This window comes from Providencia sp. PROV269 (assembly GCF_028477785.1).
Lineage (GTDB): Bacteria > Pseudomonadota > Gammaproteobacteria > Enterobacterales > Enterobacteriaceae > Providencia > Providencia rettgeri.
Genome location: NZ_JAMPLV010000005.1, coordinates 403,701 through 461,371, shown reverse-complemented (window position 1 = coordinate 461,371; position 57,671 = coordinate 403,701). Strand labels below are relative to the sequence as shown.

Genomic DNA, 57,671 nt, shown 5'->3' with positions numbered 1-57,671 from the left:
CAGCAAGCCTACCTTGTTGTTATACCAAAATGAAGAAGTTCGCGAGCGTTGGCAGCAAAAAATTCGTTACTTGCTGGTGGACGAGTACCAAGATACCAATACGAGTCAATATCAGTTGGTTAAATTGCTTGTGGGGCAGCGAGCAAGGTTTACGGTTGTGGGCGATGACGATCAGTCAATCTATTCATGGCGTGGAGCAAGGCCACAAAACTTGGTTTTATTGAATCAAGATTTCCCTAAATTAAATGTCATTAAGCTTGAGCAGAATTACCGCTCATCAGAACGAATTTTAAAAGCGGCGAATATTTTAATTGCCAATAATCCTCATGTATTTGAAAAAAAATTATTTTCTGAATTAGGGTATGGAGCGCCACTTAAAGTCCTGACCGCGAATAATGAAGATCATGAAGCTGAAAGAGTGATTGGGGAGCTTATCGCACATCACTTTATTAATAAGACGGAATATAAAGATTACGCCATTTTGTATCGTGGCAACCATCAATCACGTATTTTTGAAAAAATGTTGATGCAAAACCGTATTCCGTATCGGATTTCAGGGGGGACTTCATTTTTCTCTCGCCCTGAAATCAAAGACTTGTTAGCTTATTTGCGAGTGCTTACTAACCCCGAAGATGATAGTGCATTCTTGCGTATTGTTAATACTCCGCGTCGAGAAATTGGCCCTAAAACTATCCAAAAACTTGGGGAGTGGGCAAACCAGCGGGGTAAAAGTTTATATCAAGCCAGCTTTGATTTAGGGCTTGAACAAATCTTAAAAGGCAAAGGATTAGAAGCATTACAGCGTTTCACTCATTGGATGGACAGTATTGTACGAACGTCGGAGCGTGAGCCTTTAATTGCGGTGCGTGACTTACTGCGTGAAATGGATTATGAAAGCTGGCTATATGAAACGTCGACCAGTACTAAAGCTGCCGAAATGCGAATGAAAAACGTCAACCAACTATTCACATGGATGAGTGAAATGGTTGAAGGCGATGAGCTCAATGACCCAATGACATTGAGCCAAGTGGTTACACGTTTTACGCTGCGCGATATGATGGAGCGTGGTGAGGATGATGAAGAATCAGACCAAGTTCAGCTCATGACGTTACATGCCTCTAAAGGCCTTGAGTTTCCTTATGTTTTTTTGGTTGGCATGGAGGAAGGGCTGCTACCACATCAAAGTAGTATTGATGAAAACAATATTGATGAAGAACGCCGTTTAGCTTATGTAGGAATTACGCGGGCGCAAAGAGAGCTATTCTTTTCTCATTGTCGTGAGCGTCGCCAATATGGTGAATTGATCCGTCCTGAATTAAGCCGTTTTCTCCTTGAATTGCCTCAAGATGATTTACAATGGGAGCAGCAGCGTAAAGTGGTTAGTGCGCAGGAACGTATGCAGAAGGGGCAATCAGCTTTAGCCGATATTAAAGCGCGTTTAGGGTTAAATAAAAAAAGTGAGTAACCGCAACTAATTGAATTTCCACACTAGAGTAGGTCTAGTGTGGAAAATATTATCAATTTGAACTATTACGTTCTTCCAACTCTAAAGCCCAATTTACATAGCCCTGCCATTGAACTTCTTGCTGTAAATTTTCCGCTCGTAGAGGGTGATCGGATAACCAACGATAAGGCAGCGTGATGGTTAACCTTTGTGCATTCACATTAAGCCTTAGTGCTGGCAAGGTGTCATCACGTCTACGGCTCGCAAAAATAATGGCAAGGCGAAGTAAACGACATAAATTATATGCATGCTGCATAGGGAGCGCATTTTGTTGGCTTAATGGCGTTAAATCAACAGGGCCTTGCTGGTTTATCAATAATGCAGCAAGTAACCGCTTTTGAGCTGGGGTAAAACCAGGTAAATCAAGGTGTGTTATGAGGTAGCTAGCGTGCTCGGGGCCTTTACGGAAATCAACACTCAAGCCAATTTCATGTAACGCGCATGCACTGGATAGTAAATCACGACAACGTGTATCTAAGCCCCAATCTTTCGCGACTTGTAAATAAAAATATTCTGCAAGTTGACGAACTCGGCTTGCTTGTTCGATATCGACTTGGAAGCGCCGCTGAATATTGCGAACGGTACGAGCGCGAATATCCTGCTCAATAGGAAGCTGTAGCATGCCATAGACAAGCCCTTCACGAAGTGCTCCGCCAGCGAGTGTCATGTTATCAATTTCTAATGCTTCAAAGATAGCGATCAAAATAGATAATCCGCTTGGAAAAACAAGAGCACGTTCGAAGGTTAGGCCATCAATTTCAAGCTCTTCAAGTTTTTGGCATTGAATGGCTTTACGCTTAAGCTGTTGTAATTTAGAAAGTGTGATCAGTTCATCCATGCCTTGGGCAATCATGATTTCCTGAATCGCTTGTACGGTGCCGGATGCACCAACACAAATCTTCCACCCATGTGTCTTAAGTGCATCTGCAATAGGGGCGATGACATTATGGGCAGCGGCTTGAGCTGCTGAGAAGTTTTCTTCTGTTAAACTTCTATCGCCAAAGTAGCGCTCAAGCCAAGTTACACAACCCATTTCAAGACTATAGAGTTGCTCCGCTTTTGCGCCTGTACCTGTAACGAGCTCAGTACTTCCTCCGCCAATATCAACTACTAAGCGTTGGTCTGGCCCGCCAGTTGTATGTGCAACACCTTGATAAATTAAGCGAGCTTCTTCTTCTCCTTGAATAACTTTTACAGGGTTTCCTAAAATTTGGCTGGCTTTTTCGATGAAAATATCGGCATTTTTAGCTAAACGCAAAGTCGCAGTTGCGACAACACGAATTTGTGTATTCGGAATATCTTGTAAGTGTTCCGAAAACAGGCGTAAACATTGCCAGCCTCGCTCCATTGCTTGCTCAGAAAGCAGGTTGTTGTTGTCTAAACCTGCGGCAAGACGAACTTTGCGCTTAACCCTAGAGATTACCTGAATGCTACCAGCAGTTTCACGTACGACTAGCATATGAAAACTGTTTGAGCCTAAATCGATGGCGGCATAAAGAGAAGAAGATTTCAGCATATCGTTTTTACTCAGCCTGGACGTTTATGGTTGTTACGTGGGCCATTGTGGCGACGCTGCGAATTCGAATTACGACGTGGGCCTCCAGGGCGTGGGCGATGGCGGCGTTTTGGCGCAGGTAAATCACTCAATAATGCATCACTGTTATATTTACTAACAGGGATTGAGTGTTGGATATACTCTTCAATAGCAGGCAGGTTAAGTGAATATTCTTCACACGCTAAGCTAATTGAGTTTCCACTTTCACCCGCACGACCCGTACGGCCAATACGGTGTACGTAATCTTCGCAGTCATCAGGTAAGTCGTAGTTAAATACATGAGTTACTGATGGAATATGTAAACCACGAGCTGCAACATCAGTTGCCACTAAAATATCTAAATGGCCTTGTGTGAATTGCTCTAATATACGCAGTCGTTTTTTCTGTGCGACATCGCCAGTTAATAAACCTACACGATGGCCATCGGCAGCTAAATGCGCCCAAATATCATCACAACGGTGTTTTGTATTGGCGAAAATAATACAACGCTCTGGCCACTCTTCTTCAAGGAGCGTTTGGAGCAGGCGCATTTTTTCTTCATTAGAAGGGTAAAATAGCTCTTCTTTGATACGGTGACCTGTTTTTTGCAAAGGTTCGACCTCAACATATTCAGGGTTGTTCATTTGTTCGAAGGCTAATTCTCTGACTCGGTAAGATAAAGTTGCAGAAAACAGCAAATTAAGCCTTTCTGCGGCACCTGGCATACGACGGAAAATCCAGCGGATATCTTTAATAAATCCAAGGTCATACATGCGGTCGGCTTCATCAAGTACCACAACCTGAATCGCACTTAGGTCGACATGGCCTTGTTTTGCGTAGTCGATTAAACGGCCAGTTGTACCAATGAGGATATCAACACCGTTTTGTAAAACCTTAAGTTGCTCATCATAGCCGTCACCACCGTATGCTAGCCCCATTTTCAGGCCAGTGTACTCAGCTAGCTCTTTAGCATCCGAATAAATTTGTACTGCGAGTTCGCGTGTCGGCGCCATGATTAGTGCACGAGGCTGGTTCGCTTTTTTACCCTCAATAGCTGGGTGAGTTAATAAATAATGAAATGTAGACGTTAAAAAAGCTAACGTTTTACCTGTACCTGTTTGCGCTTGACCCGCCACGTCTTTGCCTTCGACAGTAAAAGGCAAGGTGGACGCCTGTATAGGCGTGCAAAAATTGAAGCCTTTTTTATTCAGAGCTTCAATGACTTTAGGGTGCAATGCGAAGTCGGAAAACTTCTTTTCTGTCAAGTGTGCTTTACTCATAGTATGTTAGAATATCAGTTAACGGTTGGTTTACGAAAGTGTATCTTTTGAAATAAAGCATACTGCTGCCAATAATGTTACACTAAGTCTGCAAAAGATGATCCTTTGGAGTACAACATGAGCGATAAAATTATACATATAACTGATGCAAGTTTTGCAACTGAAGTTCTGAACGCAAGTTCACCTGTTCTCGTCGATTTTTGGGCAGCATGGTGTGGTCCTTGTAAAATGATCGCGCCTATTCTTGATGAAGTTGCTGAAGAATATACAGGCAAACTGACTATCGCAAAACTGAATATTGATGAAAACCCAGGTACCGCTCCAAAATATGGAATTCGTGGTATCCCGACCTTGCTTTTATTCAAAAATGGTGAAGTCGCAGCAACGAAAGTCGGTGCATTATCAAAAACGCAACTGAAAGAATTTTTAGACGAAAATCTGTAAGTTATCGTTATATGTAAGCTAAAACGTTTAGCGGTATATCTATTTTATCTAGAGAGCCGCTAGACGTCTTCACTTAAGCATGATAAGTTATCCTCATTCCTCGTATAGCACCCATATGAATTACCTTGTATTCCATTGCTCTTATCTTACATATATAGCTTGTTAGTTTAGTATTGTGATGATTGTTTCGTAATGATTGTTATTGATCAAAAACTGATGGCGTAATGATTTTAAATATGAAAATTGAAAGTTTAGACATTGAGTTATAGTCGTATTCAATATCTTTGATTTCAATGTATCTCTCATATGAATTAAAGATAGTGCGTAAACGAACATAATGAAATTCAATATTTTTATATCATAGGGATGTAAAAATGAAGTGGGAGAAGGTTGGCACTTAGCAGTTATGTGTTTTTTAATGCTAATCTGCCATTAAATTTGCGATATTGGGATGGATGTTGTCCTAAATGTACAAAAAACTATTGCTAATATTGCGTGTGTTTCTAATAATATGTCACACATCATCAAGATGAGATGCAGTCAGATGTTAGAGCAATCTTAGTAATGGCTAGCACAAGATTTTTTTGCATTGTTGTTTGCTTTTGGTAAAAATTAGTGAGCAACAGGGCAGTATAAAGTTAAACTGGCACTTAATAATAAGCTGCCGTCAATTTACGTTCATAGTTCGAGAATTACCCCGAGTTAAAGAACCCACCATTATGAATCTTACCGAATTAAAAAATACGCCAGTATCAGAATTGATTACGTTAGGCGAAAACATGGGGCTAGAGAACTTAGCCCGTATGAGAAAGCAGGATATTATTTTCTCTATCTTGAAGCAGCATGCGAAAAGTGGCGAAGATATTTTCGGCGATGGCGTACTGGAAATATTGCAGGATGGATTTGGTTTCCTCCGTTCAGCAGACAGTTCTTACCTCGCAGGTCCTGATGATATCTACGTTTCTCCTAGCCAAATCCGCCGTTTTAACCTACGCACAGGTGACACAATTTCAGGGAAAATTCGTCCACCTAAAGAAGGTGAACGTTACTTTGCTCTCCTGAAAGTCAATGAAGTTAACTACGACAAACCTGAAAATGCCCGCAGTAAAATTCTATTCGAAAACCTAACCCCATTACATGCAAACCGTCGTCTGCGTATGGAACGTGGTAATGGTTCAACTGAGGATTTAACTGCACGTGTATTGGACCTTGCGGCTCCAATCGGTCGTGGTCAACGTGGTTTGATTGTTGCTCCACCGAAAGCGGGTAAAACAATGTTACTGCAAAATATTGCAGCAAATATTGCACACAATTACCCTGATTGCGTTCTGATGGTTCTGCTAATTGATGAGCGCCCAGAGGAAGTGACAGAAATGCAACGTTTGGTCAAAGGTGAAGTTATTGCTTCAACATTTGATGAGCCTGCTGCACGTCACGTTCAAGTTGCTGAAATGGTAATTGAAAAAGCAAAACGTCTAGTTGAACATAAAAAAGACGTTATCATTTTACTCGACTCTATTACGCGTCTAGCCCGTGCATATAACACCGTAGTACCTTCGTCTGGTAAAGTATTAACCGGTGGTGTGGATGCGAATGCATTACACCGTCCAAAACGTTTCTTCGGTGCTGCTCGTAATGTTGAAGAAGGTGGAAGCCTGACAATCATTGCAACGGCACTGGTTGATACCGGTTCGAAAATGGATGAAGTTATTTACGAGGAATTTAAAGGTACAGGTAACATGGAACTGCACCTTTCTCGTAAAATTGCAGAAAAACGTGTGTTCCCTGCAATAGACTACAATCGTTCAGGTACGCGTAAAGAAGAGTTACTTACATCGCAAGATGAATTACAAAAAATGTGGATCTTACGTAAGATTATTCATCCAATGGGCGAAATCGATGCGATGGAGTTCCTCATTAGTAAGTTAGCGATGACGAAAACCAACGAAGAGTTCTTTGACTTTATGAAAAGAGCCTAGCCGTTAAGGTTCGCTGTGTTTTATAAATAGGTGCCAGTTATGGCACCTATTTTTTTGTTTTTATACACCGCGTTAGTTCATAAAAATTAAAACATATCATATTAAATCAGGCCTAATATTTTGCCGATTTAGTTTCAATAGATTAAGATGATGTTTTATTACTTTGTTTATAAATAACGTTAAATAAATAGGCGAAGTTTTTATTAAAAATTAATAATGCACTATAAAAATATCAGTAATATGATGTTAACATTATGAATCAAAAGAAAAATGTTATGTTTATATTTGTTTTGTGACTAGTGTTAAATTTATTTTCATCACTTTATTATTTAATCATCGAGTGCTTATTTAAGCACCAGTCGATTAACTCGATTCTAGAGTGTTGTTTTTATGGCATGCATATTGCAGCTATTCAGTATAAAATTACGGGATGTTTCGTTATTAAATCAAACACCCTAATAAAGTGTAAGAACTAATAATGTTGCAGGAATTTCTTTATGAATAAAGATTCGTCTTATAGCAGATTTCAGTACCAAGATGATAATGCATTGGCTCCTGCTTGTTTATCGGCATTTGCCAAAAAAAATTTAGTTTTGAAAGTTAAATATAAAGATTAAGAGAGTCGAACAGTGGACACCATACACTTTGTAACCAATCTCTTCTACGTTTTCTTGTTTTCATTAGTTTTTATTTTTCTGGCTCGAGTTGTTGCAATAAAAATCGGGTTGGTTGATAAGCCTAATTTCAGAAAGAAACATGTAGGATTAGTTCCCCTTGTTGGGGGAATTTCCGTTTTCTTTGGGATCTGTTTTGCATTTTATATTACAGGTGAATACATTCCTCATAAGTGGCTATATATCGCTTGTGCGGGGTTATTGGTCTTTATTGGCGCATTAGATGATAGGTTTGATATCAGTGTGAAATTAAGGGCTGGTATTCAAGCAGTCGTTGCCGTTGTTATGATGACAGCGGCAGGATTGAAACTTGAGTCACTCGGTCATGCCTTTGGACCATGGGAACTCGTACTTGGCCCATTCGGTTATATCGTTACCTTATTTGCAGTATGGGCAGCAATCAATGCTTTTAACATGGTTGATGGTATTGACGGGTTACTCGGTGGTTTATCTTCTGTTTCTTTTGGTGCTCTCGGCTTTTTGCTATATCAAAACGGTAACTATGCGTTAGCATTTTGGTGTTTTGCCTTTATTGCAGCTATTCTTCCTTATATTCTTTTAAATTTAGGCGTGTTAGGTCGCCGTTTTAAAGTCTTCATGGGGGATGCGGGAAGTACACTGATTGGGTTCACGATTATTTGGATCCTTGTGGCTTCGACGCAAGAGGAAGTCCATCCGATTAACCCAGTTACGGCTTTATGGATTATTGCGATCCCTCTAATGGACATGGTTGCCATTATGTATCGCCGTATTCGTAAAGGTATGAGCCCATTTTCACCTGATCGCCAGCACATTCATCATTTAATTATGCGTTCTGGTTTTACACCAAAAGGGGCATTTGTGCTGATTACATTATCAGCGGCTGCTTTAGCGTGTGTTGGTATTATTGGTGAGCACTTAACATTTGTACCTGAATGGGTAATGTTGGCATTATTTTTGCTTGTATTTATGATGTATGGTTACTGCATCAAACGAGCTTGGAAAGTCGCCCGTTTTATTAAGCGAGTGAGACGTAGAGCACGTAGAGGAGCAGTACGGTAACGACAAAACGAAAATAGAGGTTCTGTGCAGTGAATAACTCAGAAACACAACCGAGTCAGCATCAATCGCCAATAGAGCCGGAATTGGATATCCGTGGTTTATGTCGCTCATTGTGGCAAGGTAAAATTTGGATCGTTGCATTTGCCGTTATTTTTGCTGCAATTGCCTTGGGAGCGTCCTATTTTATGCAGCCTAAGTGGAGTGCGACAGCAATTACGGATTTACCAACCGTCAATAATCTGGGAAGTTATTATTCTCAGCAGCAGTTTCTGCGCAACCTCGATTCCCGTATTAATAATACGGGACAAGAAGGGCAATTACCGACAATTGCAAAAGAAGCTTATCAAGAATTCACAAAGCAGCTCGGCTCTTATGATACACGTCGTCAGTTTTGGCTAACTACGGATTACTATAAGCAGCGCTTAGAGAATGACCCTAAAGCAGATGCCGCATTATTGGATGAGCTCATTAACGATATTGAGTTTACGCCAGCAGATGAAGTCAAAAATTTAACCGATAGCATTAAATTAGTGGCGGAAACATCCGCAGATGCGAACCAGCTATTACGTCAATACACTCAGTTTGCTAACCAACGTGCCACAACTAATCTTAACGATGAAATTAAAGGTACTTGGGCAACGAAGATGCAATCCATGAAAGCATTGGTTAAACGCGAAGATATGGTGGCAAAGGCCGCTTACGAACGACGTTTAAACGCGCTGGAGCAAGCACTAAAAGTTGCTGAAAAACAAGGTATTGTACGTAATCAAAGCGCAACACCTGTGGATGAAATTCCAGATTCTAAAATGTTTATGTTAGGTGCCCCTTTATTACAAGCACAGATTGAAACATTGAAAGCAACCGGGCCCGATCACGACAGTGATTACGACCAAAATATTGCCATGTTATCAACATTGAGCGTAGGGCCCACCCTCCAAGATAATTTTCAAGCATATCGCTATTTACGAACTCCAGAAGAGCCTGTTAAACGCGATAGTCCTCGTCGAGCCTTTATGATGGTTCTGTGGGGAGCCATAGGGATGTTAGTAGGTGCCGGAGTGGTACTTGCTCGCCGCCGCCCATCTTGATTTTGGGATAAGCCACTGGTGAATTCATCAGTGGCATATAAAGTTATTAAGATTACAAAAGCAGCTCACTGCGAAAGATAAATATAAGAGAGTCACTGTGAAAGTATTGACTGTATTCGGCACACGACCTGAAGCCATTAAAATGGCACCACTGGTTCATGCATTGGCTGGGGATGCAGACTTTGAAGCCAAAGTCTGTGTTACAGCGCAGCATCGTGAAATGCTAGATCAAGTACTGAAACTGTTTGAGATCACGCCAGATTACGATCTCAATATTATGAAACCAGGGCAAGATTTAACGGATATCACTTGTCGTATTCTAGAAGGGTTGAAAAGCGTTTTTGCTGATTTTCAACCGGATGTTGTTCTCGTTCATGGCGATACAGCGACAACGATGGCAACTAGCCTTGCGGCATTTTACCATCGTATACCCGTTGGGCACGTTGAAGCTGGGTTACGTACCGGAGACCTGTATTCTCCATGGCCTGAGGAAGCAAATCGTAAAATTGCAGGGCATTTAGCGATGTACCACTTTGCCCCAACCGAAAATTCACGCCAAAATTTGTTAAAAGAATCAATCCCTGACAGCCATATTTTTGTCACCGGTAATAGTGTGATTGATGCGTTATTGTGGGTACGTGATAAAGTCATGAGCGACCAGTATATGATGGAAAAACTGGCCGCAAATTATCCGTTTATCGACTCAAATAAAAAAATGATTTTAGTCACAGGCCACCGTCGTGAAAGTTTCGGTGGTGGCTTTGAACGTATTTGTCATGCTTTGGCAGAAATTGCACAAGCGCATCCAGACGTGCAAGTTGTCTACCCTGTTCACTTAAATCCAAATGTGAGTGAACCTGTTAAGCGTATATTGCATGATATTGATAATATTATTTTAATTAGCCCTCAAGACTACCTACCGTTTGTTTATTTGATGAACCATGCTTATTTGATTCTAACAGACTCAGGTGGTATTCAAGAGGAAGCGCCTTCTCTCGGTAAACCTGTTTTGGTGATGAGGGATACCACAGAACGACCTGAAGCTGTTGATGCAGGTACTGTTCGTCTTGTGGGAACAGATACACAAAAAATTGTGAAAGAAGTTAATCGGTTACTGACAGATGACGCGGAATATCACGAAATGAGCCGCGCACATAACCCATATGGGGATGGTCATGCTTGTCAGCGTATTCTTGCAGCATTGAAAAGTAATCAGGTGAAATTATGAGTTTTGAAACTATTTCTGTTATTGGCCTTGGTTATATCGGTTTACCAACAGCAGCCGCCTTTGCATCACGTAAAAAACAAGTGGTTGGTGTCGATGTGAACCAACATGCCGTTGATACTATTAATCAGGGAAAAATCCACATTGTGGAGCCAGAACTGGATATCGTGGTCAAAAAAGCGGTTGAAGAAGGCCACCTGAAAGCCTTTACTAAGCCACAACCTGCGGATGCTTATCTGATTGCTGTGCCTACCCCATTTAAAGGCGAGCACGAACCTGATCTCGCCTATGTGCGTGCAGCCGCAGAATCCGTTGCTCCCGCGCTGAAGAAAGGCGATTTAGTCATTCTTGAGTCGACATCGCCAGTAGGTACAACAGAGCAAATGGCCGAATGGATGGCCGCAGCTCGTCCTGATTTAACTTTCCCTCATCAAGCTGGCGAAGATGCAGATATCGATGTGGCATACTGCCCTGAGCGTGTGTTACCGGGCCAAGTGATGGTCGAATTAATTAAAAATGACCGTGTTGTTGGTGGTATGACGCCAAAATCCTCTTTGCGCGCAAGTGAGCTATACAATATTTTCCTTGAAGGTGAGTGTGTAATTACTAACTCAAGAACCGCGGAAATGTGTAAGTTAACGGAAAATAGCTTCCGTGATGTGAATATTGCTTTTGCGAATGAATTATCATTAATTTGTGCTGAGCAAGACATCAATGTGTGGGAATTAATCAGCCTCGCGAACCGCCATCCACGTGTTAACATTTTGCAGCCAGGTCCGGGTGTTGGCGGGCACTGCATCGCGGTTGACCCATGGTTTATCGTCGCACAAAATCCAAAACAATCACGCCTTATTCATACCGCTCGTTTAGTCAATGATGGCAAACCAATTTGGGTTGTTGATCAAGTAAAAGCGGCTGTAGCCGATTGCTTAGTGGAAACGGGTAAAAAAGCCAGTGAAGTGACAATCGCCTGTTTTGGCCTGTCATTTAAACCCAATATTGATGATTTACGTGAAAGCCCAGCGATGCACATCACCAAAATGGTGGCGAACTGGAACCCAGGTAAAACGTATGCAGTTGAGCCACACATTCACGAATTACCAACCTCTTTAAAAGGTATTTCTGAGCTAGTTTCGATTGAAAAAGCCGTTAATGAAGCGGATGTGATCTTAATGTTAGTTGACCACAATATGTTCAAAGGCATCCAAGGTTCTGCAATCCCACAAAAATGGGTTGTGGATACAAAAGGAGTATGGCGTTGAAACGCATTTTAATCACTGGAGGCGCCGGGTTTATCGGCTCTGCTGTTGTTCGTCATATTATTGAAAATACTGACGACAGCGCAGTGGTTCTGGATTGTTTAACCTATGCAGGTAACTTAGAGTCCCTCGCAACGGTTGCGAGCAACCCGCGCTATGCTTTTGAGCAGGTGAATATTTGTGATAGAGCTGCATTAGATGCCGTTTTTGAAAAATATCAACCCGATGCAGTGATGCATTTAGCGGCAGAAAGCCATGTTGACCGCTCTATCGATGGTCCAGCGGCATTTATCGAAACGAACATTGTGGGCACTTACACACTGTTAGAGGCGGCACGCTATTACTGGTCCGCATTGAATGATGAGAAAAAAGCAGCTTTCCGTTTTCATCATATCTCAACAGATGAAGTATATGGTGACTTAGAAGGACCTGATGGTTTCTTTACAGAAACAACGCCTTATGCACCAAGTAGCCCATATTCAGCATCGAAAGCATCGAGTGATCATTTAGTTCGTGCTTGGCAAAGAACTTATGGCCTGCCAACGATGATCACTAATTGTTCAAATAACTACGGGCCGTATCATTTTCCAGAGAAATTGATCCCATTAATTATTTTGAACGCCTTAGCGGGTAAGCCTCTGCCTGTTTATGGTAAAGGTGAGCAAATTCGTGACTGGTTGTTTGTTGAAGACCATGCACGAGCACTACATTTAGTTGCTACAACCGCGCAACCTGGCACCACCTATAATATCGGTGGCCATAATGAGCGCCGTAATATTGACGTTGTAGAAACGATTTGTGAACTGCTTGAAGAGCTACGTCCGCAAAAGCCTGAAGGTGTGGCGCACTACCGTGACTTAATCACGTATGTGAAAGACCGGCCGGGCCACGATATGCGTTATGCGATTGATGCTGCGAAAATTGAGCGCGAATTGGGGTGGACGCCACAAGAAACCTTCGAATCAGGTATTCGCAAAACGGTGCAGTGGTATTTGAACAATGAAACGTGGTGGCGTCGCGTACAAGACGGTTCCTATGCGGGCGAACGTTTAGGTCTAGGAAATTAGGTGACAGTATGAAAGGTATTATATTAGCTGGAGGGTCGGGAACGCGTTTGCATCCTATTACTCGCGGTATTTCTAAACAGTTATTGCCTATCTACGATAAGCCGATGATTTACTACCCGCTTTCAGTTTTGATGTTAGCGGGAGTTCGTGAGATTTTAATTATCTCTACCCCTGACGACTTGCCGATGTTTAAACGTTTATTAGGGGATGGCCATGAGTTTGGGATTGAGCTGAGCTATGCGGAACAGCCATCACCAGACGGCCTTGCGCAAGCGTTTATCATTGGTGAAGAGTTCATTAATGGTGATTCATGCTGTTTAGTATTGGGCGACAATATCTTTTTCGGCCATTCATTTAGCCCAAAATTGAAATCTGTCGCTGAGCGCACAAAAGGCGCAACCGTTTTTGGTTACCAAGTGATGGACCCTGAGCGCTTTGGTGTTGTGGAATTTGACGATAATTTTAAAGTACTGTCTATTGAAGAAAAACCGCTTAAACCTAAATCCAATTGGGCGGTGACAGGGTTGTATTTCTATGATTCACAAGTGGTTGAATTTGCAAAACAAGTTAAACCTTCTGAACGCGGTGAATTAGAAATTACGTCAATTAACCAAATGTATTTAGAACGTGGTGAATTAAACGTTGAATTGCTCGGTCGTGGCTTTGCTTGGTTGGATACAGGCACTCACGATAGCCTCATTGAGGCGGGTACTTTTGTACAAACCGTTGAAAAACGCCAAGGCTTCAAAGTGGCTTGTTTAGAAGAAATAGCATGGCGTAATGGCTGGTTGACAGACGAACAAGTCGCTTTTTCAGCGCAACAGCTGAAAAAAACAGGTTATGGGCAATATTTAGAGGATTTATTACGTGTCCGTCCACGCCAGTATTGAGAGCTTGCCATGGGAGAGCGAATTTTTTCATCGCTCAACAGCAAAGTTGAATTTTACAGGGGATAATCTCGAAACTCTCCTTGCTTATCAAATGGATGAATACGATATCGTGCAAGCAAAAGTCGCAGCGTCTGAAACGCAGCTGATTGATGATTTAGCTGGTATGGGGTTTTCATTTGTTGAAGGTGAAATCGATTTCGCTCTTACTATTGGCACAGAAAATGCTTATTTAAAGGCTGGTTTAACAGCGGAAGACCACGTTATTGTTGCACAAGTGGATGATATCCCTACGTTGCGGCAAGCCGCTGAGTCTGTCTTTAGCAAAAGCCGCTTTAGAGCACCTTGGTACCGTGATGGTGATAGCGGGCAGTTTTATGCGTTGTGGATAGAAAAATCAGTTCTGGGTACGTTTGACCACACTTGTTTACTGGTTAAAGATGCGTCTGGTGCGGTATTGGGCTTCGTGAGTTTGCGGCACCTTGATGCAGAAACGGCACGGGTTGGCCTACTAGCGAAAATGCCAGAAGCGAAAGGGCAAGGTGTGGGGCGTAAGTTGATGTCAGCAGCATTTAATTGGTGTGTGGAACACCAAAAAAGACAGTTAAATGTGGCCACGCAAATCAGTAATGTTGCTGCATTAAATCTTTATTCACGTAGCGGTGCAGCAATTGCCAGTACCGCCTATTGGTTATACAGGGGACAACATGATTCCATTTAATAAACCACCCGTTGTAGGTACTGAATTAGAGTATATGAGACAAGCCATGGAAAGTGGCAAACTGTGTGGTGACGGTGGCTTCACGAAACGTTGTGAAGAATGGATGGAAAAACGATTTAATTGCCCAAAAGTGCAGTTAACGCCATCTTGTACGGCCTCATTAGAAATGGCAGCGATCCTGATTGATGCTAAGCCAGGTGATGAAATTATCATGCCAAGCTTTACTTTTGTATCGACCTCTAACGCATTCGTATTACGTGGCGCTAAAATCGTGTTTGTTGATATCCGTCCGGATACCATGAATATCGATGAAACTAAAATTGAAGCTGCAATCACTGAGCGTACACGTGCCATCGTTCCTGTCCACTATGCAGGTGTTGCTTGCGAAATGGACACCATCATGGCTATCGCAAAAAAACACAATTTATTCGTGATTGAAGATGCGGCGCAAGGTGTGATGTCGACGTATAAAGGCAAAGCACTGGGGACTATCGGCCACATTGGCTGCTATAGCTTCCATGAAACTAAAAACTACTCTTCAGGCGGTGAAGGTGGAGCTACGCTTATCAATGATAAAGACCTGATTAGCCGTGCCGAAGTGATCCGTGAAAAAGGGACAAATCGTAGCCAATTTTTCCGTGGTCAAGTCGATAAATACACGTGGCGTGATATCGGCTCAAGCTACTTGTTGTCTGATTTGCAAGCGGCTTACTTATGGGCGCAGTTAGAAGAAGCAGACAAAATTAATGACCGCCGTTTACTACTATGGAAACGTTATGATGAAGCGTTGCAGCCACTGGTTGATGCAGGGCGTTTAGTCCTAGCAACTGTGCCGGAAGGCTTAAAACATAATGCTCATATGTTCTATATCAAACTCAAAGATATCGAAGAGCGTACTGAATTCAACGATTACATGAAATCTCATGGTATTTTGACGGTATTCCACTACGTTGCATTGCACACGAGCCCTGCAGGTATTGAGTTTGGCCGTTTCCATGGTGAAGATAAATACACGACATCAGAAAGTGACCGCTTAGTGCGTTTACCGATGTTCTACAACATGACTGATGACGAGCAGCAGACAGTCATTGAGCGAATCAAAGCGTTCTTTGCCTAATGTCTCTCGCTAAAGCATCGGTTTGGACTGCTGGGTCTACCCTGATTAAAATCGGGGTGGGCCTGTTAATTGTTAAATTATTTGCAGTCTCATTTGGCCCCAGCGGTGTGGGGCTGGCGGGTAACTTCCGCCAATTGATTACTGTACTAGGGGTATTATCAGGTGCAGGAATTTTCAATGGCGTCACAAAATATGTAGCAGAGCACCACCAAGACTCACAAAAATTACGTGCAGTACTGGGAACTTCATCGACGATTATTCTTGGGTTTTCAGCGCTACTTGCGCTTATCTTTTTGCTTTGCAGTGCGCCAATCAGCATGGCGTTATTTGATAGCGAAAAATACAGTTCGGTTATTCAAATTGTTGCCTTAATTCAAATGGGTATCGCGTATGCGAACTATTTTTTGGCTATTTTGAAGGGTTACCGAGACGCATCAGCAAACGCATTAGCCATTATTTTTGGTAGTGTAATTGGTGTAATTGCTTATTATTTATGCTATCTAGTTGGCGGGTATGAAGGTGCATTAGCAGGGTTAGCATTAGTCCCTGCGCTAGTGGTACTGCCTGCGGCTGGGATGATAATTAAACGCAAGCAATTTGCGTTATCGTCATTGAAGCCAGCATGGGACAAAGCGATTGCGACTAATTTAGGCAAATTTACGGTCATGGCGATGCTAACCGCAGTCACACTGCCAGTCGCTTATATCATGATGCGAAATCTGCTCGCCCAAACCTATAGTTGGGATGAAGTGGGGTTATGGACCGGTGTGACCACCATTTCAGATGCCTATTTGCAGTTTATTACCGCGACATTTTCAGTGTATTTATTGCCGACGCTATCGCGTTTGCAGCATAAAAATGAAATTTCCGCAGAGATTGTTAAGGCATTGAAATTTGTTTTACCTGCCGTTGCCGTTGTGAGTTTTACGGTTTGGTTACTACGTGATTTTGCGATTTGGTTGCTGTTCTCAAAAGAATTTACCGGAATGAGAGACCTGTTTGCATGGCAGCTAGTCGGTGATGTATTGAAAGTGGGGGCGTACGTATTTGGCTATTTGGTCATTGCCAAAGCCGCATTGCGTTTTTATGTCCTCACTGAAGTTAGTCAGTTTATATTATTAACGGGCTTTGCGCATTGGCTTATCCCTGAACATGGTGCAGTAGGCGCAACTCAGGCTTATATGGCCACTTATATTGTCTATTTTACTTTATGTTGTTGCGTATTTTTGATTTACCGTAGGCGAGCATGACAACCTTAATACATGTACTGGGATCGAATCTCCCACACCACAACCAGACGGTACTGACGTTTTTTAATGACGTCATTTGCCAAGAAATGGCTCCGTCATCAAAGCCGCATTTTATGGTGGTAAGCGATGATGCGCAGCTTGCTGACGCTTATCCTCAGCTAAAAATAGATGTTTTTGCGAATAAACAGGCCATTGCTAATAGTGTTATACAGCGTGCCAAGGCAGACCGCCGTACTCGCTTTTTCTTTCATGGGCAATTTAACGCCCCTATTTGGCTAGCACTATTATTTGGGCAAATTAAATCCCACCAGTTTTGGTGGCATATATGGGGAGCTGACCTCTATGAAGAGTCTAGCGCTCTAAAATTTAAGTTATTCTATATTTTGCGTCGTTTAGCGCAGAAAAAAGTAGGGCATGTGTGTGCAACACGTGGGGATTTGTGCTATTTCCACCAGTCGAACCCTAAAGTGCCTGCGTCAGTGTTGTATTTCCCAACACGAATGGACCCTGCATTGACAATAAGCGAGCCTAAGGTACGTGAAGGCTCTCAATTGACTATTTTACTGGGTAACTCAGGTGACCGTTCTAATCGCCATGTAGAGGCTCTGAGTGCGATTAAACAGCAATTTGGTGATGAGGTTAAGGTTATTGTCCCTATGGGCTATCCTGCCAATAACCAAAGTTATATCCAACAAGTTGAACAGGCTGCGAGTAGTGAGTTTACCTCAGGACAAGTGGAAATCCTGAAAGAGCGCATGGAATTTAGCGAGTACCTTAATTTGCTCAAAACCTGTGACCTTGGCTATTTTATTTTTAATCGCCAGCAAGGTGTTGGCACCGTTTGTTTGCTAATCCAATTTGGCATTCCATTTGTAATTAGCCGTCAAAACACCTTTTGGCAGGATTTAACTGCTCAAAATGTCCCAGTCTTTTTCTATGGTGACAACCTGACGACACCGCTAGTGGATGAAGCTCAGCGCCAAATGAGCCTATTAGATAAACACCATATTGAATTTTTTGCTCCCAACTTTATTGAGGGCTGGAAAGCCGTTCTCAGTGCCGTGGAGGAGCGAGCATGACGCTGACGGAATTGGGCGGCTTAGCACTGGTCTACCTGATATCAATTATTTTTATTGGTACTTTGTTATACAAAGAGTTTTTACGGGCTCGGTTTAACTTCAATATTTTCTTTTCCATGCTGTATTTATTGACGTTTTACTTTGGTTTCCCATTAACCTGCGCGTTAGTTTTTCAATTTGATGTTGCCGTTGTGAAGGCTGATTATTTACTTTACGCTCAACTAGCAGCGACTAGTTTTTATGCGATTTATTATGTTGCCTATAAAACTCGACTTTCTAGGCAACCAGACGCACCACGGCGTGCGTTGTTTAGCATGAACAAAGTGGAAACGAATCTAACCTGTCTGTTATTGATACTGGTTGCAGTCGTGACAGTAGGTATCTTTTTCATGCAGAACGGTTTTTTGCTATTTAAGCTAAAATCCTATAGCCAAATTTTCTCCAGCCAGGTTTCTGGCGTGGCATTAAAACGCTTTTTCTATTTCTTCATACCGGCAATGTTGATTGTTTATTTCTTGCGACCAACACAGAAACGCTGGATTTTCTTCCTCGTTAGTACCGTCGCATTTGGTTTCTTGACCTATGTTATTGTCGGAGGAACGAGAGCGAACATCATCATTGCTTTCGCACTCTTCTTATTTATTGGGATTGTCAGAGGTTGGATTACGCTGTGGATGCTAGCCGCGGCTGGGGTCGCCAGTATTGTAGGGATGTTCTGGTTAGCCTTAAAACGCTATGGCTTAGATGTCAGTGGTGCTGAAGCATATTACACTTTCTTGTATTTAACGCGGGATACATTCTCCCCGTGGGAAAACTTAGCATTACTACTAAGCCATTATGATGAGATGGATTTTCAAGGTCTAGCTCCGATTATCCGTGACTTTTATGTTTTCATTCCTTCTTGGGTTTGGCCTGAACGCCCAGACACGGTATTGAACTCTGCCAATTATTTTACGTGGGAAGTACTGAACAACCATTCTGGGCTGGCAATTTCTCCAACACTGATTGGTTCATTGGTGGTGATGGGCGGAGTGATTTTTATACCCCTCGGAGCTATAGTTGTGGGGCTTATCATCAAATGGTTTGATTGGATCTATGGCATGAGCCTGAAAGAACCAAATCGCTATAAGGCAGCCATTATGCAGGCATTTTGTTTTGGCGCCATTTTCAACATTATTGTTTTGGCTCGTGAAGGCGTGGATTCTTTCGTCTCACGGGTGGTTTTCTTCTGCTTAATATTCGGACTGTGTCTGGTGTTAGCAAAATTACTGTATTGGTTATTTGAAAGTGCAGGGCTTATTCGCACAAAAACAGCTTCTTTTTTAAGAAGCCAACAGCGTGAAAGCCGCTAAAGGAGTATCATGGAATCGTCATCAACTCAGTCTTCATCCGTTACACAGTCATCTATTCCACAATATAGTATTCGTGGTCATAATATTTGGGGTTTTAAAAATATGGCCCATTTTTTAGACTATTTATTTGCTGGTGGAGAAACAAAAACGGGAACACTTGTTGCGATTAATGCAGAAAAAGTGATGATCGCTGAACAAGATACGGCTTTAAATACATTACTAGGCCAAGCTGAATATTTATATGCTGACGGAATTAGTATTGTCCGTGCTATCCGTCGTAAATACCCACAAGCTGAAGTTTCTCGTGTCGCTGGTGCTGACTTATGGGAAGGGCTAATGGAAAGGGCCGGTAAAGAAGGCACGCCAGTTTTCTTAGTGGGTGGTAAACCCGAGATTCTAGAGCAAACAGAAAGCAAACTACGCTCGCAGTGGAATGTGAACATTGTTGGCTCGCAAAACGGCTATTTTACCGCTGAAGACCGAAGCGCATTATTCGAACGTATTCGCGCAAGTGGCGCTAAAATTGTCACCGTTGCGATGGGGTCGCCGAAACAAGAAATTTTTATGCGGGATTGCCGAAGTGTGTATCCAGATGCGTTATATATGGGCGTTGGTGGGACTTATGATGTGTTTACAGGGCATGTTAAACGCGCCCCGAAAGTGTGGCAAAACTTAGGTCTAGAATGGTTATATCGCTTATTATCTCAACCTTCCCGTATTACTCGACAGTTTAAATTACTGAAATTTTTAGGCTACTATTACGGTGGTAAGCTGTAGTTTTTGTAGTAGTTTGATTTATATTGTTATTTTCAATGAATTTAACTCACTGTAAGTAGGATTAACAGGCTTACTTACAGTTCGCACGGTTCCGAATAGCTGGTCTCTTCCTTCAAATATTTCTATAATCCCTCAAAAATAAGTATGTTCGCATCAGTTTGTGCTCAATCTTGCGGCTATGGCATTTTTTTAATCGCCTAATTGATACTTTTCGAATAATTGCAGTGATTATTACTAACTGAGTTTCAATTAAAACTGCATTTTAATTATCTAATTTTGACAGGGGTATGTATGGGAAATCCACAGCAGGGGCTTCAACGTGGGTTAGAAGCGCGCCATATCGAGCTTATCGCGCTCGGGGGAACCATTGGCGTTGGTTTATTTATGGGGTCGGCCAGTACGCTGAAATGGGCGGGGCCTTCGGTTTTACTGGCATATATCATCGCCGGGATTTTTGTTTTCTTCATTATGCGTTCAATGGGGGAAATGCTATTTCTTGAGCCTGTAACGGGTTCTTTTGCTTCATTTGGTTATAAATACTTAAGTCCGTTTTGGGGGTGCCTGACTGCTTGGGGCTACTGGTTTATGTGGGTGGCTGTTGGTATTTCAGAGATCACTGCGATTGGTGTATATGCCGAATATTGGTTCCCTGATGTGCCTCAATGGATTTTTGCCATTATCGCGGTGGTATTAGTGGCATTAGCGAACTTAGCCGCTGTACGGCTGTATGGCGAGCTTGAGTTTTGGTTTGCCATGATCAAAGTCACTACGATTGTGGTGATGATTTTAATTGGTTTAGGGCTGATTTTTTTTGGTCTGGGTAATAACTTTGAGCCGATTGGGCTTGCAAATCTCACTGAACATGGCGGTTTCTTTGCCGGGGGCTGGAAAGGCTTTTTATTTGCTTTGTGTATCGTTGTGGCCTCTTATCAAGGGGTTGAGCTGGTTGGGATCACCGCGGGTGAAGCGAAAAATCCGCAAGTCACGTTAAAAAAAGCGATCAATAATATTTTATGGCGCATATTAATTTTTTATGTAGGTGCTATTTTTATTGTTGTGACGCTATTTCCGTGGACGGAAGTGGGTTCACAAGGTAGCCCGTTTGTCCTTACCTTTGCGAAAGTGGGAATTGTGTCCGCAGCGGCGGTAATTAACTTTGTGGTGTTAACTGCGGCGTTATCTGGTTGCAATAGTGGCATGTATAGTGGCGGGCGCATGCTGTACGCTTTAGCACAAAATAAACAATTGCCTCGCTCATTATTGAAATTAACAAAAAATGGCGTACCGGCACGTTGCGTGGGCTTTACTATCCTATGCTTAGTCGCGGGATCAAGCTTGAATTACATTATACCGAATCCAGAGAAAGTCTTTGTTTATGTCTATAGTGCGAGTGTGTTACCAGGAATGGTGCCTTGGCTGGTGTTATTGACTAGCCAAATCCGTTTTCGTCAACAAAACAAAGAAAAACTTGTAGGGCATCCTTTCAAATCGATTCTTTTTCCATGGGTTAACTATGCGACCTTGCTCTTTTTAGCCTGCGTCTTGATTGGAATGGCGATTAACCCAGATACTCGCTTATCTTTAATCGTTGGAGCCATCTTCTTAGGGGGTGTTTCTCTCCTTTATTTCATCATTCGCCTGTTCAATAACCGTAACGGAAAAGTTTAACGTCAAAGTTTTGATAGATTTTTATTAGGTGCATAGCGAAAAAGAGGGTAAATATGCTCTCTTTCTCAACGAAATGGATAAAAGGCAAGCAATCGATATTTTTATTTCAAAAAGGACTAGACAGCGGGAGGATAAATCCGTACTATCCTCTCCCGCAACGGCGTTAAGCGCCCGTAGCTCAGCTGGATAGAGCGCTGCCCTCCGGAGGCAGAGGTCTCAGGTTCGAATCCTGTCGGGCGCACCAGTTTTAGCGCTTCGCTACGGTTGGCAAAATGACGTTGTATGTAGTAATATAGCAACGCTTTGAAAAAAGTGAAGTTATGGTGGCTATAGCTCAGTTGGTAGAGCCCTGGATTGTGATTCCAGTTGTCGTGGGTTCGAGTCCCATTAGCCACCCCATTTTTTTGTGACATTGCGAGGGTGGCGGAATTGGTAGACGCGCTAGCTTCAGGTGTTAGTGTCCTATGGACGTGGGGGTTCAAGTCCCCCCTTTCGCACCACGAAGAAATGTAATAGTACTATTCACTATTAATAAGTACTATAAAAATTTCGGCGAGTAGCGCAGCTTGGTAGCGCAACTGGTTTGGGACCAGTGGGTCGGAGGTTCGAATCCTCTCTCGCCGACCAATTTAAAGAAACCCGTCTTAATCGACGGGTTTTTTGCGTTTTATACTCTTCACTCTTCACACTTCAAACCGTAGCGTTATTGGCTTCGTTCATCTACCCAAATCACATACTTATTCGTACTCATCGGAATATCTTTACTTGCCACTTAGCCATAACTTGAATTGCTTAGAGTATACTCGGGGGCGTTTCTTCAATGAATGACAGGGGTATGGTTAATTGCTTGTTTTTATTTGTAATTTAGCAGCTTATCTTACTTGTGTCGTAAAATAGATACAACCCATCATATCAATGTCGTCAAAAGGTGACACTTTACTAGTTGATTTATAAGGAAATATAAATAACTGTTTTATGATGTCTCTAAACTGCGACAAAATAGAGTGGTAAGTTTCGGGCAACATATTAGTGAATTTTTTAAAGATAGAGCGGTTTACTACCAAGAAGAAAAATAGTTGTGTAAAACCGAGGGATAGGAAAGAAACCAAAAGAGTGAGCTAAAAAAATACCGTTTTAAAAAAGTTGGCACGTATTGTGCATTATTGTATATGTAGATGCTCATCTCACTTCTTATGACAGCGAAGCTTCATAAACCCAGAGATGACGCAAAGCCGATTATCGGTGCCTATTGTCCACTTTAGATGATCAAGAGCTCATCCTCTTACCATTAACGAACGGGCGAAACGTTGAGTGAGGCACCATCCGTCTGTAGACCTGATTGTATTTTACACCTGCCTTGTGCAGGTGTTTTTTTTTGTCTGTACAAAACACTTAGCCCCCTAGAAAATGACTAAGAGGCTGAAAATAAGATAGCTATTAGCTTCTACCTTTACTAAACCATTTACTGAACCAGCGAGTAATATAGGTATAGCAGAGGATAATGAATGTAATAATGAAAATGTCTTTACTAAGATCTTCGGTATTAAAACCAATAATCATAATAAAAACAAAAGGTGATAATACTAACAGCAGAAGATCAAAGAATATTTGTAAACGGTTTGGGGTTGCAATAATCCAGCGCCAAATAGTTTTAATTACATTCATATCGATATCCCTAATTCATGCAAAGCAAAGATGTATATAAAGCTTTATACACTATGTGTTTATTTTATAACATAGCGAAGTGTGTTTTCCTTATCCTTAAATAATGATTATTGATTAAACATTGAATTATTTACCTGCAATGTTGCCAATTATAAACCTCATATTTTCCTTTTATGATGATTTAATACGATTAACGCGATGTATTTAAATTGTTTTTACGTTTTTATTGGGGAAGGTCAGATTAGTCGCCGTTAAGCTTATGAATAAAAAAACTCCACCAAAATGAGTGGAGTTTTTAGATGAGGCCAAACAAGAATATTATTTCCGTTCTTGTTTTAATGAATGGTTTAATGCATCTTGGCGAATTTTTGCGGCATCGCTAGGCTTATGCTGCCGGTCAAAAGCATCAGCTAACCATGATGCATCTTGTACATCAAAACGTTGAGCTAAAGCGGCTTTAAAGTAATTTTCAGCTTTGTCCCATTGGGCATGCTGTAGCGATAAAACGCCTAATGTACTGTTAAGTAACGGGGTGGCACCGTTCTGCTTCTGCAGATGTAAAAGGGTTTTTTCTATAACTTCAGGGCGTTCGCTATTCAGTTTTGGCACCAACAGGATCAAGCGTTCATCATATTGCTGTTTTAAACCGTCAATAATCATTTTTTCTGCACTTGCAGTATCGCCACATTCAATCAAATGCTCTGCTAAGAAAGCTTGCAATGCGGTTTCATGACGAACTCGGCGAGGTTGTGCTTTCCACCAAGCTTTTAGCCCATCACTACCTCCTTCAGCCATATATTGGTTCATCAACCCTTTGTAAGCCTTTAATTTCAATGCATCGAGCTCATCTTCATTGTGTAACTGTACTTTAGCCATGACAGGAAGTAATTCAATCAGCGACTGATAGGCGCCTGAGCGTAAGTAAGCTTGTTCTGCTAGGCGCAGCACCTCAGGGTGCCTTGGAGCTTTGTCGAGAAGTTTATCAATGCCATTACGGGCAGCATGGACTTCTCCTTCCGCTAATTGGATACGGACACGGCTGATATCAACGGGGAGCTGGTCACTTCCTGCGGCTTCGGCAGCTCTATCCAAGTATTGGTGAGTGCGATATTCATCACCACGCTGTTGAGCAGCTTCGGCTGCCATGAGGTAGTTAATAACCGGCTGTTGAGAAAAATCAGCATGTTTGCTCATTAATTTTTCAACTTGCTCGAAATCACCTTCTGCTAATTTCAGCAGCGCTTTTTGTGTTTGGGTATGTGCTTTGTGGTATTTACGACCACTTACCCAACCTCGGGTACGTGATGTCGTGCTGATAAAGCGGCGGTAGCACCAACCAAGGAATAACAGCACAAACTGGAGCAAGATAAAGCCCAAAACGAGGCTGGTTACACTGGTCGTAATGTCATAATTATCTGTACGGATAAAAACATAACCTTGGTGACCAGCTAATAATGGGCCTAAGATTATCCCTGCAATAAGTACTATAAATAGGATCAAGACTTTTATCATAATTACCCCCTATTGCCAGCAGGCTCTGCTGATTCAAAAGGGTGTGCATTGTCAGCTGACTCCGCTTTTTGCGTATCCGTGGCGGGAACTGCGGCATCTGCTGCGGCTTCTGTTGGCGCTTCAGTTGCATCCGCTGCGGCATCAACGGCACCATCGCTAACTTTTGCATTGTCAGACGACTGAGAAAGTAAGCTACGAACCCGTGTTTGCATGATTTTTTCTAGCTTTTCTTGGCTTTCTAAAGTATCAGGCATATCAATATCAATCGGCTGATTGATTAGGTCATCAATGGTTGATAGAAAAGCTTTAGTTTCAGGCGCCTCAGTATCAAAATAGGCTCTTACCCAAGTCGAAGCCTGCTCTAATGACTGTTTGTAAGTGGCTTCTTGATAACGTGGCACGGCTTGTGCTGCGATTAATAGTTGAGAGCGAATGTTTTCTCGTAGATAAATATCCTGATTTGGAGCTAAAAGCGGGGCTTCTGAGCCATCACGAGCGCGTACGGTGACGAAGTCATTTGCGAAACTTTTCCAGCTACGAGCCAAATTTTGTTTCCAATCCGAAATATCCTCGCTGACATCCGCGTTATCTTCATTTTTCGCATCGCCGCTGTTTAAATCCGCTAAACGTAAGTTGTCCACTTCATTACTGAGCTGGTTTAAACGTAAGATAATACCGTCATAGTCAATTTGATTGATTGCGGCTAATTTAGCCATATCACTGTTAATTGATTTACGAATGTCGAGTAGGCTCGGGTCATTCATTTCGGCTAAACTTGAGTCAGCACTTTTTAATAGAACCGCTGCGGTCACAGGGTCGCGATCATTCCACAGCTTTCTTCCCGCCATTTTAACCATAAAGTCAGCTTGTGCGAGAAGCCAACTTTTAACATCAGCGCTGGATAATGCCGTGACGTGCGCTTGTAGCTCTTGCATGCGACGGTTGAGATTCTCTTCATATTCACGAGAATGGCTTTTTATTTCAGTATTAGCCGCAACTAAAGCGTTTAACCGTTGCCTGTCTGAATTTTGCTGTTCGATTAAATCACTTAATTTTTGTTTTAATTCATTGTTTTCATTTACTAAAGTGGCAGTGCTTTGTTGGGTGAAATAGTATAATCCGCCACCAATAGCGATGATAATAGCAATAGCAATTACACCGCCTATTAGACCAGAACGTTTTTGCTCCGAAGAAGGTTTAGTTTTTGGGCGCTGTTGTTCTGCACCAGCTTCTGTGGTAACCGTCTCAGTTGTTTTATCGTGTTCCGTCATAAATTAGCATCCCATATCGATTGAAATTAATGCTTCTAATAAAGCATTATTATCTGCGCTATTAGCTACACAGACCTTTTGCCATCCGCCTCTGCGGGCTTGGTCTGCAATCCGTTCACTGACGACAAGTAGGCGGCGGGAAAACCACCAAGTTTGGTATTCTTCAGTGATTAATTCGTCTAACAAGGCTAACATTTGACCACTCGTGATCACAACATCTGTAATACCCGTTTGAAACCATTGCTGATTGAACAGGGCTCTATCATAGTAAACAGGATGCCTTGTATAACATTCACAATAGCTGACTTTTGCGCCCCTAGCCCTTAATGTTGATGCGAGAAGCTCTCGTCCGCCATTTCCTCGTAATAATAGAGCGTTTTTCCCTTCGAGAAATTGAAGTTCAGGGTGTGTCAGTAGTACTTCACTGGTTTCACCTTGTTCAGCCCAACTTATGTTTTTTCCTGTTACTTGTTGAAAATACTGCCCTGTAGAGCGGCCAATTCCATAGTAAGATAACTTATCTGACCAGCTACGCGCCATTTGTTCAAGTGTTAAATTTGCATATTCGACTGCATTTTTAGATAAAAGAAAGACTAAATCATTCGCAGTAAGGCTATCAAGTTGAGGTATAAGGGTATTTAACTCAGCGCCAGGCCCAATGCGAATTAAAGGAGAGGAGAAGGCTTCCCCCCCTTTGGCGGTGATTGCTGTGATCAGCTCCGAACCTGCTGGTTCAGGGCGAGTGACAAGCACCTTCATGCAGGCGGGTTTCCTTGGTAAACATCCGCCAGAATTTCCCTTGCACCACGCTCAAGTAATTCTTCAGCCAATGATACACCCGCTTGATTAGCTTCACTCGGAGAAACGAGTCGTTCCCCTCGAATAATCACACTACCGTCTGGCGCTCCTACCAAGGCCCGTAGCCATATTTTGTCATCTTGCCAAATAGCGTAACTGCCAATCGGAACTTGGCAACCGCCTTCAAGGCGCATATTCATTGCTCGTTCAGCCAGAACACAGGTTGATGTTGAGTCATTATTGAGTTTCGCGAGTAATTCGCGGGTTTTACTATCATTTAAACGGCATTCGATACCGACAGCACCTTGGCCAACTGCAGGTAAGCATTGCTCAGGTGCAAGAGCCGTTTTAATTCGAGTGTCTAACTCCAAGCGTTTTAACCCAGCAACGGCTAAAATAATGGCATCATATTCACCGTTATCTAATTTTGATAGGCGTGTACCTACGTTACCACGTAAGTCGCGAATGACTAAATCAGGGCGGAGTTCCCTTAATTGGCATTGACGACGTAAACTCGATGTTCCGACGATACTGCCTTTTGGCAATGCATCAAGATTATCGTAGTGGTTTGAGACAAAGGCATCTCGAGGGTCTTCACGTTCACAAATCGTGACTAATCCTAAGCCTTCAGGGAATTCAACAGGGACATCTTTCATCGAGTGAACGGCAATGTCTGCGCGTCCTTCCAACAAGGCAAGTTCTAATTCTTTGACGAATAAACCTTTCCCGCCGACCTTAGCAAGAGGGGTATCAAGAATGATGTCGCCTTTTGTCACCATAGGCACTAATTCAACCTGTAAGCCCGGGTGAAGCTGCTCTAATTTATCTTTGACAAAGTGCGCTTGCCATAGGGCTAAAGGGCTTTTGCGCGTCGCAATACGCACGATATTTGTTGATGTCATTTTACTGTTTTCTCTGGCTAAGAATGCCGCAGATTAACCATACAATTGGCATTAGTTTTAACATGTTAAGGATATTTTTTCCAGCTGGGTGCAAAACCGCGCTCTGAATTGTTTATAGCCGATTTACTTTTTCTACCATGATGCAAGAAAGTGATTCAAAATGAGATGACCTAGAATAGCTATTAAGCAATTTCTTTAGCTTATCGTGCTATTTTTTGTGTGGAACAATCTGTGTTTTCTATTAATTCGTGTTGAAGCGTGTAAGCACAGACGCTGTGCGTATTGTACTTAATATCGTTTGGTTTTGCTGTTTTACTAAACAACAGAGTAAAAAGAAATTATTCCATTGAAAAACAAGGGATATTTTACAGATTAAAAAATAAAAAGCCTTTTTATACAATATGTTGAAAAGCATTTTGTATCAAAAATAAGCGCGTAAAATTATGTGATCTACTTTACCCTTTTGATGCAAGGTGTTAAATTGATCACGTTTCCGACAATCCATTTGAAAATTATTTTAAATCTATCTCTATCTGTTGGGTGCTGGGAAATTCTCAGGTTTGTATTACTTTCATTCAATCAGGCGTAACCTTTGTATCTCTATATTGAAACCTTAAAACAAAGACTGGATGCAATAAACCAATTACGGTTAGAACGTGCAACAGCTTCTATGAGTGAAACCTTCTCGAAGGTTTATAGCTTGCTGCCTGTCTTGTTTCATTATCATCATCCCATGATGCCTGGTTTTATTGAAGGTAATGTCCCTCATGGTGTCTGCTTTTTCTCTCCTGATGCAGAGCAAAAAAAATGGTTGGCACCTTTTGAACGTTTTTTACCCGCGATTGAAACTGAAGCGAACGGTGAATTACCGATTACAGGCATTTATTCGATGGGTAGCACTTCATCTGTTGGGCAAAGCCAGTGTTCAGATATCGACGTTTGGGTTTGTCATCCGTCTTGGTTGGACCACGAAGAAAAACGTTTTTTGCAAAAAAAATGCACCTTAATTGAACAGTGGGCAGCATCTTTAGGGATTGATGTCACTGTGTTTTTAATCGATGAAAATCGTTTTCGCCATCATGCCAGTGGGCATATTGGTGGGGAAAACTGTGGTTCAACGCAACACATCCTATTGTTAGATGAATTTTATCGAACCGCTGTACGTATGGCGGGTAAACGTTTGCTGTGGACCATGGTGCCGGTTGAAGAAGAGCAGCATTACGATGAATATGTTATGGGGTTATATGCACAAGGAGTGCTAACACCGAACGAATGGCTTGATTTAGGCGGGTTAAGTGAGCTTTCTGCCGCGGAATATTTCGGTGCAAGCCTATGGCAGTTGTATAAAAGTGTTGATTCCCCTTATAAAGCGGTATTGAAGAGTATTTTGCTGGAATCCTATTCATGGGATTACCCTAACGGTAAATTATTAGCCATGGAGTTTAAGCGTCATTTACATGCAGGCGAAATTGTGTGTTATGGCTTGGACTCATACTGCTTAATGTTAGAGCGTGTGACACGTTACCTGACTGAAATTAATGATTTAACCCGTCTTGACCTTATCCGCCGTTGTTTCTACCTGAAAGTATGCGAAAAACTATCTGAAGAAGAGGGGAATACTTGCGCAGGTTGGCGCCGTGATGTGTTGTCTCAATTGGTTGAATCATGGGGGTGGGGATCAGAGCGTTTGTCGATACTCGATACACGCAATCAATGGAAAATTGAGCGTGTCCGTGAAGCACATAACGAGTTACTTGATACGATGATGCAAAGCTATCGTAACCTCATTCGCTTTGCCCGTAGAAATAATTTAAGTGTTAGTGCAAGCCCACAAGATATTGGAGTATTAACCCGTAAATTATATGCGGCTTTCGAAGCTCTCCCGGGTAAGGTGACGTTAGTTAATCCACAAATCTCACCTGATTTGAGCGAAGCGCATTTAACCTTTATTTATGTGCCAGAGGGGCGAGCTAACCGTAGCGGCTGGTATTTGTATAACCAAGCGCCAAATATTGATGCCATTATTGGCCATCAACCTCTTGAATATAACCGCTATTTAAATAAATTAGTGGCATGGGCTTATTTTAATGGTTTGCTGACTGAAACTACCCAGGTTTACATGCATAATGGGAAATCCCAGTGTGATGAACGAAAATTGCTTGAACTGATGCACGATGTTTCAAGCCATTTCCCTATCAGGTTACCAGCCCCAACGCCAAAAGCGCTTTATAGTCCATGTGAAATTCGCCATCTTGCAATCATTGTTAACTTAGAAAAAGATCCAACACAGGTATATTCTGAGCAAGTTGTCCATGTTGATTTTAGAAAACTGGATATTTTCAGTTTTGGAGAATCACAACAGTGCCTGATTGGTAGTATTGATTTGTTGTATCGTAATTCGTGGAATGAGGTAAGAACGCTACATTTCAGCGGAGAACAGTGCATGTTAGAAGCACTTAAAACCATTTTAGGGAAAATGCATCAAGATGCATCGCCTCCTGAAGCGGTTGAGGTGTTTTGTTATAGTGAGCACTTACGTGGGTTGATCCGTACTCGTGTACAACAGTTGGTATCTGAGTGTGTTGAATTGCGTTTGTCAAGCAACCGAAATGACCCTGGGCGTTTTAAAGCATTGCGTATCGCGGGGCAGACGTGGGGGTTATTCTTTGAGCGTCTGAACGTATCGGTACAAAAACTTGAGAATGCGGTTGAGTTCTACGGGGCTATTTCCCATAACAAACTACATGGCTGGCCCGTTAAACTTCAGGCGAAGAGTGATAACCATTTACCTGCAGTTGTTGATGGCTATGCGAGTGAAGGGATTGTACAGTTTTTCTTTGAAAATACGGCAGATAATACCGGTTTTAATATTTATGTTTTAGATGAGGCGAATCGGGTTGAAATTTATTCTCACTGTGAGGGGTCGAAAGAAGATCTTGTTCGTGACGTGAGTAAATTCTATTCTTCTTCCCATGACCGGTTTACCTATGGCGCAAACTTTATCAATTTCAATTTACCGCAATTTTACCAAATCATTAATCAAGATGGTAAAAATCAAGTTGTTGCATTTTCCGGGGCAACATGGCCATTCACAGGGGAAGAAGATGATGACGTTGGGTATGAAGTGCATTCGAACCAATCACCGCACCCACAAGCGCACTATTATTGATATTAATGGCAGGCAGTATAGCGTGCTGCCCACCGTCGAAACTTGTAATGCTTAAAATGAAAAGGGCTCTTGGCTTTGAAAGGCAATTGCCTCGGCTAATTTAGCTTTAAATTCATGCCCAGAGCGGTCACAAACCCAATTACCTTGTTGATAATCATAATGGTACCCACCCTGTTTAGTCGCTAGCCATATTTGGTGGAATGCTTCTTGCTTGTTGATAATAATTTTACTGCCATCTTCAAAGCTAAGAGTCATCACACCCCCATTGATTTCACAATCAATATCGGCATCACCCTCATAATTATCTAAATGCTCTTCGATGGTGCTCAGTAGCGTTTCTGCTAGCTGATGAAATTCGCTGTCATTCACGATTAATTTCCTGTTTGCTCACAATGGGTTAATTGAAATTATTATTGTTAGCTGAAATTATAGGAGGGAATCTGCATCAGGGTCAATCTAAGCATGCCCACTAAAAACTTCAGACTAAATTTAGCCTAAAGTATATAATATCCGCATGCTAGATAAACAGGCGTGATTTGCAAGGCCACTCCTGTTATTGTGTAAATTATCAGATGTCAAAAGTGAGCAATACGGGCGAAAAAGAATGAAAAAAAGTTTAATTGGGCTTAGTGCACTAGTTGTTTTATTTACCCTTTCTGGCTGTGGCTTAAAAGGCCCGTTGTATTTTCCGCCGGAAGAAACTGCAGCACCGGCTAAGGCATCTGATGTGCAACCTACCGCACAAGACAGCACTGCCAAAGAGCCTGCTCAAACAACAAATAATCAGTAAGCCACCTCTATGGAGCGTGAAATGCAATTTTCTAAAATGCATGGCTTAGGCAATGACTTCATGGTTGTCGATGGCGTTACACAAAATGTATATTTTTCGCCTGAATTGATTTGTCGGTTAGCGGATAGACACACAGGAGTTGGGTTCGATCAACTACTATTGGTTGAAGCACCTTATGACCCTGACCTTGACTTCCATTATCGTATTTTTAATGCAGATGGTAGTGAAGTTGCACAATGTGGCAATGGTGCGCGTTGTTTTGCTCGTTTTGTCAGGCTTAAAGGTTTAACGAATAAGCAAAAAATCAAAGTCAGTACTCAGTCCGGCCGTATGACATTAACCATAAATGAGAATGATGATGTCTGCGTTAATATGGGCGTGCCTGATTTTGAACCACAGAGAGTACCATTTCGCGCAGTTAAAGAAGAAAAAACCTATATTATTCGAGCACAAGAACGTACAGTTCTGTGTGGGGTGGTCTCAATGGGTAACCCGCATTGTGTCATTCAAGTTGAAAGTATTCATACGGCAGAAGTCGAAGTTTTAGGTCCCGCTTTAGAAAATCATGAGCGCTTTCCAGAACGTGCCAATATTGGCTTTATGGAAATTATCAGTGCTGACCACATCCGCTTGCGCGTTTATGAACGTGGGGCTGGGGAAACTCAAGCTTGTGGTAGCGGGGCATGCGCCGCTGTCGCGGTTGGAATTAGTCAAGGATTACTGGCGAAGCGGGTCAAAGTTGATTTACCAGGGGGCTCATTAGATATTTCCTGGGAAGGTCCTGGGGCGCCACTTTATATGACAGGCCCTGCAACGCATGTTTATGACGGAGTCATTCAACTATAATTTTGAATAGCTGAAGAGGGAAAAATGGATAAAACCAAAAAAGCACAGGAATTGGCTCATCAAATTGATGAGGTCGATGTCGTGCGCTACTTAACGGAAAACCCCTATTTTTTTCTTCGTAATGCGCAACTGTTGGAACAGCTAAAAGTACCCCATGTTGTGCGGGAAGCTATCTCATTACCTGAGTTAGTGATGAGTCGTCAACGGTTGAAAATCAAAGAGCTCGAACAAGATATTCGTTTTATGGTTGAGCAAGCTCACGAAAATGTGGAGCTTTTTGATGAATTGTTAGTGTTGGTGATTGAAATGTCATCAGCAGAAAGTTTACAGCAAATGCTGCTAGCGCTAAATCGTTGGGCAAAAAAACTGGGTTTATCCGGTGCTCAAGTGCGTTTGTTTAGTGACAGCTGGCATTTATCCGCTCCTTTGGATGCGCATCAATTAGTTATTTCGCGTCGTGTATTTGAACCCGTGAGAATTCAACGATTTGGCGATAAACGTAACTACCTCGGTCGGTTGAATGGCCCTGAAATTCAATTACTTTTACCTGATGCATTAAATGTCGGTTCAGTCGCTATTTCACTGTTTGGTCAGCATGGTGAATCCGGTATGGTCATCTTTACTAGTCGGGATCGTGAACATTATCAACATGGTATGGGAACGGTCATGTTGGAGAAAGTCGCTCAGATTCTACCGAGGTTATTATGCCAATGGATAGAACGCCTATAAAAAATCAGCCTGAAGGGCTGATGACCCAAATTGAGACCTTTCTGTATTATCTGCGTGTTGAACGTCGGCTAAGCCCTGTCACGATAACTAATTATCGTCGCCAATTGAGTGTTATTGTGGAAATGTTAGTCTCACTAAATATCCACGAATGGCAAAAAGTTGATGCAACGATTGTGCGCAACGTTGCCGCTAAAAGTCGTAAATCGGGCTTACAAGCCGCAAGTATGGCGTTGCGGTTATCATCACTGCGCAGTTTTTTTGATTGGATGGTGCACCAAGGGGAATTACCCGCAAATCCCGCAAAAGCCGTTCATGCCCCTAAATCCAAAAAGCGTCTTCCTAAAAATATGGATGTGGATGAAGTCTCCCAACTTTTGAATATGGAGAGTGGTGACCCGCTCGTCGTACGTGACCGAACGATGCTTGAAGTGATGTACGGCGCAGGGTTACGTTTATCTGAGCTAGTTGGGCTAGATGTTCGCCATCTTGATTTAAATACGGGTGAAGTGTGGGTTATGGGGAAAGGGAGTAAAGAACGCAGGGTGCCAATGGGAAAAACTGCCGTGAGTTGGCTACAGCGTTGGCTTGAGATGCGAGAGCTCTATGAGCCAGAAGATGACGCTGTTTTTATTTCAACCCAAAGTGGTAAACGTATTTCGAATCGGAACGTACAGAAACGTTTTGAGCAATGGGGTATAAAGCAAGGGGTTAATAGCCACATTAACCCGCATAAATTACGCCACTCTTTTGCGACACATATCCTTGAATCAAGTGGGAATTTACGTGGAGTGCAAGAACTTCTTGGGCATGCAAATTTATCGACAACACAAATCTATACGCACCTTGATTTTCAGCACTTAGCAAATGTTTATGATGTGGCTCATCCAAGAGCAAAGAGGGAGAAACCTTAATGCATTTTTACCGTCCGTTATCACCCATTCTGGCGATCACGTTTGATTTGGATGACACGCTTTACGATAACCATCCAGTTATTGATAAAACGGAAGAAGAAGTTTTACGTTTTGTCCGTGAATATGACCCGCGTTTTAATCATTTTAGTAATGAAGATCTTTATGCTTTTCGTCGTCTTGTCGAAGAGCAAGAACCTGATATCTATCATGATATTTCACGCTGGCGTTGGCTTTCTTCCAAAATGATGTTTTGCCATTATGGCTACTCAAAAGAAGCCGCACAAAAAGGGGCAGATGACATCATGGCGCATTTCACTTATTGGCGAAATAGAATTGATGTCCCAAAGTCTACTCATGAAACACTGTGCCAACTGGCAGAAAAAATTCCGCTGGTGGCGATCACTAATGGAAATGCAGAACCGGAAGCGTGCGGGTTAGGTCAATATTTCCAATTTGTCTTGAAAGCAGGGCCTGACGGGCGCTCTAAGCCATTTTGCGATATGTATCGTTTAGCCGCGAAGCGGCTTGAGATTGAGCCACAATTTATTCTTCATGTTGGTGACAACTTGCTAACGGATGTTGAAGGTGCAATTAACAGTGGCATGCAAGCTTGCTGGATCAACACAAACCAAAAAACACTGATGGAAGAGAAAGAGGTGCGTTTATTACCGCATGTGGAAATTTCGCGGTTGGATTCTCTCTTATCATTGGTATAATCATTTACTGTATAAAAAAACAGTGGCATTCGCCATTGTCAACAACCTCACAGTGGTGTTAGCCACTGTTTTGCTTTGATGGTAACTATGGACGTCTCTTATCTGCTTGAAGGTCTTAACGACAAACAGCGCGAAGCGGTTGCCGCACCGCGTACCAATTTACTTGTCCTTGCGGGGGCTGGTAGTGGTAAAACTCGGGTGCTAGTGCATCGAATCGCATGGCTGATGTCTGTGGAAAATGCTTCTCCATTTTCAATTATGGCAGTGACATTCACGAACAAAGCAGCGGCAGAAATGCGCCATAGAATCAATCAATTGATTGGTACTAGTGAAGGCGGTATGTGGATAGGAACATTCCACGGCTTAGCGCATCGTTTATTGCGCCAACATTATATGGACGCTAATTTACCACAAGACTTCCAAATTCTAGATAGTGATGACCAATACCGTTTAATTCGTCGTTTACTTAAGGCGATGAATTTAGATGAAAAACAATGGCCACCTCGTCAGGGGATGTGGTACATCAACGGCAAAAAAGATGAAGGTCTGCGGCCTCAGCACATTGAAGCCTATGGTAACCCAGTTGAAGCCACATGGTTAAAGGTATACCAAGCTTACCAAGAAGCTTGTGATAGAGCCGGGCTGGTGGATTTTGCGGAATTATTGTTACGCGCCCATGAACTGTGGCTGAATAAACCCCATGTCTTGCAGCATTATCGTGAGCGCTTTACCAATATTCTTGTCGATGAATTTCAAGATACCAACAATATCCAATACGCATGGATCCGTGTACTCGCTGGGGATACAGGCAAAGTCATGATTGTTGGTGATGACGACCAGTCAATCTATGGCTGGCGTGGTGCGCAAGTCGAAAATATCCAGCGCTTTCTCAATGATTTTCCTGGCGCAGAAACTATCCGTCTAGAGCAAAACTACCGTTCAACGAATAATATCTTAAAAGCGGCGAACGCACTGATTGCGAATAACAGTGACCGCTTAGGGAAAAATTTATGGACGGAAGGCGGAGATGGCGAGCCAATATCCCTCTACTGTGCGTTTAATGAGTTAGATGAAGCACGCTATGTGGTTGGCCGCATCAAACAATGGCATGAAAATGGTGGGGCCTTACAAGATTGTGCCATGCTGTATCGTAGTAATGCCCAGTCTCGTGTATTGGAAGAAGCGCTCATCCAAGGTGCAATGCCATATCGTATTTATGGTGGGCAACGTTTCTTTGAACGCCAAGAGATTAAAGATGCACTTTCTTATTTAAGATTAATAGCAAATCGCAACGACGATGCTTCTTTTGAACGTGTGGTCAATACACCAACCCGTGGCATCGGTGATAGAACATTAGATACTGTTCGCCAAACTGCACGGGATCAACAGCTAACACTATGGGAAAGTTGTGAGTACTTACTTCGCGAGCAGGTATTGGGAGGTCGTGCAGCTGCCGCAATTGAACGTTTCTTAGAATTAATCGATGCATTAGCCAAAGAAACCCAAGATATGCCATTACATGTTCAGGCAGATAGAGTGATCAATGACTCAGGCTTGCGTGCGATGTATGAGCAAGAAAAAGGCGAAAAGGCGCAGGCTCGAATTGAAAACTTGGAAGAGTTAGTCAATGCAACCCGTGATTTTAGCTATCAAGACGAAGACCAAGACTTAATGCCATTGCAGGCTTTTCTTTCTCATGCGGCATTGGAAGCTGGGGATGGGCAAGCGGATGTCAGCCAAGATGCTGTTCAATTGATGACTTTGCATTCAGCTAAAGGTCTAGAGTTTCCAGTTGTATTCATTGTGGGCATGGAAGAAGGCATGTTCCCAAGTCAAATGTCGATGGATGAAAGTGGTCGTCTTGAAGAAGAGCGTCGTCTTGCTTATGTCGGTATTACCCGTGCAATGGAAAAACTCACGATTACTTATGCAGAAAGCCGTCGTTTATATGGCAAAGAGGTTTATCACAGGCCTTCTCGTTTTATTGGCGAGTTGCCGACAGAGTGTGTTGAGGAAGTTCGCTTGAGAGCGCAGGTTTCAAGACCCGTTAGCCATCAGCGCCTTGGTACACCGGTTAGTCAAAATGATTCGGGTTATGCCCTAGGCCAGCGTGTTATGCACCCTAAATTTGGTGAAGGCACGATTATTAACCTTGAAGGCAGTGGGGAGCACTGTCGCTTGCAAATCGCCTTCCAAGGTCAAGGGATTAAGTGGCTGGTAGCGTCTTATGCGCGGTTAGAAAATATATAAAAATCATATTACCAATAATAAATATCACTGATAGTTAATTCAGTGATATTTTGCATAGCAATAATAAGTAATTAACTCGCTAATTATTTATTATTGTTATGATAATTAAATTAGGTCTATGTCTGTTGTATTATATAAATACTAAATTAGTTATTTATTACCTGCTCATGTATCATTTTTTTGCGGTACATATCAGTTTTATAGTATTAATACACTAAGGGATATAAAAATATGGGTGCTAATTTTGATATTAAAAATAATGAAAAGCATAAAGAAATTGAGTCATTACTTCTATCAATAAAAAATCGAATAAAAAAAATAAAAAGCGTAGAGGACTCATTAAGACAAGAAATTGCAGAGTTGAAAGAAAGAAAGTATACAGATGATGGAGTATCGTCAGAACCATTAGTAAGAGAAATGAAAAGAAAATTAAGTGAGATTACAATTAGTCGAATTAAACATGAAAGAATGCTAGATTCTATGAATGAAACAATTCAAACCAGAACTAATAAGATGGTGGGTAATTTGGAATTAGATTCTGTAAATGAGTCTAAGATGAATGAAAGAATAAATGTGGTTAATTTAATTTCAAAATTCTCACATAACACAAACAATAAAATATCTGATTCAGCAAGAAGTAATATTATTAATGCTAATAATCAGACTATTAAAATAAAACAAGCTATAACAAGGGTTGTAGAACTGACTAAGCAAATAAATAGCGAATATAAAGAAGCTAGATTGAAGCTATTGGTCCAGACTAGTAACCAGCAAGCTATTAGCGAACAAATATCTTCTTTCTCTATGCCTGATGAAGTGAGTTCTGTAATGGACAATGCAATAGAATCACCAACAAAAATGAATAGTATTACTCACCATAACTATGGTGGCTTAGATAGAACAGGGCAGTACTTATAGAGGCATTTAAGCTAATCAATCGTTTTATTTATTGAATTCAAGGTATTCAACAAAGAGTTGAATGCCTTTTTTAATTTTAATGTAAGGTTGGATGACAAGTGTGATTTCTGTGATTTTTTCTTACTCTATGATAATTAATATTATATTTTCAGTGATTAGTATTGATGGAATGTTTTAATCATTAGGATTTGAGTTTTTAATTTTATTTTTTTGTTGTCTTACCGTATAAAGTTTTACCGAATAACCTTCCTAACACTCATCATGTCAATTAATAAACTTATTGATTCACTTTCCTCACAAGGTTGGTATGTGTGGGACGATTTCTTGACTCTGTCCGAAGTTAAAGAAATAAAACAATGCATTCCGAATACATTACAAGACGCACGTATTGGGCATCGAGATTCATTACAAGGCAATAAAGCAATTCGCGGCGACCAAACGGTTTGGTTGGAGCCCGAAATGGGGAGTTCTATAGTTCATTATCTCAATAAAATGGAGCAGGTCAGGCAAGAACTTAACTGTCAGCTTTATCTTGGTCTACGTGATTTTGAAACACATTTTTGCCGTTATCCAAATGGTGGTTTTTATAAGAAACACGTGGATAACCCAAGAGGTGTCGGTCGACGAAAAATTACGACAGTTCTATATATGAATGAACAATGGCACCCTAGCGATGGTGGTGAATTGGTTGTCTATGACCAAGAAGATAATCAATTGTTTAAGTTAGAACCCATTGCAGGTCGTATGATCTTTTTCATGTCAGAAGAATTTCCTCATGAAGTGCTCCCGACAGAACAAACTCGCGAAAGTATCGCGGGGTGGTTTTTAACTGAAAAAATACTTTAACCCGTTCAGGCTATTACCACCTCTTATAGAGGTGGCTGATAGAAGTATTCTCATTATTTATACACATAACAAATTTTATAATAGTTATTTTAATATATTTATTTGATTTTCTGTTTTTATTGATGTTAACTTTATTTGAACTTTGGTTTTTTTATATTAAATTATATTTTCTGCTGTGTGACTAAATTATATAAAAAGGAGTTTATAAATGAACAGCACTGATAAGTTCGGTTATGGTTCTAAACAATTTCAACAAGGTGTTAGTATAGCGGAGTATAATCGCCAATTAGAAAAAGCTTTGAAGGAATTAAGCGAAAAAAATATTGGTGATACCGTGATGATTAATTCTAATAATGATATGTCATCATTAATACAAAGTGTAAATTATTTCCCAGTACCAAAAGACCATTGCTCGGTTATTGAGGTGGGTTGCTACTCCTCTAAATTGAATAATTCGATTCTTTATGATTTTAAATAATCTACTTTAGAAATCGAATCATTAAATATTGTCTAATGTTGGATTAAATTATGTGCCACCTCTAATTCGAAGTGGCACTAATTTTATATTAATCGTTTAAATTCATTTCCTATAAAAGTCATAGTCGCATTTCCTCGTTCAATTTGATAGTGAGATTGATGGCGCTGTTTATCTAATGTATTTGATTGTTTCGATTGATACTCATCAAGTTTCCATTGTATTAATTGTTTTGCGAGTTTTTTATTTGCGTGTTGGCTGCGTTCAGATTGAACTTTAACTGTAATTCCCGTAGCAACATGCTTAGCTCTAACTGCTGAGGACGTTTTATTAACATGCTGCCCTCCAGCCCCTTGCGCTTTGGTGAACTCAAATTCAATTCCACTCTCTTCAATTGGTTTAATGGGAGAGAAACGGGTGACACTCAAAAACCAATTTTTACGTTTATGTCGCGGCCTAATAGGGCTTTGGCATTGCCATTGGACTGTACCGCACCAAGACTGGGCCAATATTTCTGCATCTTCACCTTCTAGGCAAACTAAGGCAGATTTTAGCCCTTTTTTAGAGGGAAATGACTCCAGTACGTCATAAGCGATATGATATTTTTTAGCCTCTTGTAGAAAGCGGGCAAGGGCCTTTTCAACAGCAATACAACATTCTTCAGGCCCCTGAGCAGCGGAAAATTGTAGCAATATCATGAGCAATCTCCACTGGTTTTATAGGTGATAACCGGCTTAAGTCGTGCAATAACTTGGATGATGCCAATATTCACCATGCTTTCAATTACAGTATCAATGGATTTATAAGATTGTGGGGCTTCTTCGTAAATCAATTGTTTGTTTGCACAGATAACACGACTGCCTAATGCCGTTCTTGATAATTGAATCGGTGTATATTTATGAGATAAGCGCCCTTTACACTCAGTTCGCATCCACTTGCGGCCAGCTCCGTGAGCAAGAGAATTCAGACAAACTTCACTTGGCTGTGGGGATACCAGATAGCTGTAATCACCTCGAGAACCAGGGATAACAACTAGCCCGCGATCTGATGGCGTGGCGCCTTTTCGATGTATCCACCCATCAATGCCATTGATTTTACAAGATTCAACTAGGTTATGATTAAGGTCGAGAACGCATTTACCTTTTGACTTTACTTGTTGCAGCATACGTAAACCGATCATTTGGCGATTTAGTTGGGCAAAATCTAAGGCATTTTGATGCGCTTCTAAGTAATTTTTAGCATCTTGAGAGCTATCTATAAGCCCATCATGACTATGATTTTCTACATGTTGACGAAGGATTGATTGGCCTAAACCACGAGAGCCACTGTGAACTAATAACAGTAATTGTTGTTTATTCAAACCACTCATACCGAATAATTCTGGGTTTAATATTTCGTCAACGGCTTGAAACTCAGCAAAATGATTCCCGCCACCAATAGAACTTAATGATGGCATAAAGTCATGTGATTGCATGTTATCTGGGACATGTTCTTCAAGCCAAGATAGAGGCGCATGATCTGACATTTCAAAAAGTTGTTTTTCGAGTTTATCGAGGTTAACTTTCGATTTTTTAATATCCGTTTGAAACAGCGCCATTCCACAACCGATGTCATTACCAACCAGCGCAGGGTAAAAACGCTTGGTAGAGAAAAATGCAGCACCAATTGGATAGCCGCGGCCTGGATGAAGGTCAGGCATGCCGACAACGGATACCATATCAGGTAAGTTTGCGGTTGTTTGTAATTGTTGGATTGCTTTGCTTTCAATCCATGTTGATTCTGTGGCGATGTAGCTAACTTGCTGATCCACAGTATGTAAGGTATTGCCCATAAGCTATTAACTCATTTTTTAATTGAAAAATAAGGTGATTAGCAGGCAAATTTAAGAAAATAGATTAACTAACGAGAGTGACTATTTCTGAGTGTGCCCGCAAAGAGTTTGATTAATTGTTGTCATGGTAAACCTCCTTGCAGTTAGTAGATGAATATAAAACGCTGCGGATACTAACGGTAACTTTTTTCTTTTGCAAGCGCTATTTTTAGCATTACGGATTTTTAGTCATTTTCTGAGATAAAAATATAAGTAAATAATTTAAACCTATTAATGATTATTTACCTAATAATTATTTAAATAAACTATTAGATAATTAAATTTATATTTTTATTTATTTATATGGAATTAAACGTGAGTGAGATATAAAACTTTGTTATTATTTTGGCGGGTGCTTGAGCCTTTCTGGTTTAAGCATATTAAGTTGGAAGAAATGTTTGGATTAGAAAGGAAAAAGCCCCGTTAGTTATTATTAACCAACGAGGCCCGATCTAAACCTGAACAGTTGAGATTGTGCCTCTTAACCATTAAGAGGTCAAGGGAAATGAGCAAGTTCGCAGTGGTGGCGTTTGTTTTTGCGTGTATTACCGTGTTTGGTATTTCAGTATTAATGCGAGATAGGCTTTGTCTAATCGTGATTAGTCATGGAAATACAGTTGTTCAAACAACGTTTTCTTACGAAGAGTAATGTTGCTTTACGAGGGAAGTTATTCCCTCGTAATTTCCCGATTTAATTGTGCGTATTCAGGTTTGGAATTAAATGCCCAATTAAAAACACCCCAAGATATTATTTAATCTTTGGGGTGTTTATTTAATTAGCTATCTAAATAATTAAATTATTAAGCAATATGTACAGTTTTTCCGCCAATAATAGTACGTAATACTTTTACATTCTCAATATCATCTGCAGGGATCTCAAAGACATTGCGATCTAGCACAATCATATCTGCAAATTTTCCTGCTTCTAATGAACCAAGTACATCTTCACGGTGCTGTGCATAAGCTGAGTCTATCGTCGCAGAGCGTAAAACCTCAATGACCGTTAAGTCTCGGTCATTATCAAGTCTTGGCGCTTTTTGCCCATTTATGTCACGGCCACGGCGTGTTGCAGCCACTTTTAAATCATACCACTCGTCGAAATCATCAATTGGCCAGTCACTACCAAACGCAACAACCGCACCAGCGTCGACAAATTTAGCGATTGGTTCAAGTTGCTCAAAACGTTCATCACCGAGCATTTTTTTCTCAAAAGCGGCGAGTTCTGGCGTTGGGGCGGCCCACTGGAAAGATAAGCAAGCGATGGTTTTTAAGCGCGCAAAGCGGGCATAGTCATCAGCATGGACTAATTCATTATGAGCAAGCCCTGGGCGAATATCTTTTTCTGGGTGAGCAGCACGCATTTTTTCAATCGCATCTAAAACGATAGAAACGGCACCTTCACCAACGGTATGCAAGTGTGGGTCATAGCCCGCTGCGGCAATTTTTTCCATTAATTCATCTAGAATTTCAGCCGTGAAATAGAGATCACCGTAGTTATCGGTTTCTACCCAATTCGGAGCGTCATCCGTGCCTTGATTGATACGGTATGGCTGCAATAACGATGCTGTCATTGTTGGAAATTGCATCACACCATCAACAAACATTTTAATATTATTTAAGCCAATGCCAGGGGCTGGCGTCCAATCGGCTTGGTGCCATTTTTTGGCAAATGCAACGGCTTTATCAACAGCTGCCGCTACTGAGGCAACATCCGGTGTTTCATCAGGGGTTATTTCACGGGCAGCTTGGAAACGGATCGTAAGGTCGCCACGTTGTTGTAATTGAGAAAAGGCTTCAAGCTGTTGTTCTGAAACGCGTGCATCCATCACCATTGTCACACCTTGCTGATTAAGTACTTTCTGTACTAATTCAGCAACTTCAATAGCTTGGTCGTCACGAATTGAAGGAATGCTATCGGCAGCACGCATAGCGGGAGCATCTTCTAAAATACCGTTTAATTCACCATTCTCGTATTTACCAATCTTACCATCAGGTGGTTCAGGCGTATCTTTGGTGATACCAAATAATTCGAGGGCACGGCTATTTGCTAGCAATGTATGGCAGTCATTTGAAAACAAGACGACAGGGCGTTTCGTATTGAGCTTGTCCATATCTTCACAGTACATATCAACACCTGCAGGGATCATACCTTGGCGCAGCCATGCTGTGACTTTGAGCCAATCATTTTCCCCGGTACGCGGGTCTTTATCGAGGTGATCTTGTACGCGTGCTAAAATTTGGTCGATAGTTAACGATTCATAATTTAAATGGCAACCGAAGAGTTGAATACCGCCCCAAAAAGGGTGCATATGACCATCAATGATGCCAGGCATCATCATTTTGCCTTCGAGATCGATACTCTCTGTCTCAGGACCAACATATTGATGAAGTTCATCAGAGGTGCCTGTGGCAAGAATATAGCCATCACGAACAGCAACCGCATCGACAACGCGATTTTTATCATCTGCGGTATATATATAACCGTTAAAGTAAATAACGTCAGCTAATTGATTATTCATTGTAAACCGTCTGTATCAGTGGTGCTTTGGTGGCACCAACGCTAAAAAAACAACGGGGAAGGCAAGTGCTCCCCCGTAATCATTTATAAGACTTGAAATGCTTAGTTAATAATCATTTCAGTTTCATCGTCAGAGATTGCAGGTGGACGACGAGTAAAACCATGGGTCAGAAGTGCTAAGTAAATTGCACCTGCAGCTAACCACCATAAACCCACTTTAAAGGCTTCGCTATCAAGACTTGTCCATAACCATAATGTTAGGATAACACCAATAGAAGGCATAATCAGGCAAGTGATAATTTTTGTATTATCCAGTGGTGCTTTACGGTCAATATAAAAATGTTTAATGACCGATAAATTCACAAAAGTGAACGCAATTAAGGCACCAAAACTGATCATTGAAGCGACCATGCTGAGCGAAAGCACTAATGAAAGCAGTGATGCTAGCGCAACAAAAATAATCGAGTAAATCGGTGTATTGAGCCTTGGATGTAGATAAGCAAACAGCGAACGAGGTAATACACCTTCACGACCCATCGCATAGAAAATGCGTACAATACTGGCTTGTGAGGTCATTGCTGAGGCAAATACACCAATAACATAAGCGGTGATAAAGCTAGATGCCATCATCGCTCCACCAACTTGTTTCATTACCGCAAGGCTAGCAATATCGGTATTAGGAATAAAATCTTGCCACATCGGATAAACCAGATGCGCACCATAGGAAATGATGACAAACAGCGTACCTGCGATAAACACGGTGTATAAAATCGCTTTTGGTAGCGCACTACGTGCATCTTTGGTTTCTTCTGCCATGGTGGAGATCGCATCAAAGCCAAGGAAGGCTAAGCAAAGTACCGCTGCGCCTGCAAATAACCCTGATACTTGTTCTGACATGACCGTAATCGGCGCCAATAAAGCGTCCGTATCCAATACAAATGAAGTTTTAAAACTCAAGTATAGGAACACGGCAATAAATACAAATTGCATTAAAATGATTAGCATATTCATTGAGGAAACTAATTTAATTCCCAAAATATTCATGATGCTAACAATTGTAATTGTGCTGCAAATAATGACGTACATTGGGATATCGGGGAACGCTTCGTGAACAAAGATCCCAATCGCAATGTAGTTAATAATAGGTAGAAAGAGGTAATCGAGCAGTTGTGCCCAACCCACTAAAAACCCGAGTGTGCCGCCAAAGGTTTTTTGCACGTATGAATAAGCAGATCCTGAAAGCGGAAGTGCGCTTGTCATGCGGCAATAGCTCATGGCAGTGAAAAAGACGGCAGCTAATGTAATTAAATAAGCGACAGGCAGATGGCCTTCACTTAATACAGTTACTTGTCCATAGGTGGTGAAAATTCCGAGTGGCACCATATAAGCCAGCCCGAAAAAAACTAACGCAGGTGTGGTCAGTACGCGTTTCATTTGAACGGTATTCTGTTGCATTTTTAAGCCCTTCCCAAAAGCCCTTAAACAACGTTAACTCTGTCTGAATGCACAGGCCGAGTGAACCTAAAATGCAGCCGTACTCGTCATACTTCGAATCACAACGTCGTTGGCTTTGCTCGCTCGCACTAGTCACATACTTTTGTATGCTCCTAGCGACTCTTTTGCTTGCCGCCTAGTTGTATTTTCGAATTATTTAGAGTCGTAACGCTACATGATTGTATTAAATTAAATTTTAGAACCGGCTGTATTCAATTTCAGAAAACCTCGCACCAGGACATTTTTAAAATGAAATGTCATCGTGCGCACTTTAATGAAACGTCAGTGATGAATCGGACCATCACCATCCGCTGGGGTGAATACAAGCGGCGTACAATATAATTACCAAGTCCCTATTAAGCAATCATTAATTGAAAAAAATAAACAACTACTTTTATTTCAAAGAGTTGTTTGATGGATATGTTTATTAATTGAAGTGGATTTAAGATAAATTAAATAATAGCCATTATGGATAGAAAATCAAGGTGAATTTTTTTCGTTTAACTTATTGATTTTATATGGTTAAATTTATTTTTTCTCAATGGGTATTATAGATAAGAACAACGAGATTTGATTTAAGCTTAATTTATTATGAGGCAGGCAAAGAATTGGCTATAAAATTAAATAGCCTATTTGCATTAATTAAACTTACTATTCAAGTTCCATATAATGAAACACCGACTTCGTTATAAAATATAAACGAGAGTCGGTAATTTAATATTAACACTATTTATCGGTCATCTGAGTTTCTGAAAACCGTTATCCGTTATTTTCTTCTCAGTTTTTGCTGGGTATATAAAGCATCTAATGTAAATAAAATTAATGCAACCCAGATAAAGCCAAAGGTGACTAACAATTCAGGTGTCATCACTTCACCGTACATAAACACGGCGAGTAAGAACATAATACTTGGCCCCATATATTGGAAAAAGCCTAGAGTTGACAGCCTTAAGTGGTTAGCTGCCTCTGTAAATAGTAACAGTGGCACAGTTGTAATTACCCCTGCGGCAACCAGCAGTGCATTTAAATGCCAATCATTCATTGCCATATCGCTAGTTGGACTATCTGCAAAAAATAATAAGAAGATAATACCGACAGGAAGTAGCCAAAGTGTTTCGAATGTCATCCCTGTTTGTGCATCGACACCTAATTTTTTACGTAATAAACCGTAGGTAGCAAATGTAACGGCCAAACTTAGACCAATCACAGGCACTGAGCCGAATTGCCAAAGCTGGATCAATACACCCGTTAGTGCAAGACCAACAGCAATCCACTGCATACGGCGAAAACGTTCTTGTAAAAATAGCATTCCAAACAGTACGTTAACTAGTGGGTTAATAAAGTAACCTAAGCTAGCTTGTAGCATATAACCATTATTAACTGCCCAAATATAAATTAACCAGTTACATGCAATTGTCGTTGCCGTCACCCCAAGAACTAATATTTTCTTTGGTTGCTTCAGTACTTGGCGGACATAACTCCAATGGCGTGAAACGGTTAATAATAAAATCATAAAGAAAAATGACCAAATAATACGATGAGTCAGGATTTCTTCTGCGGGCACTTCTTGGATACTTTTAAAATAAATAGGTGCGACACCCCAAATAAAATAGGCGCCTAAGGCACATAACACGCCTTTGGTAGTATTTTGCTGGCTCATTGTTGGCTCTGAAATTGAATTAAAGACTAAAAAGATACTTATACAGAGAGACCGAGCCGATTTAAGCGGCTCGATTTTTGATACCACTAATGTGACATTGCTCAGGTTTTTTTACAAGTTATTAGTTTAGTAGGTGACTAATTATTTGTATCTATTTTATCCCACCAGGTAAGTTGCCGTTGCTGTCGCAATATGCTGATTGTTTTCATTATGAAGTTCGCAGCGTGTAACGGCTATTTTATTACCATCTCTTAATAAGCTGGCACTGGCGGTAAAAAGTTGGCCTCGACCAGGGCGTAAATAATCAACTCGTAGGTCGATTGTTCCCATGCGAGACATTTTGTCGACAATCTCAGTATGAGTTAATGGATTAATGCGCTGCAAAATACGGTTAATACACACCATGCCTCCTGCAACATCTAAAACCGAAGCGATCACACCGCCATGTAAAATGTTCTGAGTGAAATTACCAATTAATTGCTGACGATTTTCAACGGTAAGCTGAACAAAATCATCATTTAGACTCATTAACTTAATCCCAAGTAATTGGTTAAATGGCATTTTATAAATAAATGCATGGCTCATTAACTCACTGGCTTCTTCTAAAGTATAAGTACGGTCATTCATCGTTTTCATCCTTTAAAAATATGTAAATAATAAGTTAACATTACGTGTAAATTATGTCTCTAACAAACGAATGAATAATCTTTCAACAGTTATTCAGTTTTGTGTGTAAAATAGGACAAACTTTTTTTGGACGATGTTGAAATAGGAATGACTAATGCGCGCTTTACCGATTTTGTTAAGTGCAGTGCTCAGCTTTTGGTCTGCTTCACTGTTTGCGACTGAAAATACAAGTATTCAGCCTGAACAAGATGTCAAAAATACCCTACCAATACGTGGAAGCATCATTTCAGGATTACTACAACACCATGATAATCCATTTGTATTGTATCCGTATGAATCGAATTACATCATTTATACCTATACCTCCTCGATGAATAAAAAAGCGATTTCTAGCTATAATTGGGGCGATGATGCGTTAAAGGATGAAGTTAAATTTCAACTAAGTTTAGCTTTTCCATTATGGGCCGGTATTGCTGGTGATGATTCCATTTTAGCCGTTTCTTATACTCAACGTTCTTGGTGGCAGTTAAGCAATAAAAAAGAATCTTCACCATTTAGAGAAACCAACTATGAGCCTCAGGTGTTTGTTGGCTGGCTAACTGACTACCAATTTGCGGGTTGGACGTTACGTGAGATTGAAACGGGCTTTAACCACGAGTCAAATGGGCGCTCAGAACCGACCTCTCGCAGCTGGAACCGTGTATATGCGAGGGCAATGGCGCAAAATGGTAATTGGCAAGTTGACCTTAAACCTTGGTACCGCATTCATGAAAGTGAAGGGCGTGATGATAATTCTGATATTACCAAATACATGGGCTACTATCGCTTAAAGGTAGGATATGCATTGGGAGATAGCGTATTTACTACGACTGGACGCTATAACTGGAATACCGGTTACGGTGGTGCAGAGTTGGGGTGGAGTTATCCAATTAGTAAACATGTGCGTTTTTATACCCAGTTGTTTAGCGGATATGGTGAGTCGATGATAGACTACAATTATCGCCAAACCCGTTTTGGTATCGGTGTTATGCTAAACGATATGTTGTAATGGAAGAAAAACTCAGTGCTCTATTCAGTTCTGAGTGAAATACCAAGTCATAAATCAACAACTTCGCTGCTCAATTGGGCAGCGGCTTGTTTTATCGATTGAGGAAGTTTGTGTCCACAGCTTGCGTCATTAACCAACTTTCATTGGCTGAACATGTGCTTAATAGTACATTTGGTTATCAGTCATTTCGCCCCGGGCAAGATGCTGTCATTGGGGCCATTTTAGATAACCGTGATTGCTTAGTGTTAATGCCAACAGGGGGCGGTAAATCCCTTTGCTACCAGGTCCCTGCTTTAGTTAAAGAGGGGGTCACACTGGTCGTTTCGCCATTAATATCATTAATGAAAGACCAAGTTGACCAATTAAGGTTACATGGGGTTAATGCGGCATGTTTAAATTCATCACAAACGTCACAAGAACAGCGTCAAATCATGGAGCTGTGCAGTCAGGGGGAAATAAAATTACTTTATGTTGCCCCTGAACGGCTATTAACTGATTATTTCCTAAGCCAATTAGCAGGGTGGAATATCACTTTGCTAGCCGTGGATGAAGCCCACTGTATTTCTCAATGGGGACACGATTTTCGCCCTGAATATCGTGCACTAGGCCAATTACGGCAATCATTACCTAATGTACCCGTGATGGCGTTAACCGCAACTGCAGATGAAACCACACGTGCAGACATTATTCGCTTATTGGAGCTACATGAGCCATTAGTTCATGTGAGTAGCTTTGATAGGCCAAATATTCGTTATACCTTAGTCGAAAAATATAAACCGTTAGATCAACTTTGGTTTTTTATTAAAGGCCAAAAAGGAAAAGCGGGTATTGTTTATTGTAACAGTCGCAGTAAGGTTGAAGAAACGACAGAGCGCTTGCAAAAACGAGGCCTAAGCGTTGCAGCATACCATGCAGGGTTAGAGGCTGCTCAACGGGAGTGGGTACAAGACGCATTTCTAAAAGATAATCTGCAAGTTGTCGTGGCGACAGTGGCTTTTGGGATGGGAATTAATAAATCAAACGTTCGGTTTGTTGCTCATTTCGATATTCCACGTAATATCGAAGCGTATTATCAAGAAACAGGGCGAGCAGGGCGTGACGGTGTTGAGGCCGAAGCCATTTTATTTTATGACCCGGCCGATATGGCATGGTTACGTCGTTGCCTTGAGGAAAAACCTGCAGGTATGCAGCAAGATATCGAACGGCATAAGCTGAATGCCATCGCGGCTTTTGCTGAAGCACAAACCTGCCGTCGTTTGGTGTTACTCAATTATTTTGGCGAAAATCGTCAGCAGCCTTGTGGTAACTGTGATATTTGCTTAGACCCGCCAAAACAGTACGATGGGTTAGTGGATGCGCAAAAAGCGCTATCCTGTATTTATCGTGTTGGTCAGCGGTTTGGTATCGGCTATATTGTAGAGGTATTGCGTGGTGCTAATAATCAACGTATCCGTGATTTAGGCCATGACAAACTGCCTGTTTACGGTATCGGTAAAGAACAAAGTAATGAACATTGGGTTAGTGTGATTCGCCAATTGATCCATTTAGGTATGATCACTCAGAATATTACGCATTTTTCAGCGCTTCAATTAACTGAGGCTGCACGGCCTATATTACGGGGTGAAGCGGCACTAAAACTAGCAGTTCCGCGTGTTTTAGTGGTAAAAAGCCGTAATCAACAAAACAAAATTTATCATGGCAATTATGATAAAAAATTATTTGCGAAACTGCGTAAATTACGTAAGTCCATTGCAGATGAAGAAAATATTCCACCATTTGTCGTGTTTAATGATGCAACATTAATTGAAATGGCTGAGCACACTCCAACTTCACCTGCCGAATTATTGTTAATTAATGGTGTTGGCGAGCGTAAACTCGAACGTTTTGGAGTGGCATTTATGGCACTTATCCAAGACCATCTTGAAGGTTATGAATGAATAAATAAGGAAACTGCAGGATGACGCCTGAAAACCTAAAAGAGAGTTGGCTGAATCGAGAAACTCAATTTTCTGCTTTTACAAATGGCCCGCTTTTAGATTTCTGGCAACATCGAGAAGAATCTCAATTTATGGGAGTTGATGATATTCCCATTCACTATGTCCGTTTTATTCATCCAAAGCACCATAAAGCGATAGTCATTTCACCGGGGCGTAGTGAAAGCTATGTGAAGTACCCTGAAGTGGCTTATGATTTTTATCATTTAGGCTATGATGTTTTTATTATTGATCATCGTGGTCAAGGGCGATCAGGGCGCATGTTAGCTGATCCTCAAAAAGGCCATGTTGAAAAATTCACTGATTACATTGACGATTTTGAAAAGTTTATTGAGCTTGAGGTTAAATATCGGCATTACCCAAAATGTTATGCATTAGCACATTCAATGGGAAGTGCTATTTTAGCAGGGTATTTGTTGCGAGATAACGTCACATTTGATGCCGCAACCTTATGTGCACCGATGATTGGTATTAATTTACCCATGCCTCGTTGGATGGCGAGCTTTATTGTTGATAGAGCGGAATCGCGCGAAAGCGTTCGTAATGATTACGCGGCCTCTACTGGGAAATGGCAGCCATTACCTTATTTAATCAATGTATTAACACACAGCTCGGAGCGTTATCGGCGCTACTTACGTTATTATGCCGATTATCCTGAATTACGCTTGGGTGGGCCAACTTATCATTGGCTACGTGAAAGTTTTGTGATTGGCGATGAGCTAATTGCGAAAGCGGGAGAAATTGATGTGCCACTGATGGTGTTGGAAGCCAGTGAAGAAAAAGTGGTCAGCAATAAAGAGCTACAAGCTTTTTGTCAAAGCCGACAAAAAGCGCAAATAGGACGAGAAGAAAAATTACCTCTCATTATTGAAGGGGCACACCATGAAATCCTATTTGAAGTGGATGCATTAAGAGCGATGGCGCTCAATGCTATCTGTGATTTTTTTGAGCAGTATTAGTTAGGGTTTGAATATGAAATATCCTGTAGTTGCTTCCGATTTGGATGGGACACTGTTATCTCCCAATCATGACTTAACGTCTTATACAAAAGACACTTTGAAACAGCTAGTAACTTCGCAAGATGTGCATTTTGTGTTTGCAACAGGCCGTCACCATGTGGATGTTGCTCAAATCCGTGATGGTTTAGGCATCGATGCGTATATGATCACGTCTAATGGTGCGCGGATCCATAATACCCGTGGTGACTTAATTTTTGAGCACAATGTTGCCCCTCAAATTGCTCATGAGCTGTGTTTAATGGAATTTGATAACCCTGAGCTTGTCACTAATTACTACCATGGTGATGATTGGTTTATCAACCGTGAAAGCCCTGAACAAAAAGAATTTTTTAAAGAATCGGTATTTAACTACCAGTTGTTTGACCGCCACAATTTTGTCACCTCTGAGGTCTGTAAAGTTTACTACACCAGTGAAGATCATGATTTGCTGGTGGATTTACAACGCCGTATTCAAGCTCGCTGGCAAGATAGAGTGAATGTAACGTTTTCACTGCGTAGCTGTTTAGAAGTTATGGCTGGTACTGTTTCTAAAGGGGAAGCTTTGAAGCAAGTAGCTGCTCTACATGGCTATACACCGAGTGATAGCATTGCGTTTGGTGATGGTATGAATGACAAAGAAATGCTGACGATGGCCGGAAAAGGCTGCATCATGCAAAATGCACATCAGTTGCTAAAAGATGCGTTACCACACATGGAAGTCATTGGCTCGAATAGTGATGATGCTGTTGCTCGTTATCTGAGAAATAAATACCTTAATAACGCATAATTCATTTTGTTATTTGAAATAGAGAAACCAGATAGGCAATATGTTTATCTGGTTTTTTATTATCGCAATTAGACTAGAAACGTAAGTTCCCACAGTGAAAATACAGCGAAACGTGCTTTTTGTGAAATTTAGGTCACTTTTCCTATTTTTTCTGACAAAAAGTAAATTTAAACTAGGGGGATGAGTGTTTAGGTCGATATTAATGGATAGCACTGTTTTCACAGGTTGCATATTGCACTGTTGAGGGTTCCTTAGGATGAAAAGAATTGCGTTAGTACTGTTGTTAGGCTCGATTTGTTTTAGTTCCGTTTTAACTGCTAAACCTACCACTGCGCCAGCATCGGCAACAGTAGCACAAGAGCCCTCGATTGAACAAATTACGCAGTTAGCGCAAAAAGGTGACCCTAAAGCCCAATTCCAGCTAGGTGAGCGTTATTTTAAAGGGTTAGGTGTTTCTCAAGATTCTAAAGCTGCGGCTGAGTGGTTCATCAAGGCAGGAAACCAAGGGAATTCAGATGCGCAATTCCGCCTTGGCACGATGTTCGTAAATGGTTTTGGTGTGCGTCGTGATTATGACAAAGCGATGCTGTGGTACGAACAAGCCGCTGCTCAAGGTGATACCCGAGCTGAAACAAACATGGCGATGATGTACGCGCAAGGCTTAGGTGTTACTCAAAACCTAGAAAAAGCGGCATTTTGGTTTAGAAAAGCTGCGCAGGGCGGGAATATACTGGCTCAATTCCAGATAGGCCAAATGTACTCGATTGGTAGTGGTGTTGATTTAGATGATGAGAAGGCGGTCTTCTGGTTTAGAAAAGCCGCGAAACAAAAAGATGCTAAGTCTCAAGACCGCTTAGGTGTCATGTACTCTGAAGGACGTGGCGTGAAGAAAAACTTGCAGCAAGCCTACGCATGGCTTGCAACTGCGGTTTACAGTGGTAACGCAGAAAGTCATCGTCTACAGAATAAGATTGCGGAGCAGTTAAGTCCTGAAGAATTACAGCAGGCACAAAAATTAGCGGAAGGTTATATTAAATCGTATGGTTTTAAAGCCAGCTAACGATTAAGCAGATGTGTGGGATACGATTTTGTATCCCACCAGTATGACAACCGATAATACAAGATAGCACCAAGAAAGCCGATAAAAACGGTTATTTCCCCAGCCTCGACGAATGGCAAGCTGCTGCTGTTTCGATGATAGCTTGCCACAAAGTACACGAAACCCGACGATATAAACCGCACAATACACTTGCCAAAGATATAGCGTATTAAATGCAAAAGCTTTCCCAACAATTAATAAGATAATTAATGGAATCAAAAAGAATAAAATCGACCCAACACGTTCAAGTTGGGCGATCCTCAATATCACTAATTCGTCTTTTTCATCTAATTGTAATGGCATAATACGGCTTACAGTTCCCCAGATTTACGGCTTGGATTACGTCCTGAAAGATTGTTTGTCGCACTTTGCAGAGAGTTATCACGGACATCCACCCTTGCTTGGAATGGTGGGAATGGCAAGGTAATCCCTTGTTCAGCAAAGGATACTAGGATGTTTTGATGTATTTCATGGCGCGCAGGTAACCGGTGGCCCATTTCTGCGGCATAGACACGTAATTCAAAAATCTGAATACCTTGTTGTAAATCAACAAGATACACTTCAGGTGCCGGGTTGTCTAAAATCATCGTAGAGCGTTGAGCTGCACGTAAAATAGTATCTGTCACTAATTCACTATTGGCATCAGAAGGTGCAGGAATCGTCATGACAATACGTGTGATCGTGTCAGAAAGTGACCAGTTAATAAATTGTTCAGTAATAAATGCCTTATTTGGCACAATAATTTCTTTTCTGTCCCAATCTGTTAGCGTGGTTGCACGGGTATTGATCTTGGTAATACTGCCGGTCAAGTTACGGATAGTTACTGTATCTCCAATCCGGATCGGTTTTTCAAATAAGATCATCAACCCTGAGATAATATTAGCGAAGATTTCTTGTAAGCCAAAACCAAGCCCGACCCCCATCGCCGCTACAAGCCATTGTAGTTTTGACCACTCAATCCCTAACATAGAGAAGCCAACAATGGTCCCGATAATAGTAATCGTATACTTGGTTAGTGTGCTGATAGCGTAACCGGTACCTGGCGTTAAATCCAAATGTTGGAGTACTGCCAGCTCAAGTAAAGCGGGTAAGTTACGAACTAATTGGGCAGTAACGATAATAGTCAAAATAGCAATGAAAATAGAGCCCATGGTGATAGGTTGTACCGTATCAACGCCATTAACCGTTGAGGTCACATCCCATAAGCGAATATTTTCAAGGAAAGAGAATGCAGTATGTAGCTCAGACCATAGCCAAATTAATGAAACCAAGGCAATCATGGTTAAAATCGAACGAACTAACCCCACAGATTGGGTGCTAATGGTATCCAAGTCGATAACCTGTTCTTCGATATCAATATTTCCTTCGCTACTGGCGTTTGCTTGCTGGCTATCGTCTTCACCTTTAGCACGTTGCGCCAATATCTCAGCACGGCGTTGTTTCGCACGCTCGAAGGCTAATTTACGGCGCTGCATCGACATCCAACGGCGAATAGTATGATAAACGATAAGGATGACAAACCAAATGGCGACAGAAGTTTCTAAACGTGCAAGCAGGGCCTGTGAGGTTGAGAAATAACCTAAAATGGAGAAGAACCCAGCAACAATAGGTGCGAGTAATATCATCCACCACAAGGCCTTATTAACGATATTCTCACCGGACCCATGTCTATCTAAATAGAGAGGGATTTGTGAACGACGCAAGTTGTTGGTAATTAAGCTAAGTGCGACACATAAAAAGATAAAACAGAAACGACCAATACTGGCTGCAAATTCCCTATCGCTATAATGTTCAAAGGTAATAATTGCCATCACTAATGGAACGATGACAAAAATCGCCATTCGGTAATAACGCATCGCACGTTTAACGGAATCTTTGTCCCAACCGAAGTGAGAAATAAATAGCCCGGTTGGACGAGAAAAGGTTTCGCTGATCATAAACAGCCACAATAAAGGTGTCGTCGCACTGACACCATAACCTATCGCCGCGGCCATGGGGTATTGCCATGCACTTTGTAAGCCATAGCCGATGGCTGACCACATCATAGGTAGAGGAAGAGCAACAATAATTGACCAGAAAATAGTTCGAATGGTTAAGTAGAACCGGTCTTGTGTCACCTTACCAATACGTAAACTGGAACGGTCAAGAAATGCTTGGTAGTGCTTACGCGTGCTAATACTGAAAATGACTAATGCTATCGAACCAAGAAGATACAAAAAGGTATCTTGAGTTGTCAGCATAACGTTCAGTGCACCAGCAAGTTGGGACAAGGTATCCAGTGAAAGTAATTGAGTAATATCAGTTACTAACATGACAGGATAGCTGATGCTTATTGGTGGAACATCTGCGACCCAGAAAAGATAACGGTTGGAAGCATCTTTGACTTCTTTTAATGCATCGGTTAATTGCCCAGTAGCGACATTAAGCTTCGTTAGCTCTAACATTTCAGCATCGAGGCCTGAAATTAAAGAGGTCAGTAGCTCTCGGCGGGTTTTAATTAATGACTGATAAACTTGCACTTGAGCTGCATTAAGCTCATGCTCGGTTTCTTGCTCGGTTGTATCTACTTTACCTAATCTATCGAGGCTATCTTCATAATTTAAGCGTTGTACGCGTAAATCAGCCATTTCACGATCAAGTTGTTGGCTTTTGGGGATATCAGGCAAACGAGAAAGTTGTGTTCTGAGAGCTTCCCCTAATGTACTTGAACTGCTGATCCACTGAGCTTGCTCGCGAATAGTTGTGAGTGCTTGGCGAGCATCACGGATACTGGTTGAAATTTCTGCTTGGCTATTAGTGATAGCGCTCATGCGCTGTGCCTGAGCGGTTAATTCCTGAGACATTTTGCGGTTAATATCAAGCTGCTCAGTTAAAAATGGCGTTAGTTCCCCTTGTGCGGCCAACATTTCCGTGTGTTCTAACGCTAAAATTGCTTTTTGTTGGCGTTGGGTATTTTGGAAATCACGTAGGTTTTGTAACTCAAGTTCCATACGTTGATAGCGTTTTTTGTATAATTCCAACGTAAGGCGTGAGATTTCTTGGCGGTTATTGGCAGAAAGCTGCGCCATTTCCAGTTCATTAACCGTTGACTTGCGAGCACTTACTTCGGCTTGAGCCAATGTATACTGGGCATCGGCTAATGGCGTTGACGGTGTACTCAGAGACTGAAAGCGCGAAGTGGCTTCAGTGAGTAAACGTCTGGCTTCAGAAAGCTGTTGTGGCAGAATATTTAATGATTCACTGATTTCGCGGCCTTTATCTTGCTCTTGCTGAGTTAAGCGGCTTTGATCGAGTAATTGGCTGCTAAGCTGAATAATACGTTGTTCAAGTTCACCTAAGCTGATACCCACTGGTATTGGGGCCGGCTCATCACTTTCATTAAGAATTTTTTGTCTTATTTCTTTGATAATTCTAGGAAAGTTATCAATGGCTTCTTGATAAGATTTGGCTTTTGCATCGGACTCTCGTGTTTCACTCATCCAATTCAAAGCACCCTGTAATGCTTGTGCTATCTCTGCATCTTTGGGGTTGGTGCTTGACTCAAGTTGTTTGAGCTCCTGCTTAATCTGTGCTTCATCCTGCGCTGCAGTTGGTGCTGCAACGGAAGAGAAAACGATTAACAGACTAAGAAAAAAACTGATAATCACACGCACAGTGAGGAGCTCCTTCAAGAGATAATAATTTAACTAAACGTCGATGGATTCTTCTGTCACTGTATTTGCAACAGTTTCAGCGAGTAATTCGCCCATGCGAGTTGCATAACCGGGGATTAGTGATGAATTAAATGTCACTTTGTTAGGTTCAAATAAATTAATCACTGTTGAACCCAATT

49 protein-coding genes and 4 tRNA genes (2 of these 53 cut by a window edge) are annotated in these 57,671 nt (G+C 41.5%); 36 read left to right on the top strand and 17 right to left on the bottom strand.

The annotated features are described in order from the left end of the window. On the top strand, positions 1-1,465 hold the 3' portion of the coding sequence (gene rep / locus PR683_RS10145) for a DNA helicase Rep (RefSeq protein WP_109912167.1). It extends 560 nt beyond the left edge of the window; the window shows 1,465 of its 2,025 coding nt (coding positions 561-2,025); its start codon lies off the left edge, out of view; the stop codon is at positions 1,463-1,465. A 52-nt stretch (positions 1,466-1,517) separates the two neighbouring features. Here rep and gppA read toward each other — a convergent pair whose 3' ends face one another. Then, positions 1,518-3,020, bottom strand: coding sequence for a guanosine-5'-triphosphate,3'-diphosphate diphosphatase (gppA, locus tag PR683_RS10140; protein WP_004907271.1), 1,503 nt, complete (start codon positions 3,018-3,020; stop codon positions 1,518-1,520). An 11-nt stretch (positions 3,021-3,031) separates the two neighbouring features. Then, positions 3,032-4,318, bottom strand: a complete 1,287-nt coding sequence (rhlB, locus tag PR683_RS10135) for an ATP-dependent RNA helicase RhlB (RefSeq protein ID WP_004907274.1) — start codon at positions 4,316-4,318, stop codon at positions 3,032-3,034. Positions 4,319-4,435: 117 nt separating this feature from the next. Here rhlB and trxA point away from each other — a divergent pair, with 117 nt between their 5' ends. The 19 genes from trxA to PR683_RS10040 all read left to right on the top strand — a co-directional run bounded on the left by trxA (position 4,436) and on the right by PR683_RS10040 (position 22,573). Continuing rightward, the gene (gene trxA, locus PR683_RS10130; protein WP_004907277.1) at positions 4,436-4,762 is read left to right on the top strand and encodes a thioredoxin TrxA; all 327 of its coding nucleotides are present in this window, start codon (positions 4,436-4,438) and stop codon (positions 4,760-4,762) included. A gap of 719 nt (positions 4,763-5,481) precedes the next feature. Continuing rightward, positions 5,482-6,741, top strand: coding sequence for a transcription termination factor Rho (rho, locus tag PR683_RS10125; protein ID WP_004906109.1), 1,260 nt, complete (start codon positions 5,482-5,484; stop codon positions 6,739-6,741). 629 nt (positions 6,742-7,370) lie between these two features. Then, positions 7,371-8,456, top strand: coding sequence for a UDP-N-acetylglucosamine--undecaprenyl-phosphate N-acetylglucosaminephosphotransferase (wecA, locus tag PR683_RS10120; RefSeq protein WP_004907283.1), 1,086 nt, complete (start codon positions 7,371-7,373; stop codon positions 8,454-8,456). Between the two features lie 29 nt (positions 8,457-8,485). Next, positions 8,486-9,544, top strand: coding sequence for an ECA polysaccharide chain length modulation protein (wzzE, locus tag PR683_RS10115; RefSeq protein ID WP_004907286.1), 1,059 nt, complete (start codon positions 8,486-8,488; stop codon positions 9,542-9,544). A gap of 97 nt (positions 9,545-9,641) precedes the next feature. Then, positions 9,642-10,772 (top strand): non-hydrolyzing UDP-N-acetylglucosamine 2-epimerase, encoded by a 1,131-nt coding sequence (gene wecB / locus PR683_RS10110; protein ID WP_109912166.1) that lies wholly within the window; start codon positions 9,642-9,644, stop codon positions 10,770-10,772. Then, positions 10,769-12,031, top strand: coding sequence for a UDP-N-acetyl-D-mannosamine dehydrogenase (wecC, locus tag PR683_RS10105; protein WP_272581781.1), 1,263 nt, complete (start codon positions 10,769-10,771; stop codon positions 12,029-12,031). Before wecB ends, wecC begins: the two co-directional genes overlap by 4 nt. Next, on the top strand, positions 12,022-13,095 hold the full coding sequence (rffG, locus tag PR683_RS10100; RefSeq protein ID WP_196719583.1) for a dTDP-glucose 4,6-dehydratase: 1,074 nt from the start codon (positions 12,022-12,024) through the stop codon (positions 13,093-13,095). Before wecC ends, rffG begins: the two co-directional genes overlap by 10 nt. 8 nt (positions 13,096-13,103) lie before the next feature. Next, the gene (gene rfbA / locus PR683_RS10095; RefSeq protein WP_110731575.1) at positions 13,104-13,985 is read left to right on the top strand and encodes a glucose-1-phosphate thymidylyltransferase RfbA; all 882 of its coding nucleotides are present in this window, start codon (positions 13,104-13,106) and stop codon (positions 13,983-13,985) included. Next, positions 13,963-14,703, top strand: coding sequence for a dTDP-4-amino-4,6-dideoxy-D-galactose acyltransferase (gene rffC / locus PR683_RS10090; RefSeq protein WP_164529252.1), 741 nt, complete (start codon positions 13,963-13,965; stop codon positions 14,701-14,703). The genes rfbA and rffC overlap by 23 nt, the downstream gene beginning before the upstream one ends. Continuing rightward, complete coding sequence (rffA, locus tag PR683_RS10085; protein WP_272581780.1) at positions 14,690-15,820, top strand: dTDP-4-amino-4,6-dideoxygalactose transaminase; 1,131 nt, start codon at positions 14,690-14,692, stop codon at positions 15,818-15,820. Before rffC ends, rffA begins: the two co-directional genes overlap by 14 nt. Then, positions 15,820-17,070 carry a lipid III flippase WzxE gene (gene wzxE, locus PR683_RS10080; RefSeq protein ID WP_004907309.1) on the top strand — a complete coding sequence of 417 codons (1,251 nt, stop codon included), beginning with the start codon at positions 15,820-15,822 and terminating at the stop codon, positions 17,068-17,070. Before rffA ends, wzxE begins: the two co-directional genes overlap by 1 nt. After that, positions 17,067-18,149: a TDP-N-acetylfucosamine:lipid II N-acetylfucosaminyltransferase gene (locus PR683_RS10075; protein ID WP_004907311.1), complete on the top strand. Its 1,083-nt coding sequence runs from the start codon at positions 17,067-17,069 to the stop codon at positions 18,147-18,149. The genes wzxE and PR683_RS10075 overlap by 4 nt, the downstream gene beginning before the upstream one ends. After that, the gene (gene wzyE, locus PR683_RS10070; protein ID WP_004907313.1) at positions 18,146-19,501 is read left to right on the top strand and encodes an ECA oligosaccharide polymerase; all 1,356 of its coding nucleotides are present in this window, start codon (positions 18,146-18,148) and stop codon (positions 19,499-19,501) included. Before PR683_RS10075 ends, wzyE begins: the two co-directional genes overlap by 4 nt. 9 nt (positions 19,502-19,510) lie before the next feature. Then, positions 19,511-20,278 (top strand): lipopolysaccharide N-acetylmannosaminouronosyltransferase, encoded by a 768-nt coding sequence (gene wecG, locus PR683_RS10065; RefSeq protein ID WP_109912161.1) that lies wholly within the window; start codon positions 19,511-19,513, stop codon positions 20,276-20,278. Positions 20,279-20,569: 291 nt separating this feature from the next. Continuing rightward, entirely contained in the window at positions 20,570-21,946 is a 1,377-nt protein-coding gene (gene thrP, locus PR683_RS10060) for a bifunctional threonine/serine APC transporter ThrP (protein ID WP_109912160.1), read from the top strand. Between the two features lie 167 nt (positions 21,947-22,113). Next, a tRNA-Arg gene (locus tag PR683_RS10055) sits at positions 22,114-22,190 on the top strand. Between the two features lie 79 nt (positions 22,191-22,269). Next, positions 22,270-22,345: transfer RNA gene (locus PR683_RS10050), tRNA-His, on the top strand. A 15-nt stretch (positions 22,346-22,360) separates the two neighbouring features. Beyond that, positions 22,361-22,446 (top strand) — tRNA-Leu (locus tag PR683_RS10045). Between the two features lie 50 nt (positions 22,447-22,496). Continuing rightward, a tRNA-Pro gene (locus PR683_RS10040) sits at positions 22,497-22,573 on the top strand. 810 nt (positions 22,574-23,383) lie between these two features. Here the strand turns inward: PR683_RS10040 and PR683_RS10035 are convergent. The 5 genes from PR683_RS10035 to hemC form a co-directional block, all read right to left on the bottom strand. Continuing rightward, complete coding sequence (locus tag PR683_RS10035) at positions 23,384-23,611, bottom strand: hypothetical protein (protein ID WP_004906084.1); 228 nt, start codon at positions 23,609-23,611, stop codon at positions 23,384-23,386. 318 nt (positions 23,612-23,929) lie between these two features. Then, entirely contained in the window at positions 23,930-25,123 is a 1,194-nt protein-coding gene (gene hemY / locus PR683_RS10030) for a protoheme IX biogenesis protein HemY (protein WP_004907317.1), read from the bottom strand. A 2-nt stretch (positions 25,124-25,125) separates the two neighbouring features. Beyond that, a complete protein-coding gene (gene hemX / locus PR683_RS10025) occupies positions 25,126-26,394 on the bottom strand; it encodes a uroporphyrinogen-III C-methyltransferase (protein ID WP_272517411.1) in 1,269 nt (422 codons plus the stop codon). A gap of 3 nt (positions 26,395-26,397) precedes the next feature. Beyond that, the gene (locus PR683_RS10020) at positions 26,398-27,153 is read right to left on the bottom strand and encodes a uroporphyrinogen-III synthase (RefSeq protein WP_004907326.1); all 756 of its coding nucleotides are present in this window, start codon (positions 27,151-27,153) and stop codon (positions 26,398-26,400) included. Further along, positions 27,150-28,094, bottom strand: coding sequence for a hydroxymethylbilane synthase (gene hemC / locus PR683_RS10015; RefSeq protein WP_004907329.1), 945 nt, complete (start codon positions 28,092-28,094; stop codon positions 27,150-27,152). The genes PR683_RS10020 and hemC overlap by 4 nt, the downstream gene beginning before the upstream one ends. Before the next feature lie 592 nt (positions 28,095-28,686). Here hemC and PR683_RS10010 point away from each other — a divergent pair. Next, complete coding sequence (locus PR683_RS10010) at positions 28,687-31,263, top strand: class I adenylate cyclase (RefSeq protein ID WP_198635121.1); 2,577 nt, start codon at positions 28,687-28,689, stop codon at positions 31,261-31,263. 51 nt (positions 31,264-31,314) lie between these two features. On the opposite strand, the gene cyaY is transcribed toward PR683_RS10010, so the two are convergent. Further along, complete coding sequence (gene cyaY / locus PR683_RS10005) at positions 31,315-31,632, bottom strand: iron donor protein CyaY (RefSeq protein WP_004907335.1); 318 nt, start codon at positions 31,630-31,632, stop codon at positions 31,315-31,317. A gap of 235 nt (positions 31,633-31,867) precedes the next feature. Between cyaY and lptM the strand changes: the two genes are divergently transcribed. From lptM to PR683_RS09960, 9 genes are all read left to right on the top strand, one after another. After that, positions 31,868-32,053: an LPS translocon maturation chaperone LptM gene (gene lptM, locus PR683_RS10000; protein ID WP_004906065.1), complete on the top strand. Its 186-nt coding sequence runs from the start codon at positions 31,868-31,870 to the stop codon at positions 32,051-32,053. A gap of 21 nt (positions 32,054-32,074) precedes the next feature. Then, positions 32,075-32,899, top strand: a complete 825-nt coding sequence (gene dapF / locus PR683_RS09995) for a diaminopimelate epimerase (protein WP_004907339.1) — start codon at positions 32,075-32,077, stop codon at positions 32,897-32,899. Between the two features lie 24 nt (positions 32,900-32,923). Continuing rightward, positions 32,924-33,628 (top strand): DUF484 family protein, encoded by a 705-nt coding sequence (locus PR683_RS09990; protein WP_109912157.1) that lies wholly within the window; start codon positions 32,924-32,926, stop codon positions 33,626-33,628. After that, on the top strand, positions 33,610-34,539 hold the full coding sequence (xerC, locus tag PR683_RS09985; RefSeq protein ID WP_115168123.1) for a tyrosine recombinase XerC: 930 nt from the start codon (positions 33,610-33,612) through the stop codon (positions 34,537-34,539). The genes PR683_RS09990 and xerC overlap by 19 nt, the downstream gene beginning before the upstream one ends. Next, a complete protein-coding gene (yigB, locus tag PR683_RS09980) occupies positions 34,539-35,255 on the top strand; it encodes a 5-amino-6-(5-phospho-D-ribitylamino)uracil phosphatase YigB (protein WP_004907349.1) in 717 nt (238 codons plus the stop codon). The genes xerC and yigB overlap by 1 nt, the downstream gene beginning before the upstream one ends. A gap of 87 nt (positions 35,256-35,342) precedes the next feature. Next, the gene (gene uvrD, locus PR683_RS09975; RefSeq protein ID WP_196719588.1) at positions 35,343-37,505 is read left to right on the top strand and encodes a DNA helicase II; all 2,163 of its coding nucleotides are present in this window, start codon (positions 35,343-35,345) and stop codon (positions 37,503-37,505) included. A 231-nt stretch (positions 37,506-37,736) separates the two neighbouring features. Then, positions 37,737-38,423 carry a hypothetical protein gene (locus PR683_RS09970; RefSeq protein ID WP_272581779.1) on the top strand — a complete coding sequence of 229 codons (687 nt, stop codon included), beginning with the start codon at positions 37,737-37,739 and terminating at the stop codon, positions 38,421-38,423. 261 nt (positions 38,424-38,684) lie between these two features. Next, positions 38,685-39,269, top strand: a complete 585-nt coding sequence (locus tag PR683_RS09965) for a 2OG-Fe(II) oxygenase (protein ID WP_109912155.1) — start codon at positions 38,685-38,687, stop codon at positions 39,267-39,269. 208 nt (positions 39,270-39,477) lie between these two features. Then, positions 39,478-39,747: a hypothetical protein gene (locus tag PR683_RS09960; RefSeq protein ID WP_272581778.1), complete on the top strand. Its 270-nt coding sequence runs from the start codon at positions 39,478-39,480 to the stop codon at positions 39,745-39,747. 83 nt (positions 39,748-39,830) lie between these two features. On the opposite strand, the gene prfH is transcribed toward PR683_RS09960, so the two are convergent. Beyond that, the gene (gene prfH / locus PR683_RS09955; protein WP_109912153.1) at positions 39,831-40,442 is read right to left on the bottom strand and encodes a peptide chain release factor H; all 612 of its coding nucleotides are present in this window, start codon (positions 40,440-40,442) and stop codon (positions 39,831-39,833) included. Beyond that, positions 40,439-41,575, bottom strand: coding sequence for an RNA ligase RtcB family protein (locus tag PR683_RS09950; protein WP_117162652.1), 1,137 nt, complete (start codon positions 41,573-41,575; stop codon positions 40,439-40,441). Before PR683_RS09950 ends, prfH begins: the two co-directional genes overlap by 4 nt. A gap of 544 nt (positions 41,576-42,119) precedes the next feature. On the opposite strand from PR683_RS09950, the gene PR683_RS09945 reads away from it, so the two are divergent. Next, positions 42,120-42,263, top strand: a complete 144-nt coding sequence (locus tag PR683_RS09945; RefSeq protein ID WP_109912151.1) for a Hok/Gef family protein — start codon at positions 42,120-42,122, stop codon at positions 42,261-42,263. Positions 42,264-42,414: 151 nt separating this feature from the next. Here the strand turns inward: PR683_RS09945 and PR683_RS09940 are convergent, their stop codons facing one another. The 4 genes from PR683_RS09940 to PR683_RS09925 form a co-directional block, all read right to left on the bottom strand. Then, on the bottom strand, positions 42,415-44,133 hold the full coding sequence (locus PR683_RS09940; RefSeq protein WP_267751439.1) for an amidohydrolase: 1,719 nt from the start codon (positions 44,131-44,133) through the stop codon (positions 42,415-42,417). Between the two features lie 101 nt (positions 44,134-44,234). Next, complete coding sequence (locus PR683_RS09935; RefSeq protein ID WP_004907367.1) at positions 44,235-45,587, bottom strand: APC family permease; 1,353 nt, start codon at positions 45,585-45,587, stop codon at positions 44,235-44,237. Between the two features lie 805 nt (positions 45,588-46,392). Further along, positions 46,393-47,286, bottom strand: a complete 894-nt coding sequence (gene rarD, locus PR683_RS09930; RefSeq protein WP_004907370.1) for an EamA family transporter RarD — start codon at positions 47,284-47,286, stop codon at positions 46,393-46,395. 156 nt (positions 47,287-47,442) lie between these two features. Beyond that, positions 47,443-47,913: a thioesterase family protein gene (locus PR683_RS09925; RefSeq protein WP_004907373.1), complete on the bottom strand. Its 471-nt coding sequence runs from the start codon at positions 47,911-47,913 to the stop codon at positions 47,443-47,445. Between the two features lie 154 nt (positions 47,914-48,067). Here PR683_RS09925 and pldA point away from each other — a divergent pair, with 154 nt between their 5' ends. From pldA to PR683_RS09900, 5 genes are all read left to right on the top strand, one after another. Next, positions 48,068-48,961, top strand: a complete 894-nt coding sequence (gene pldA / locus PR683_RS09920; protein WP_004907375.1) for a phospholipase A — start codon at positions 48,068-48,070, stop codon at positions 48,959-48,961. A gap of 110 nt (positions 48,962-49,071) precedes the next feature. Next, positions 49,072-50,898, top strand: a complete 1,827-nt coding sequence (gene recQ / locus PR683_RS09915; protein WP_110731580.1) for an ATP-dependent DNA helicase RecQ — start codon at positions 49,072-49,074, stop codon at positions 50,896-50,898. Between the two features lie 20 nt (positions 50,899-50,918). After that, positions 50,919-51,914, top strand: coding sequence for a lysophospholipase L2 (pldB, locus tag PR683_RS09910; protein ID WP_004907380.1), 996 nt, complete (start codon positions 50,919-50,921; stop codon positions 51,912-51,914). Between the two features lie 13 nt (positions 51,915-51,927). Continuing rightward, positions 51,928-52,740, top strand: coding sequence for a sugar/pyridoxal phosphate phosphatase YigL (gene yigL, locus PR683_RS09905; RefSeq protein WP_004907381.1), 813 nt, complete (start codon positions 51,928-51,930; stop codon positions 52,738-52,740). Positions 52,741-52,996: 256 nt separating this feature from the next. After that, positions 52,997-53,800, top strand: coding sequence for a tetratricopeptide repeat protein (locus tag PR683_RS09900; RefSeq protein ID WP_109912146.1), 804 nt, complete (start codon positions 52,997-52,999; stop codon positions 53,798-53,800). Between the two features lie 3 nt (positions 53,801-53,803). Here the strand turns inward: PR683_RS09900 and PR683_RS09895 are convergent, their stop codons facing one another. The 3 genes in view from PR683_RS09895 to asd are tightly spaced (at most 33 nt apart) and all read right to left on the bottom strand, a layout consistent with a single transcriptional unit that may run on beyond the window. After that, entirely contained in the window at positions 53,804-54,142 is a 339-nt protein-coding gene (locus PR683_RS09895; protein WP_004907384.1) for a hypothetical protein, read from the bottom strand. A gap of 8 nt (positions 54,143-54,150) precedes the next feature. Then, on the bottom strand, positions 54,151-57,492 hold the full coding sequence (mscM, locus tag PR683_RS09890) for a miniconductance mechanosensitive channel MscM (RefSeq protein ID WP_109912145.1): 3,342 nt from the start codon (positions 57,490-57,492) through the stop codon (positions 54,151-54,153). Between the two features lie 33 nt (positions 57,493-57,525). Next, positions 57,526-57,671: the final stretch of an archaetidylserine decarboxylase gene (gene asd / locus PR683_RS09885; RefSeq protein ID WP_004907387.1), read on the bottom strand. The gene runs 751 nt beyond the window's last position; the window shows 146 of its 897 coding nt (coding positions 752-897); its start codon lies off the right edge, out of view — the gene reads right to left on this strand; its stop codon occupies positions 57,526-57,528.

Bases quoted from the DNA above. Each gene is read 5' to 3' on its own strand.
- hemY (WP_004907317.1), bottom strand. From the start codon at position 25,123: ATGATAAAAGTCTTGATCCTATTTATAGTACTTATTGCAGGGATAATC.
- PR683_RS09900 (WP_109912146.1), top strand. From the start codon at position 52,997: ATGAAAAGAATTGCGTTAGTACTGTTGTTAGGCTCGATTTGTTTTAGT.
- wecC (WP_272581781.1), top strand. From the start codon at position 10,769: ATGAGTTTTGAAACTATTTCTGTTATTGGCCTTGGTTATATCGGTTTA.
- hemC (WP_004907329.1), bottom strand. From the start codon at position 28,094: ATGACATCAACAAATATCGTGCGTATTGCGACGCGCAAAAGCCCTTTA.
- rarD (WP_004907370.1), bottom strand. From the start codon at position 47,286: ATGAGCCAGCAAAATACTACCAAAGGCGTGTTATGTGCCTTAGGCGCC.
- pldA (WP_004907375.1), top strand. From the start codon at position 48,068: ATGCGCGCTTTACCGATTTTGTTAAGTGCAGTGCTCAGCTTTTGGTCT.
- PR683_RS09965 (WP_109912155.1), top strand. From the start codon at position 38,685: ATGTCAATTAATAAACTTATTGATTCACTTTCCTCACAAGGTTGGTAT.
- lptM (WP_004906065.1), top strand. From the start codon at position 31,868: ATGAAAAAAAGTTTAATTGGGCTTAGTGCACTAGTTGTTTTATTTACC.
- dapF (WP_004907339.1), top strand. From the start codon at position 32,075: ATGCAATTTTCTAAAATGCATGGCTTAGGCAATGACTTCATGGTTGTC.
- wzyE (WP_004907313.1), top strand. From the start codon at position 18,146: ATGACGCTGACGGAATTGGGCGGCTTAGCACTGGTCTACCTGATATCA.
- PR683_RS09940 (WP_267751439.1), bottom strand. From the start codon at position 44,133: ATGAATAATCAATTAGCTGACGTTATTTACTTTAACGGTTATATATAT.
- trxA (WP_004907277.1), top strand. From the start codon at position 4,436: ATGAGCGATAAAATTATACATATAACTGATGCAAGTTTTGCAACTGAA.
- wecG (WP_109912161.1), top strand. From the start codon at position 19,511: ATGGAATCGTCATCAACTCAGTCTTCATCCGTTACACAGTCATCTATT.
- PR683_RS09960 (WP_272581778.1), top strand. From the start codon at position 39,478: ATGAACAGCACTGATAAGTTCGGTTATGGTTCTAAACAATTTCAACAA.
- rffG (WP_196719583.1), top strand. From the start codon at position 12,022: ATGGCGTTGAAACGCATTTTAATCACTGGAGGCGCCGGGTTTATCGGC.
- PR683_RS10020 (WP_004907326.1), bottom strand. From the start codon at position 27,153: ATGAAGGTGCTTGTCACTCGCCCTGAACCAGCAGGTTCGGAGCTGATC.
- prfH (WP_109912153.1), bottom strand. From the start codon at position 40,442: ATGATATTGCTACAATTTTCCGCTGCTCAGGGGCCTGAAGAATGTTGT.
- PR683_RS09950 (WP_117162652.1), bottom strand. From the start codon at position 41,575: ATGGGCAATACCTTACATACTGTGGATCAGCAAGTTAGCTACATCGCC.
- hemX (WP_272517411.1), bottom strand. From the start codon at position 26,394: ATGACGGAACACGATAAAACAACTGAGACGGTTACCACAGAAGCTGGT.
- yigB (WP_004907349.1), top strand. From the start codon at position 34,539: ATGCATTTTTACCGTCCGTTATCACCCATTCTGGCGATCACGTTTGAT.
- gppA (WP_004907271.1), bottom strand. From the start codon at position 3,020: ATGCTGAAATCTTCTTCTCTTTATGCCGCCATCGATTTAGGCTCAAAC.
- pldB (WP_004907380.1), top strand. From the start codon at position 50,919: ATGACGCCTGAAAACCTAAAAGAGAGTTGGCTGAATCGAGAAACTCAA.
- yigL (WP_004907381.1), top strand. From the start codon at position 51,928: ATGAAATATCCTGTAGTTGCTTCCGATTTGGATGGGACACTGTTATCT.
- uvrD (WP_196719588.1), top strand. From the start codon at position 35,343: ATGGACGTCTCTTATCTGCTTGAAGGTCTTAACGACAAACAGCGCGAA.
- PR683_RS09990 (WP_109912157.1), top strand. From the start codon at position 32,924: ATGGATAAAACCAAAAAAGCACAGGAATTGGCTCATCAAATTGATGAG.
- PR683_RS10035 (WP_004906084.1), bottom strand. From the start codon at position 23,611: ATGAATGTAATTAAAACTATTTGGCGCTGGATTATTGCAACCCCAAAC.
- wzxE (WP_004907309.1), top strand. From the start codon at position 15,820: ATGTCTCTCGCTAAAGCATCGGTTTGGACTGCTGGGTCTACCCTGATT.
- PR683_RS09935 (WP_004907367.1), bottom strand. From the start codon at position 45,587: ATGCAACAGAATACCGTTCAAATGAAACGCGTACTGACCACACCTGCG.
- rhlB (WP_004907274.1), bottom strand. From the start codon at position 4,318: ATGAGTAAAGCACACTTGACAGAAAAGAAGTTTTCCGACTTCGCATTG.
- PR683_RS09945 (WP_109912151.1), top strand. From the start codon at position 42,120: ATGAGCAAGTTCGCAGTGGTGGCGTTTGTTTTTGCGTGTATTACCGTG.
- rho (WP_004906109.1), top strand. From the start codon at position 5,482: ATGAATCTTACCGAATTAAAAAATACGCCAGTATCAGAATTGATTACG.
- xerC (WP_115168123.1), top strand. From the start codon at position 33,610: ATGGATAGAACGCCTATAAAAAATCAGCCTGAAGGGCTGATGACCCAA.
- rfbA (WP_110731575.1), top strand. From the start codon at position 13,104: ATGAAAGGTATTATATTAGCTGGAGGGTCGGGAACGCGTTTGCATCCT.
- PR683_RS09925 (WP_004907373.1), bottom strand. From the start codon at position 47,913: ATGAATGACCGTACTTATACTTTAGAAGAAGCCAGTGAGTTAATGAGC.
- PR683_RS10075 (WP_004907311.1), top strand. From the start codon at position 17,067: ATGACAACCTTAATACATGTACTGGGATCGAATCTCCCACACCACAAC.
- thrP (WP_109912160.1), top strand. From the start codon at position 20,570: ATGGGAAATCCACAGCAGGGGCTTCAACGTGGGTTAGAAGCGCGCCAT.
- rffA (WP_272581780.1), top strand. From the start codon at position 14,690: ATGATTCCATTTAATAAACCACCCGTTGTAGGTACTGAATTAGAGTAT.
- PR683_RS09895 (WP_004907384.1), bottom strand. From the start codon at position 54,142: ATGCCATTACAATTAGATGAAAAAGACGAATTAGTGATATTGAGGATC.
- PR683_RS09970 (WP_272581779.1), top strand. From the start codon at position 37,737: ATGGGTGCTAATTTTGATATTAAAAATAATGAAAAGCATAAAGAAATT.